Annotated in this window: 54 protein-coding genes and 1 tRNA gene (2 of these 55 only partly in view); 32 read left to right on the top strand and 23 right to left on the bottom strand. The window is 62.8% G+C overall.

Annotated features, from left to right (window positions below):
• A protein-coding gene (locus tag D1227_RS04265) for a hypothetical protein (RefSeq protein ID WP_119403898.1) crosses the window boundary here: on the top strand, positions 1 to 130 show its 3' portion. 623 nt of this gene lie to the left of the window's left edge; the window shows 130 of its 753 coding nt (coding positions 624-753); its start codon lies off the left edge, out of view; it ends in the stop codon at positions 128 to 130.
• A 2-nt stretch (positions 131 to 132) separates the two neighbouring features.
• Here D1227_RS04265 and D1227_RS04260 read toward each other — a convergent pair whose 3' ends face one another.
• Positions 133 to 3,672 (bottom strand): peptidoglycan-binding protein, encoded by a 3,540-nt coding sequence (locus D1227_RS04260; protein ID WP_119403897.1) that lies wholly within the window; start codon positions 3,670 to 3,672, stop codon positions 133 to 135.
• Positions 3,673 to 3,919: 247 nt separating this feature from the next.
• Here D1227_RS04260 and D1227_RS04255 point away from each other — a divergent pair, with 247 nt between their 5' ends.
• The 7 genes from D1227_RS04255 (at position 3,920) to D1227_RS04225 (ending at position 11,872) form a co-directional block, all read left to right on the top strand.
• The gene (locus D1227_RS04255; protein WP_119375983.1) at positions 3,920 to 4,396 is read left to right on the top strand and encodes a MerR family transcriptional regulator; all 477 of its coding nucleotides are present in this window, start codon (positions 3,920 to 3,922) and stop codon (positions 4,394 to 4,396) included.
• A gap of 93 nt (positions 4,397 to 4,489) precedes the next feature.
• Entirely contained in the window at positions 4,490 to 6,271 is a 1,782-nt protein-coding gene (locus D1227_RS04250) for an acyl-CoA dehydrogenase C-terminal domain-containing protein (protein WP_119403896.1), read from the top strand.
• 158 nt (positions 6,272 to 6,429) lie between these two features.
• Positions 6,430 to 7,593, top strand: a complete 1,164-nt coding sequence (locus D1227_RS04245; RefSeq protein WP_119403895.1) for an acyl-CoA dehydrogenase family protein — start codon at positions 6,430 to 6,432, stop codon at positions 7,591 to 7,593.
• A gap of 45 nt (positions 7,594 to 7,638) precedes the next feature.
• A complete protein-coding gene (locus tag D1227_RS04240) occupies positions 7,639 to 8,844 on the top strand; it encodes an acetyl-CoA C-acetyltransferase (RefSeq protein ID WP_119403894.1) in 1,206 nt (401 codons plus the stop codon).
• A complete protein-coding gene (locus D1227_RS04235; protein WP_119403893.1) occupies positions 8,844 to 9,053 on the top strand; it encodes a hypothetical protein in 210 nt (69 codons plus the stop codon). Before D1227_RS04240 ends, D1227_RS04235 begins: the two co-directional genes overlap by 1 nt.
• Positions 9,054 to 9,074: 21 nt before the next feature.
• Positions 9,075 to 11,306, top strand: coding sequence for a 3-hydroxyacyl-CoA dehydrogenase NAD-binding domain-containing protein (locus D1227_RS04230; RefSeq protein ID WP_119403892.1), 2,232 nt, complete (start codon positions 9,075 to 9,077; stop codon positions 11,304 to 11,306).
• Between the two features lie 197 nt (positions 11,307 to 11,503).
• Positions 11,504 to 11,872 carry a hypothetical protein gene (locus D1227_RS04225; RefSeq protein WP_119375977.1) on the top strand — a complete coding sequence of 123 codons (369 nt, stop codon included), beginning with the start codon at positions 11,504 to 11,506 and terminating at the stop codon, positions 11,870 to 11,872.
• 66 nt (positions 11,873 to 11,938) lie between these two features.
• On the opposite strand, the gene D1227_RS20320 is transcribed toward D1227_RS04225, so the two are convergent.
• Positions 11,939 to 12,586 carry an OmpA family protein gene (locus D1227_RS20320; protein ID WP_199288303.1) on the bottom strand — a complete coding sequence of 216 codons (648 nt, stop codon included), beginning with the start codon at positions 12,584 to 12,586 and terminating at the stop codon, positions 11,939 to 11,941.
• A gap of 117 nt (positions 12,587 to 12,703) precedes the next feature.
• On the opposite strand from D1227_RS20320, the gene D1227_RS04215 reads away from it, so the two are divergent.
• On the top strand, positions 12,704 to 13,375 hold the full coding sequence (locus D1227_RS04215; protein WP_119403891.1) for an SOS response-associated peptidase: 672 nt from the start codon (positions 12,704 to 12,706) through the stop codon (positions 13,373 to 13,375).
• Positions 13,376 to 13,477: 102 nt separating this feature from the next.
• Here the strand turns inward: D1227_RS04215 and D1227_RS04210 are convergent, their stop codons facing one another.
• The 5 genes from D1227_RS04210 to D1227_RS04190 are packed head-to-tail and all read right to left on the bottom strand — an operon-like array spanning position 13,478 to position 17,977.
• Positions 13,478 to 14,527 (bottom strand): alpha/beta hydrolase, encoded by a 1,050-nt coding sequence (locus tag D1227_RS04210; protein WP_119403890.1) that lies wholly within the window; start codon positions 14,525 to 14,527, stop codon positions 13,478 to 13,480.
• A 12-nt stretch (positions 14,528 to 14,539) separates the two neighbouring features.
• On the bottom strand, positions 14,540 to 15,172 hold the full coding sequence (locus D1227_RS04205; protein ID WP_119375973.1) for a TetR/AcrR family transcriptional regulator: 633 nt from the start codon (positions 15,170 to 15,172) through the stop codon (positions 14,540 to 14,542).
• A 31-nt stretch (positions 15,173 to 15,203) separates the two neighbouring features.
• Entirely contained in the window at positions 15,204 to 15,902 is a 699-nt protein-coding gene (locus D1227_RS04200) for a DUF6498-containing protein (protein ID WP_119403889.1), read from the bottom strand.
• A 31-nt stretch (positions 15,903 to 15,933) separates the two neighbouring features.
• Complete coding sequence (locus D1227_RS04195; protein ID WP_119403888.1) at positions 15,934 to 16,614, bottom strand: M23 family metallopeptidase; 681 nt, start codon at positions 16,612 to 16,614, stop codon at positions 15,934 to 15,936.
• Positions 16,615 to 16,645: 31 nt separating this feature from the next.
• Positions 16,646 to 17,977 (bottom strand): flavin-containing monooxygenase, encoded by a 1,332-nt coding sequence (locus tag D1227_RS04190; protein WP_119403887.1) that lies wholly within the window; start codon positions 17,975 to 17,977, stop codon positions 16,646 to 16,648.
• A 97-nt stretch (positions 17,978 to 18,074) separates the two neighbouring features.
• Between D1227_RS04190 and D1227_RS04185 the strand changes: the two genes are divergently transcribed.
• Both D1227_RS04185 and D1227_RS04180 read left to right on the top strand, forming a co-directional pair.
• On the top strand, positions 18,075 to 18,581 hold the full coding sequence (locus tag D1227_RS04185) for a PaaI family thioesterase (protein ID WP_233349599.1): 507 nt from the start codon (positions 18,075 to 18,077) through the stop codon (positions 18,579 to 18,581).
• Complete coding sequence (locus D1227_RS04180) at positions 18,578 to 18,997, top strand: PaaI family thioesterase (RefSeq protein ID WP_119403886.1); 420 nt, start codon at positions 18,578 to 18,580, stop codon at positions 18,995 to 18,997. The genes D1227_RS04185 and D1227_RS04180 overlap by 4 nt, the downstream gene beginning before the upstream one ends.
• Here the strand turns inward: D1227_RS04180 and D1227_RS04175 are convergent.
• The 4 genes from D1227_RS04175 to D1227_RS04160 form a co-directional block, all read right to left on the bottom strand.
• On the bottom strand, positions 18,962 to 20,266 hold the full coding sequence (locus D1227_RS04175) for an MFS transporter (RefSeq protein ID WP_119403885.1): 1,305 nt from the start codon (positions 20,264 to 20,266) through the stop codon (positions 18,962 to 18,964). The two genes, D1227_RS04180 and D1227_RS04175, sit on opposite strands and share 36 nt — an antisense overlap.
• Positions 20,263 to 21,816: a bifunctional GNAT family N-acetyltransferase/carbon-nitrogen hydrolase family protein gene (locus D1227_RS04170; protein ID WP_119403884.1), complete on the bottom strand. Its 1,554-nt coding sequence runs from the start codon at positions 21,814 to 21,816 to the stop codon at positions 20,263 to 20,265. Before D1227_RS04170 ends, D1227_RS04175 begins: the two co-directional genes overlap by 4 nt.
• Positions 21,817 to 21,886: 70 nt before the next feature.
• Positions 21,887 to 23,728 (bottom strand): DNA helicase RecQ, encoded by a 1,842-nt coding sequence (gene recQ / locus D1227_RS04165; RefSeq protein WP_119403883.1) that lies wholly within the window; start codon positions 23,726 to 23,728, stop codon positions 21,887 to 21,889.
• Positions 23,729 to 23,769: 41 nt separating this feature from the next.
• Positions 23,770 to 24,675, bottom strand: a complete 906-nt coding sequence (locus D1227_RS04160; protein ID WP_119403882.1) for a histone deacetylase family protein — start codon at positions 24,673 to 24,675, stop codon at positions 23,770 to 23,772.
• Between the two features lie 65 nt (positions 24,676 to 24,740).
• Here D1227_RS04160 and D1227_RS04155 point away from each other — a divergent pair, with 65 nt between their 5' ends.
• Positions 24,741 to 26,069 (top strand): MATE family efflux transporter, encoded by a 1,329-nt coding sequence (locus D1227_RS04155; protein WP_119403881.1) that lies wholly within the window; start codon positions 24,741 to 24,743, stop codon positions 26,067 to 26,069.
• On the opposite strand, the gene D1227_RS04150 is transcribed toward D1227_RS04155, so the two are convergent.
• Together D1227_RS04150 and D1227_RS04145 are read right to left on the bottom strand one after the other, a co-directional pair.
• On the bottom strand, positions 26,029 to 27,144 hold the full coding sequence (locus D1227_RS04150; RefSeq protein ID WP_119403880.1) for a quinone-dependent dihydroorotate dehydrogenase: 1,116 nt from the start codon (positions 27,142 to 27,144) through the stop codon (positions 26,029 to 26,031). The two genes, D1227_RS04155 and D1227_RS04150, sit on opposite strands and share 41 nt — an antisense overlap.
• Positions 27,144 to 27,494: a DUF952 domain-containing protein gene (locus tag D1227_RS04145; RefSeq protein WP_119403879.1), complete on the bottom strand. Its 351-nt coding sequence runs from the start codon at positions 27,492 to 27,494 to the stop codon at positions 27,144 to 27,146. Before D1227_RS04145 ends, D1227_RS04150 begins: the two co-directional genes overlap by 1 nt.
• A 99-nt stretch (positions 27,495 to 27,593) precedes the next feature.
• Between D1227_RS04145 and D1227_RS04140 the strand changes: the two genes are divergently transcribed.
• Together D1227_RS04140 and D1227_RS04135 are read left to right on the top strand one after the other, a co-directional pair.
• Positions 27,594 to 28,211, top strand: coding sequence for a S24 family peptidase (locus D1227_RS04140; protein WP_119375961.1), 618 nt, complete (start codon positions 27,594 to 27,596; stop codon positions 28,209 to 28,211).
• 65 nt (positions 28,212 to 28,276) lie between these two features.
• A complete protein-coding gene (locus D1227_RS04135; protein ID WP_233349603.1) occupies positions 28,277 to 29,200 on the top strand; it encodes a LysR family transcriptional regulator in 924 nt (307 codons plus the stop codon).
• Positions 29,201 to 29,412: 212 nt separating this feature from the next.
• On the opposite strand, the gene D1227_RS04130 is transcribed toward D1227_RS04135, so the two are convergent.
• Together D1227_RS04130 and D1227_RS04125 are read right to left on the bottom strand one after the other, a co-directional pair.
• On the bottom strand, positions 29,413 to 29,877 hold the full coding sequence (locus D1227_RS04130) for a Dps family protein (protein WP_119403878.1): 465 nt from the start codon (positions 29,875 to 29,877) through the stop codon (positions 29,413 to 29,415).
• Positions 29,878 to 30,007: 130 nt separating this feature from the next.
• Positions 30,008 to 31,219: a pyridoxal phosphate-dependent aminotransferase gene (locus tag D1227_RS04125; RefSeq protein WP_119404039.1), complete on the bottom strand. Its 1,212-nt coding sequence runs from the start codon at positions 31,217 to 31,219 to the stop codon at positions 30,008 to 30,010.
• A 189-nt stretch (positions 31,220 to 31,408) separates the two neighbouring features.
• Here D1227_RS04125 and D1227_RS04120 point away from each other — a divergent pair, with 189 nt between their 5' ends.
• The 4 genes from D1227_RS04120 (at position 31,409) to D1227_RS04105 (ending at position 35,059) form a co-directional block, all read left to right on the top strand.
• Complete coding sequence (locus D1227_RS04120; RefSeq protein ID WP_119375958.1) at positions 31,409 to 31,720, top strand: hypothetical protein; 312 nt, start codon at positions 31,409 to 31,411, stop codon at positions 31,718 to 31,720.
• 53 nt (positions 31,721 to 31,773) lie between these two features.
• A complete protein-coding gene (gene uvrC / locus D1227_RS04115) occupies positions 31,774 to 33,663 on the top strand; it encodes an excinuclease ABC subunit UvrC (protein WP_119403877.1) in 1,890 nt (629 codons plus the stop codon).
• A 6-nt stretch (positions 33,664 to 33,669) separates the two neighbouring features.
• A complete protein-coding gene (locus tag D1227_RS04110) occupies positions 33,670 to 34,278 on the top strand; it encodes a CDP-alcohol phosphatidyltransferase family protein (RefSeq protein ID WP_119403876.1) in 609 nt (202 codons plus the stop codon).
• 115 nt (positions 34,279 to 34,393) lie between these two features.
• Positions 34,394 to 35,059: a DsbA family protein gene (locus tag D1227_RS04105; protein WP_119403875.1), complete on the top strand. Its 666-nt coding sequence runs from the start codon at positions 34,394 to 34,396 to the stop codon at positions 35,057 to 35,059.
• Between the two features lie 2 nt (positions 35,060 to 35,061).
• On the opposite strand, the gene D1227_RS04100 is transcribed toward D1227_RS04105, so the two are convergent.
• On the bottom strand, positions 35,062 to 35,520 hold the full coding sequence (locus tag D1227_RS04100; RefSeq protein WP_119404038.1) for an NUDIX domain-containing protein: 459 nt from the start codon (positions 35,518 to 35,520) through the stop codon (positions 35,062 to 35,064).
• A 189-nt stretch (positions 35,521 to 35,709) separates the two neighbouring features.
• Here D1227_RS04100 and D1227_RS04095 point away from each other — a divergent pair, with 189 nt between their 5' ends.
• The 3 genes from D1227_RS04095 to D1227_RS04085 are packed head-to-tail and all read left to right on the top strand — an operon-like array spanning position 35,710 to position 38,478.
• Complete coding sequence (locus tag D1227_RS04095) at positions 35,710 to 36,699, top strand: calcium/sodium antiporter (protein ID WP_119403874.1); 990 nt, start codon at positions 35,710 to 35,712, stop codon at positions 36,697 to 36,699.
• On the top strand, positions 36,692 to 37,456 hold the full coding sequence (locus tag D1227_RS04090; protein WP_233349605.1) for an SDR family oxidoreductase: 765 nt from the start codon (positions 36,692 to 36,694) through the stop codon (positions 37,454 to 37,456). The genes D1227_RS04095 and D1227_RS04090 overlap by 8 nt, the downstream gene beginning before the upstream one ends.
• The gene (locus D1227_RS04085) at positions 37,456 to 38,478 is read left to right on the top strand and encodes a threonine aldolase family protein (protein WP_119403873.1); all 1,023 of its coding nucleotides are present in this window, start codon (positions 37,456 to 37,458) and stop codon (positions 38,476 to 38,478) included. Before D1227_RS04090 ends, D1227_RS04085 begins: the two co-directional genes overlap by 1 nt.
• Before the next feature lie 34 nt (positions 38,479 to 38,512).
• Here D1227_RS04085 and D1227_RS04080 read toward each other — a convergent pair whose 3' ends face one another.
• The 4 genes from D1227_RS04080 to cpdR all read right to left on the bottom strand — a co-directional run bounded on the left by D1227_RS04080 (position 38,513) and on the right by cpdR (position 41,138).
• Entirely contained in the window at positions 38,513 to 38,935 is a 423-nt protein-coding gene (locus D1227_RS04080) for a DCC1-like thiol-disulfide oxidoreductase family protein (RefSeq protein ID WP_119403872.1), read from the bottom strand.
• Positions 38,923 to 40,401: a hypothetical protein gene (locus tag D1227_RS04075; protein ID WP_147373255.1), complete on the bottom strand. Its 1,479-nt coding sequence runs from the start codon at positions 40,399 to 40,401 to the stop codon at positions 38,923 to 38,925. Before D1227_RS04075 ends, D1227_RS04080 begins: the two co-directional genes overlap by 13 nt.
• Before the next feature lie 235 nt (positions 40,402 to 40,636).
• A tRNA-Val gene (locus D1227_RS04070) sits at positions 40,637 to 40,711 on the bottom strand.
• Between the two features lie 67 nt (positions 40,712 to 40,778).
• Positions 40,779 to 41,138 (bottom strand): cell cycle two-component system response regulator CpdR, encoded by a 360-nt coding sequence (gene cpdR, locus D1227_RS04065; protein ID WP_119375949.1) that lies wholly within the window; start codon positions 41,136 to 41,138, stop codon positions 40,779 to 40,781.
• A gap of 121 nt (positions 41,139 to 41,259) precedes the next feature.
• Here cpdR and D1227_RS04060 point away from each other — a divergent pair, with 121 nt between their 5' ends.
• The 7 genes from D1227_RS04060 to D1227_RS04030 all read left to right on the top strand — a co-directional run bounded on the left by D1227_RS04060 (position 41,260) and on the right by D1227_RS04030 (position 49,715).
• Positions 41,260 to 42,147, top strand: a complete 888-nt coding sequence (locus tag D1227_RS04060; RefSeq protein ID WP_119403870.1) for an N-formylglutamate amidohydrolase — start codon at positions 41,260 to 41,262, stop codon at positions 42,145 to 42,147.
• A 265-nt stretch (positions 42,148 to 42,412) separates the two neighbouring features.
• On the top strand, positions 42,413 to 42,805 hold the full coding sequence (locus tag D1227_RS04055; RefSeq protein ID WP_119375947.1) for a helix-turn-helix domain-containing protein: 393 nt from the start codon (positions 42,413 to 42,415) through the stop codon (positions 42,803 to 42,805).
• Between the two features lie 44 nt (positions 42,806 to 42,849).
• Entirely contained in the window at positions 42,850 to 43,659 is an 810-nt protein-coding gene (locus D1227_RS04050; RefSeq protein WP_119403869.1) for an inositol monophosphatase family protein, read from the top strand.
• Between the two features lie 55 nt (positions 43,660 to 43,714).
• The gene (locus D1227_RS04045; protein WP_119403868.1) at positions 43,715 to 46,540 is read left to right on the top strand and encodes a [protein-PII] uridylyltransferase; all 2,826 of its coding nucleotides are present in this window, start codon (positions 43,715 to 43,717) and stop codon (positions 46,538 to 46,540) included.
• Between the two features lie 31 nt (positions 46,541 to 46,571).
• Positions 46,572 to 48,125 (top strand): murein biosynthesis integral membrane protein MurJ, encoded by a 1,554-nt coding sequence (murJ, locus tag D1227_RS04040; protein ID WP_119403867.1) that lies wholly within the window; start codon positions 46,572 to 46,574, stop codon positions 48,123 to 48,125.
• 50 nt (positions 48,126 to 48,175) lie between these two features.
• Positions 48,176 to 49,216 carry a tryptophan--tRNA ligase gene (trpS, locus tag D1227_RS04035; protein ID WP_119403866.1) on the top strand — a complete coding sequence of 347 codons (1,041 nt, stop codon included), beginning with the start codon at positions 48,176 to 48,178 and terminating at the stop codon, positions 49,214 to 49,216.
• Positions 49,217 to 49,256: 40 nt separating this feature from the next.
• Positions 49,257 to 49,715 (top strand): copper chaperone PCu(A)C, encoded by a 459-nt coding sequence (locus tag D1227_RS04030; protein WP_158586558.1) that lies wholly within the window; start codon positions 49,257 to 49,259, stop codon positions 49,713 to 49,715.
• 11 nt (positions 49,716 to 49,726) lie between these two features.
• Here D1227_RS04030 and D1227_RS04025 read toward each other — a convergent pair whose 3' ends face one another.
• On the bottom strand, positions 49,727 to 50,962 hold the full coding sequence (locus D1227_RS04025) for a polyhydroxyalkanoate depolymerase (protein WP_119403864.1): 1,236 nt from the start codon (positions 50,960 to 50,962) through the stop codon (positions 49,727 to 49,729).
• A 64-nt stretch (positions 50,963 to 51,026) separates the two neighbouring features.
• The gene (locus tag D1227_RS04020) at positions 51,027 to 51,680 is read right to left on the bottom strand and encodes an SCO family protein (RefSeq protein ID WP_233349607.1); all 654 of its coding nucleotides are present in this window, start codon (positions 51,678 to 51,680) and stop codon (positions 51,027 to 51,029) included.
• A 37-nt stretch (positions 51,681 to 51,717) separates the two neighbouring features.
• On the opposite strand from D1227_RS04020, the gene D1227_RS04015 reads away from it, so the two are divergent.
• Positions 51,718 to 53,130: an ActS/PrrB/RegB family redox-sensitive histidine kinase gene (locus tag D1227_RS04015; RefSeq protein ID WP_119403863.1), complete on the top strand. Its 1,413-nt coding sequence runs from the start codon at positions 51,718 to 51,720 to the stop codon at positions 53,128 to 53,130.
• Positions 53,120 to 53,692: an ActR/PrrA/RegA family redox response regulator transcription factor gene (locus D1227_RS04010; protein ID WP_119375939.1), complete on the top strand. Its 573-nt coding sequence runs from the start codon at positions 53,120 to 53,122 to the stop codon at positions 53,690 to 53,692. Before D1227_RS04015 ends, D1227_RS04010 begins: the two co-directional genes overlap by 11 nt.
• Here D1227_RS04010 and nth read toward each other — a convergent pair.
• On the bottom strand, positions 53,689 to 54,429 hold the full coding sequence (gene nth / locus D1227_RS04005) for an endonuclease III (protein ID WP_119403862.1): 741 nt from the start codon (positions 54,427 to 54,429) through the stop codon (positions 53,689 to 53,691). The genes D1227_RS04010 and nth overlap by 4 nt on opposite strands.
• 114 nt (positions 54,430 to 54,543) lie before the next feature.
• Here nth and D1227_RS04000 point away from each other — a divergent pair, with 114 nt between their 5' ends.
• Complete coding sequence (locus D1227_RS04000; protein WP_119403861.1) at positions 54,544 to 55,026, top strand: DUF2244 domain-containing protein; 483 nt, start codon at positions 54,544 to 54,546, stop codon at positions 55,024 to 55,026.
• 105 nt (positions 55,027 to 55,131) lie between these two features.
• Positions 55,132 to 55,880, top strand: the 5' portion of a protein-coding gene (locus D1227_RS03995) for a cytochrome P450 (protein ID WP_119403860.1). 586 nt of this gene lie beyond the right edge of the window; the window shows 749 of its 1,335 coding nt (coding positions 1-749); it begins with the start codon at positions 55,132 to 55,134; its stop codon lies beyond the right edge, outside the window.

Raw genomic sequence — 55,880 nt, 5'->3', positions numbered from 1 at the left:
CCTTGCCGGTATTGCGCTCAATAACTGGGAACGCACCGGCCTGCATGGGCTGGCAGTCATGACCACGCTGGTCGGACTGTATGTGATCTGGCGGCGGCTGGCCTATGGTGCCCGGACCGCCTTGCAGTAGGTCTAGCCGCCCTGGCTGGCGCCCTCGACCGTGTTGTTGAGGCTGCTCACCAGTTCCGGCGTGATCGAACCTGTGGCCGGCAGACCGGCATCGCGCTGATAGGCGGCAATTGCGCTGCTCGTGCCGGCACCCATGACACCATCGGCGGGCCCGGCCTCATAACCAAGGGCACCAAGCACCGTCTGGACCGAGCGGACCTGCTCGGCCGAACTGCCCTGCCAGGCCTGCAAGCCGAAACGGCCATTCGGACGGGCTGACGGCTCGGCGGGGCTCCAGCTCGCCGCACGGCGCTGGGCCTGCTGGGCGGCATCAAGCGAGAGCCCTGCGCGCAGCTCTTCCACTTTCTCGATGGCGCCGCTATCGCCCTGCGCGTTCGCGACTTCATACCAGTAAAGCGCTTCTGTCCGGCTGGGCGAAATGCCGAGCCCGGCTTCGTAAAGGACGGCGAGGTTGTACTGGCTGTCTGTCAGGCCGTAATCGGCAGCCTTGCGGAACCATTCAGCGGCGGCGGCATAGCTCTGCTGGCCGCCTTCGCCTTCGGCATAGTAGACGGCGAGGTCGTGCATCGCCTTGACGTTGCCGCCCTCGGCGGCGCGTTCGGTCCATTGGCGGGCGGCTTCGAGATCCTTCGGCACGCCAAGGCCGCGCTCATGCAGCTTGGCCAGGCGATACTGGGCGGCAGGCTCGCCGGCTTCGGCCGCCCGTCGCACCAGGCTCGGGCCACTCGTATAGTCACCGGCATCAAGGCGTTGTTCGCCAAGGATCAGCTGGGCGACCGGATCGCCTGTCGACGCCGCGGATTCGAGGGTTGGCGTCTGCGGAATCCTCGGCAGGGCCGCATAATCGACGACTGGCTGCAATGCTTGCGGCGCGGGGCTGTCCGCCGGCTCCTCAAACAGCTCGCTTTCGACCGCGGCCTCGTCTTCGGGTGACAGGGATGCCAGCTCGCTCGAATCGAGTGGTTCGATCACTGGCGCGGCTGCAGTCTCTTCGGGGGCGGACGTTTCTTCCGGGGCGGCATCCGCTGATGTCGGCTCGGCATGCACCGGCGTCGTGGACTGCACGACCGGACGGTCGGCGTCCTGCTGCAGGCCACGCAGCGTAACGAAAGTACCCGCTGCGGCGGTCGCCAGAGCGATTACGGAAACGGCCGCAACCAGAGGCACGCGGGACTTGCCACGCTTGCCTGTATTGACCTTGCCACGACGGGACTCGGCGGTGGCGGACATTGCAGCCTTGCGGGCGCGGGACAGATAGTCCATCGCCTCTGGATCTTCCTGGAGGGGTGCCTCTTCCTCAGCGTCGGCCAGGGTCTCTTCATCGGCCTCTAGGTCGGTCTCGGGCTCGCTGTCTTCGCCGGCCTCCAGCAGGTCGCCGGGATCATCCTCGCCAAATATGTCGCTGTCACGGGCCTCATCGGCCCCATCATCCCAGGACGAAAGCTCAGAGAGCGGGTCGGCGTCCGGATCGGCAATTTCGACAGGCTCATCACCGTCATCGATTTCCAGCGTCTCCAGCAAGTCGGATTCTGTCTCGACCGCGTCCGATGGCTCGTCGACTTCGGAGATATCGGGAATGCCGGCCTCGAAGGCGGCGTCCTCGTCGTCCTCGAGACCGGATTCGTCGATCTCGATTTCGAAGATGTCATCGCCAGCATCCGCTTCTGCCGCCGGCGCCTCATCCTCGATTTCAGCAACCAGCATTTCGAGGTCGCTGGGCTCGTGCCCCTTTTCATCGAAAGTCAGATCGTTTGACGTGTCTGGCTCATCGGCAAAGCCATCATAATCCGGCCCGGGAAAGTCCGGTTCAGAGTCAGCCCGGGCAGGTTGAGCATGCGGCGGGGCCGTGAAATCTTCCAGCGCCTCGAGGCGCGTCGCGAGGGATGCAATCGCCTTCTGCACGGGCGACATGGCCGACGCCTGCTGCTGCTGCATCTTCTCGATACGGTCAGACACGCCGGTCAGCGCGTCGGACAGGCGCATGCTTTGCTGCTTGCGCGCCTGTTCCATCGATTCCTGAAGCTGCGTGAACGCCCGTTCCTGGCGCGCCTGCAGACGCTGGGCGACATTGGCAACCTGTTCGCCAACCTGCTCGATCGCGTTGGCGCTGCGCTGTTCGCTTTCATCAACGCGCGACTCGAACTGGTCAGCAAGCGCCTGCATCTGTTCGGTAATCTTGTTGATCACTTCGTCATTCTGCGAGTCGAACTGCTCGAAGCGGTCGCTGACCTCCTGGGTCAGCTTTTCCATGTCCGCGCGCACGGTCTCGACAGCCTCACCCGGGTCGCGCGCTTCCACGTCGCGCAGGCGTCGGTCGAGGGAGGTCGAAATCCGGCTGACCTGGTTGGTCATGCCTTCAAGGGCGCGGCTGGAGCGTTCCTCGCTGGCGGCGACGCGCTTCTGAAGCCCGTCGACACTTTCTTCAAGCGCCCCCAGTTTTTCCGGATCGGCAGATGCAGCTGCTTCCTCGATCTCTCGGGCCAGCGACTCGCGGGCCGACTCGACCGACGAGCGCAGCTCGCTCGCAAGGCCTTCGAAGCGCGACTCAAACTGCGCCTTGAGCTCGGCGGCCGCTTCCGGTGAAGCATGCTCGGCAAGTTCGTTGATGCGCTGGTCCAGCCGGTTGAAGGTCTGCTCAAGCCCCTCGAGCGCGGTATTGGTTGCCGTTTCGGCGCGATGCAGGCGGTCCTGCATGCGGGTCATCACAGCCTCGATGGAGCTCAGCGCACCGGCAACGTCGCCTTCGACCGCGCCCATGCGCTCGTCGAACTGGTCCAGCCGCGACAGTTTCGACGCAACCGTGCTTTCGACCTCGGACACCCGCTCATTGAGTTTGCGTGAGGATTTCTCCGACCAGGCCTCGGCCTGCTCCAGGGCTTCCTCGATCCGCCGGGACGTGTCGGCCAGCGTGCTTTCGACGCGCTTCTCCATACCCGATACACGGTTCTTCACGTCTTCAAGGTCGGATTTGACCTGGCCGCGAATGTCCTGGTTTTCGTTCTTGCGGCGCTCGTTCTGCTCGTTGATATGGCTGGCCAGTTCGCCGAGCGCCTTTTCCAGCGATTTCAGCGATTCAAGATTGCGCGCGCCGGTATCGTCTTCCTCAAGCGCCTCGACCTTTTCCTGGAGCTGCTCATACGTCGTGCGCAGATCCTCGATGAAGGCATCGACATTCTCGGCGACCCGGTCGGACTTCGCATCCGTCTTGTTCAGGCGCGCGACCAGCCCAACGATGGACTGGTCAATGCCCGTCAGCGCGAGCGTGGACCGCGCTTCGACCGCTTCGAGGCGCGCAATCAGCTGGTCGAATGTTCCGCGGCCCTGTTGTGGGCGGCGTGGCTCTGGCGCCAGTTCCTCGACGGCGCGGGGATATCTCGGTTCGCGATAATCGCGCATGGACGGCGCGTCCTCGTCGGTTTCCTCAAGCAGCATGCGATTGATATATTCGCCAATGGTGAGGCCTTCCTCGCGGGCTGCTTCGCGCGCCGCTTCGCGGGCTCGCTGGTCGATTCCCTTGACGCTCCAGGGACCATAATTCGACATGCTAAGCGCTCCACTCCAAGACAGGCCGTGAGTGACCGGCAGGCAGCCCCTCGCCACCTTATCATTACGTGAATGGTAAGCTTCGTCTTAAAACCCCGTTAAAAAGGTAAACTGCGCTGCCGGAATTATTCACAGAGTTGCAAGGACCGCTTCATCCCGGGCGCGGAGTCCCCGGATTCCACATTACTTTTACGCAAAGGGAAAGATGACGTTGACGTTCGCGTAAAGGCGCGTATTATTCGCAATCATGCCAGATACAGCTTCCCTTTCCATCGCCGAGAGCCGCACCTACACGATCTCGGAACTCGCCCGCGAATTCGGCATCACGCCTCGCGCCCTCCGCTTCTATGAAGACAAGGACATGCTGCACCCCGCACGGGATGGCATGACCCGCGTCTACTCTCATCGCGATCGCGCCCGCGTCACGATCATCGTGAGAATGAAGCGTCTCGGCCTGCCACTTGCCGACATCCGCGAAATCCTCGACCTTTACGGCCTGGGCGACAATCAGCGCGCCCAGAAGCGCAAGACGCTCGAGAAATTCCGCAAGCAGGTCCAGGAGTTCGAGGACCAGCGCGAAGATATCGAGGTCGCCCTTGTAGAGCTTCGCAAGGGCATCGAATGGCTTGAGCAGGACCTGTCCAATGTCGGGCCAACTTCCGATGATGCCGAGAATGTCGCTGCCTATGATGCGGTCGCCCGCAAGCAGCTCGACGAAGCCTGAGCCCACTCAATTATTCATGCCCCGTCGGGGCTGACAGTGCGGCGTTTCACCTGTTAGTGAAGCGCCGCCAAATGCTATTTCAGGGGATATTCCATGCCGCGATATGATGCGCCTGTGCGCGATATGCAGTTCATCTTCCATGATGTGCTGTCGCTGCAAAACTACTCGAACCTCGAAGGCTTCTCCGAGGCGACGCCCGATATCATCGACCAGATCCTCGAAGAAGGCGGCAAGTTCGCCAAGGAAGTGCTTTTCCCGCTGAACAGCGTCGGCGACCAGCAGGGCTGCGTGCGCAATGACGACGCTTCGGTGAAAACGCCGGACGGCTTTCCGGACGCCTACAAGCAGTTCGTCGAGAATGGCTGGCCGCTGCTCTCGAAGTCGCTGGAGCATGGCGGGCAAGGCCTGCCGCGCCTCCTGGCAATCGCCCTCAGCGAAATGGTGTCGTCCGCAAACATGGCGTTCGGCATGTACCCGGGTCTGACATCGGGCGCCTATGAAGCCCTGATGGCCGGCGGGTCCGATGAGCAGAAAGCCAAGTACGGTCCGAAAATGGCCTCTGGCGAATGGGCCGGCACGATGAACCTGACCGAGCCCCAGTGCGGCACCGATCTTGGCCTCATCAAGACCAAGGCCGTTCCGCAATCCGACGGCTCCTACAAGATTACTGGCCAGAAGATCTGGATTTCCGGCGGCGAACAGGACCTGACCGACAATATCATTCACCTCGTCCTGGCCCGGATCGAGGGCGCGCCGGAAGGCATCAAGGGCATCTCGCTCTTCGTCGTGCCGAAATACATCGTCAATGACGACGGCTCACTGGGTGAGCGCAATGCCGTGTCCTGCGGCGGGCTTGAGGAAAAGATGGGCATTCACGGCAATGCCACCTGCGTCATGAACTATGACGAAGCGACTGGCTGGCTGGTCGGTGAAGAGCACAAGGGCATGCGCACCATGTTCATCATGATGAACGAGGCGCGCCTGGGCGTCGGCCTGCAGGGCCTGGCGCAGGCGGAAGTCGCCTACCAGAACGCGGTAGACTTCGCGAATGACCGCCTGCAGAGCCGCTCGCTGACCGGCCCGAAGGCACCCGACAAGCCTGCCGATCCGATCATCGTGCACCCGGACGTCCGCCGCATGCTGCTGGACTGCAAGGCCTTCATCGAAGGCGCCCGCCTGTTCACCTACTGGACGGCGCTGCATGGCGACCTGCTGCACCAGTCCCCGGACGAAAAAGTCCGCGAGAAGGCGGGCGACTACATGGCGCTGATGACGCCTGTGGTGAAAGCCTTCCTGACCGATCGCGGCCTGAAAGCCTGCAATGATGCCCTGCAGCTGCACGGCGGCTCTGGCTTCACGCGCGAATGGGGCATGGAGCAATTCGTCCGCGATGTGCGCATTACCCTCATCTATGAAGGCACGAACGGCATCCAGGCGCTCGACCTGGTCGGCCGCAAGCTGGCCGCCAATGGCGGGCGGGCCGTCTTCACCTTCTTCGCCGAGATTGACGATTTCATCGGCGCCAATGAAGACAATGAAGACCTCGCGCCGTTCATCGAGGGGCTGAAGGATGCGAAGGCCAAGCTGCAGGATGGCACGACCTGGCTGATGCAGAACGGCATGAGCAACTTCAACAATGCCGGCGCCGCTTCGACCGACTATCTCCACCTCTTCGGCCTGACGGCGCTCGCCTATATGTGGGCGAAGATGGCCAAGACGGCGGTGGAAAAGCGCGGCTCGGACCCGTATTATGACGACAAGCTGGTCACCGGGCGCTACTATATCAGCCGGATCCTGCCGGAAACGGCAGCCCATCTTGCCAAGCTCAAGACCGGCGCGGACCCGCTCATGGCGCTCGACGCCGAGCGGTTCTAACCGGAATGGTTGTTGGGCGGCGGGCCCGGCCTGCCGCCCATCTGACACACTGCAACATGACGTTGCGTGAGGACTCGCGCCACAGAAGCGTGGGCTTTATATGTTGACGTGAACGTAAACGACAACTTGTCGCCGATCGCGATCAGGGAGATGACCAGATGCAAAATGTGCTCGATGTACCACCAGCAAAATGGCGCCAGGACGAGGAAATCTCGATCTTTTCCGACGCTGTCGGTCAGTTTTTCGAGCGCGAATGCAAGCCGCATGTCGAGGACTGGCGCAAGCAGGGCTACGTCCCGCGCGAGATGTGGAAGAAGGCGGGTGAAGCCGGCCTCCTCTGCGCATCAGTGTCCGACGAGTATGGCGGCGCTGGCGGCGATTTCCGCCATGAGGCCGTCATCATCGAACAGCAGCAATGGCAGGGCATCGACGGCTTCGGCATCACGCTGCACAACGCCATCATCGCGCCTTACATCGAAACGTTCGGCTCTGAAGAGCAGAAGAAAAAGTGGCTGCCGAAGCTGGCCTCCGGTGAGCTGATCGCCGCGATCGCGATGACCGAGCCCGGCACCGGGTCCGACCTGCAGGCGGTCAAGACGACCGCGAAGAAGGATGGCAACCATTACGTCATCAACGGCCAGAAGACCTTCATTTCCAACGGCCAGACAGCAAACCTGATCGTCACCGTTGCCAAGACCGATCCGACCAAGGGCGCCAAGGGCATCTCGCTCATTGTGGTCGAGACCGACGAGGTCGAAGGCTTCGAACGCGGCCGCAATCTCGAAAAGATCGGCCAGAAGGCCGCCGACACGTCAGAGCTTTTCTTCAATGACGTTCGCGTGCCGACATCGAACCTTCTCGGCGTCGAGGAAGGCCAGGGCTTCGTTCAGCTGATGCAGAAACTGCCGCAGGAGCGCCACGTGATCGGCCTCCAGGGCGTCGGCATGATTGAGCGCGCCATCAAGGAAACGGTCGAATACGTCAAGCAGCGCAAGGCTTTTGGCGGCACGATCTGGGACTTCCAGAACACCCAGTTCAAGCTCGCCGAATGCAAGACCGAAGCAACCATCGCGAAGGTCTTCGCCGACCACTGCACAGAGCTGCTCATCCAGGGCAAGCTGGACGCAGCGACCGCGTCCATGTCGAAATACTGGATCAGCGACCTGCAGTGCAAGATCATCGACGAGTGCCTGCAGCTGCATGGCGGCTATGGCTATATGGACGAATACCCGATCGGCCAGATGTATGCCGACGCCCGCGTCCAGCGCATCTATGGCGGCGCGAATGAAGTCATGAAAATGCTGATCGCAAGGACGATGTAGCGTCACTCGCCAGACACGAAATTCCCCCCGAAAGGAGCCCCTGAAATGACTGAAGCCTATATTTACGACGCCGTGCGCACCCCGCGTGGCAAGGGCAAGAGCTCCGGCTCTCTGCACGAAATCACCTCGCTTTCGCTGGCGACCCAGGCGCTGCAAGCCATCCGCGACCGCAACGAACTCGACACCTCGAATGTCGACGATGTGGTCCTCGGCTGCGTGTCGCCGGTTGGCGAGCAGGGCGGCGATATCGCCCGGATCGCGGTGCTGAACGCCGAGTATGCCGAAACCACCGCGGGCGTGCAGATCGACCGCTTCTGTGCCTCAGGCCTTGAGGCCTGCAACATGGCGGCGGCCAAGGTCATGACTGGCGAGGCTGACATGGCGATTGGCGGCGGTGTCGAGAGCATGTCGCGCGTGCCGATGGGCGCAGCCGGCGGCGCCTGGTCCTCCGACCCGTCGATCGCGCTCAAATCCTATTTCGCCCCGCAAGGTGTTGGCGCGGACACGATCGCGACCAAGTGGGGTTTCTCGCGCGACGATGTCGACGGCTATGCAATCGAGAGCCAGAAGCGCGCCGCGAAAGCCTGGAAGGAAAACCGTTTCAGCAAATCCATCGTCCCGGTGAAGGACCAGATGGGCGCCGTCATCCTTGATCATGACGAGCATATGCGTCCGGATGCGGACATGCAGTCGCTGGCCGGCCTGAACCCGTCTTTCGCGGGCATGGGCGGCATGGGTTTCGATGAAGTCATCAAGCAGCGCTATCCTGAGCTGGAAAAGATCGACCACGTGCACCATGCCGGCAACTCGTCGGGTATCGTGGACGGCGCCTCGGCGGTTCTCTTCGGCTCGAAGGAAATGGGCGAGAAGCTCGGCCTCAAGCCGCGGGCGCGCATCAAGGCGATGGCCTCGATCGGCTCCGAGCCGGCCATCATGCTGACCGGCCCGACGGCTGTGTCCCTGAAAGCGCTGAAGAAGGCCGGCATGGATGTCGGCGATATCGACCTCTATGAGCTGAACGAGGCGTTCGCCTCCGTGCCGATGCTCATGATGCACCTGCTCGGCATTCCGCACGAGAAGATGAACGTCAATGGCGGCGCCATCGCCTTCGGTCACCCGCTGGGTGCGACCGGCGGCATGCTGCTCGGCACCATGGTCGACGAACTGGAGCGCGCCGACAAGGAAACCGCGCTCGTCACGCTGTGCGTCGGCGCTGGCATGGGCACCGCCACGATCATTGAGCGGGTCTGATGGCTGACGAGGCCTTCGAGAGGGGCCTGCCGATCGGCATCGCCGTCGGCATTGCTCTCGGCGCAGCGTTCGGCGCTGCGCTCGGGAACATGGCCTTTATCGGCCTCGGCCTCCCGATCGGCCTCGCGCTTTCGCCGGTCTTCGGCGAGGCGCGGATGAAGACTGAATCTGAAGACAAGACGGATGAGGGCGGCCCTGATGCGGGCTGACTTCCAACAGGACGAAAGACAATGAAACTCGAAACATTCAAATTCGACATTGATGGCGACGGCATCGCGCATGCCGTGTTCGATGTGCCAGGCCGCAGCATGAACACGCTGACCGGCCAGGCCGTCGCAGATATCATCGCGATCTCGAAAGAGGTCGCCAGCAATGACGCGATCAAGGGCCTTGTGATCTCTTCGGGCAAGCCGTCCGGCTTCTGCGCTGGCGCAGACCTTGGCGAGATGGGCAACCGGGCCGGCGCTTCCGATGGCGGCTCCATGTCCGAGGACGAGAAACTGAAAGCCCGCTTCGAGCAGGGCTTCTCCCTGAACAAGACGCTTCGCGAACTGGAGACCTGCGGCAAACCTGTCGCCTGCGCCCTGAATGGCCTCGCCCTCGGCGGCGGTCTCGAAGTCGCGCTTGCCTGCCACTACCGTGTGGCCGCGAACGACAATCCGAAACAACAATTCGGCCTGCCGGAAGCGAAGATCGGGCTCCTGCCAGGGGCTGGCGGCACGCAGCGCCTGCCGCGCCTTGTCGGCGTTCAGGCGGCCCTGCCCCTGATCCTTCAGGGCGAGAGCTTCGATGCCGAAAAGGGCAAGGCGATGGGAGTGATCAACGAACTCGCTCCCGGCGCCGACGTCGTCGAGCGCGCCAAGGCCTGGGTCAAGGCAAACCCGAACGCGAAGGCGCCATGGGATGAGAAGGGCTACAAGGTCCCGGGCGGCGTTCCGCACCGCTCTCCGGGTGCCGGCCAGGTCATGACCATGGCCAACGCCATGCTGCACGCCAAGACCTATGGCAACTTCCCGGCCCAGAAGAACATCCTCTCCTGTGTCTATGAAGGCATCCAGGTGCCGATCGATGCGGGCCTCAGGATCGAGACGCGCTACTTCATCAACACCCAGTCTCGCCCGGAAGCCAAGGCGATGATCCGCTCGCTCTTCCTGTCGACGCAGGCCCTGTCCAAGGGCGGCAATCGTCCTGACGGCTATCCGAAGACAGAGTTCAAGAAGATCGCGGTCATCGGTGCCGGCCTGATGGGCGCAGGCATCGCCTATGTCCAGGCCAAGGCCGGCATCCCGACCGTGCTTGTCGACGTCTCCAAGGAGAACGCCGAGAAGGGCAAGGATTACTCCCGCCGTCTCGTCGAGAAGGACATCTCGCGCGGCAAGTCGACCAAGGAAAAGGGTGACAAGCTGCTCGACCTGATCACGACGACGGATAATTACGACGATGTCAAAGGCGCCGACCTGGTCATCGAAGCCGTCTTCGAGAATGAAGAGCTGAAGGCCAAGATCACCAAGCAGGCCGAAGAGGTTCTGGGCGAGGATGCCGTCTTCGGCTCCAACACCTCGACCCTGCCGATCACCGGTCTCGCCAAGGCGTCGAAGCGCCCCGAGAACTTCATCGGCATCCACTTCTTCTCGCCGGTCGAGCGGATGGGCCTCGTCGAGATCATCTCTGGCGAAAAGACTTCTGAAGCGACCCTCGCCAAGGCGATCGACTATGTCCTCGCCATCCGCAAGACGCCGATCGCCGTGAATGACAGCCGCGGCTTCTACACCTCGCGCTGCTTCGGCACCTATACGCGCGAAGGCATGGAAATGCTGGCCGAAGGCATCAAGCCGGCCATCATCGAGAATGTCGGGCGCCAGTCCGGCATGCCGATGGGCCCGCTGGAAGTCTCTGACTCCGTCGGTCTCGACACCGCCCTGAAAGTGACACGCGCCACGGCCGAAGCCATGGGCGTGGACATCCAGAAGGATGATCGCACCCAATTCCTCGGCTGGCTGGTCGAGGACCAGGGCCGGGTTGGCCGCAAGGCGGGCAAGGGCTTCTACGACTATAACGAGAAGGGCAAGCCGGAGCGGCTCTGGCCCGATCTCAACTCCCGTCTCGAAGTGACGGTGGACGAATGCCCGCCGGAGCTGAAGCAGCACCTGAAGAACCGCTTCCTGATCCGTCAGGCGATCGAGGTGGCCCGCTGCTTCGAGGAAGGCGTCATCACCGATGCGCGCGATGCCGACATCGGCTCCATCCTCGCCTGGGGCTTTGCGCCCTATACGGGCGGCTGCTGCTCCTATGTCGACCTGATCTGGGGCATCAAGCCCTTCGTCGAGGAAGCGACCCGGATGGAAGAGAAGTATGGTGAGCGCTTCAAGGTGCCCCAGCTCCTGAAGGATATGGCGGCCAAGGGCGAAGGCTTCTATGACCGCTTCCCGCCGGGCGGCGTGAAGGCCAAGGTCGCCGCCTGATATCTGCAAAAATCTCATGGAAAGCCGGGGCTGTCGCCCCGGCTTTTTTGTTTGAGCGGCTTGTCTGAACGTCTGGCGCAGCGTCGGGACCGGCGCAGCGTCACAACGCCCCCTGTCCGCGCGAATACGTAATAGCCACAATTGGCACGAACCATTAGAGTGGGGACAGTCTCACCATCAGATGAGAGGTTCTCTTTATGGCATTCAAGAAGATCGTCCTGCGCCTGGCTCGCAATCCCGGGTTTCCCGATGGCGACGCCGAACGTGGTTATGTCCTCAACGCCCCGCTAAAAACCGACGGCACACTGGATCTCGAGGCCTGGAGACAGGATCGCGAGAAAGCCACGGTGGTCCGGTTTGACCCTGACCCGGATGAGCGCGCAGACGGTTGGCTGACCCATCGCGGCAGCCATTGGTTCTTCCACTATGATGAGGACCGCGAAGGCCCGGATGAGCCCACCTACCGGCTTGGTGATCACAAGTTCGCCGTCGGCGAATATCTCACGGTCACTGGCCATGAGGGCGACCCGCTGACCTATCAGGTCACGAGCGTCACCGAAGGCTGAGCCCAATGGAAAAGGCCGCGAAGCGCCATGCTCCGCGGCCTCTTTTCTGAGCAGTACCTGACGGCCCTAGCTCACCTGGTCCTGCGTGACCGGGTTGAGCAGGATTTCGACGCGGCGGTTGGCCGCGCGTCCGGCTTGCGTTTCATTGCTGGCGATCGGCTGGGTTTCGCCCATGCCATAGGCATTGATACGAACCGGCTGCACGCCTTGCGCCTGCAGGTAGTTGGCCACCGAATAGGCGCGGCGTTCCGACAGCTGCTGGTTGTAGTCATCCGGACCGTCAGCGGAGGCATGCCCCACAACGTCGATGGCGGTCGACGGATAGTTGACCAGCGTGCCTGCAACTTCGTTGAGCGGCTGGTAGAATTCCGGCTTCAGCTGCGCACTGTCGACCGAAAACGTGACGCTGGACGGCATGGTCAGGGCGATCTGGTCGCCGCGGCGTTCGACCTGGATGTCGGTATTCTGGGTCCGCTGGCGCAGCTCGCGCTCCTGCTTGTCCATATAGGTGCCGACAGCCGCGCCAGCGATGGCGCCAACGGCTGCACCGATAGCGGCATTGCGGCGGTCATCGCCGCCAGCCAGCGTGCCAAGACCCGCACCGGCGATAGCGCCGGCGCCTGCGCCAACAGCCTGGCGCTGGGAAATTCCGCCGGTTTCACAGGCCGTGAGCATCATGGCTGCGGCGACGGTACCAATCATAAATGTCTTCATCTCGGGATATCTCCTTTATCCTCACAGCATTCTGGAGAGGTTGCCCCTTTGAACGCTTGGGCGTTCTTACCGTTCCGCAACGTTTTCGTGAATGAACATCTCGTTTAAAAAGAATTCATGTGCGGGCGATTCTTCAGGCATGGCGTGACCTGGGCCGACTTCCAGGCCTGGCTGAATCTCATTCCGCCGGACGAAACCGACCCGCCCGAAGCCACCTATAATGCCGCGCCAGGCTCCTACCAGCCGATCATCCGGCTCACCCGTGAAGGCCCCGCCGAACTGGCCCCTGCCCTGTGGGGCCTGGTGCCCTCCTGGTGGAAGAAACCGCTGAAGGAGAAATCCTTCACCACCTTCAATGCGAAATGCGAGACGGTTGCGGAGAAACCGGTCTTCCGCGGCGCGTTCCGCCACCATCGCTGCCTCGTGCCGGCCAGCGGCTATTATGAGTGGACCGGACGGCCCGGCGCAAAGACACCGTTTGCCATCGGCTTGCGCAACCGGCGTCATTTCTGCTTCGCCGGGCTATATGACGTCGCGCATATCGACGGGTCTGAACTGCACAGCTTCACCATCCTGACGACTCAAGCCAACGACGCAACAGCCGGGATTCACAGCCGGATGCCGGTCATCCTGCACCCGTCGGACTTTGACCGCTGGCTCGACACCGACAGTCGCAAGGTGGAGGACCTTTTTGAGCCGTTCCCGTCTGAAGACATGCATGTCTGGCCAGTCGGGCCTGAGGTCGGCAATGTCCGGAACAATTATCCGGGCCTGATAGAGGAAACCTGATCGTCGCCCCGCGCGTTATGACTTCAGGAAATCCGGAAACCACCCCATGCGAACTTTATATATCTGTTTTGTCGCCCTGCTGGCCTTGGCCGCTTATGCGGCCTAGTCGTCCTTGAGGTCGAAACCGGCATAGGCCTCAGCCACCATGCCAGCGATCTCCTCACAAGCCTTGCGCGCTGCCTTCACGACGCCGGTAAAGGCGGTGAAGCCGTGCGCGAGGCTGTCATAGCATTTGAAGGTCACATCAACGCCTGACCGGCGCAGGAGCTCTGCATAGGCTGCGCCATCATCGACGAGCGGGTCGAAGCCGGCTGTCACCACGATCGCAGTCGGCAAGTCCTCCAGCCGCGTCTCCCGGGCAGGCGAAAGCCGGACATCGGCCCGGTTCTGGCCCTCTGGCAGGTACTGATCCATGAACCAGCGCATCGTGTCGGCAGACAGCGGATAAGCCTCCCCGAACGCCGTGTAGGATGGAAACTCGTTCTCGAGTTCGGTCGCCGGATAGATGAGCAGCTGAAGCAGCGGAAGCGGCTTGCGCTCACGCATCATTTCCTGCGCGACAATCGCCGTGAAATTGCCGCCCATACTGTCACCGCCAATCGTTGCGATGCCGGACGGCGCGCCCAGCTTCTCGCCATTGCGCAGCGCCCACTCATACGCGTCGATGGCATCGTTGAGACCGGCTGGAAACTTGTGCTCGGGCGCCAGCCGGTAATCGACCGACAGGATCGGGCAACGAACGCGCTTTGCGAGGATGGAGCAGAAGACGTGGCAGGTATCCAGATCACCGATCACCCCGCCGCCGAAATGGTAATACACCATGACCGGCGCGGCCGGGTCCTGATTGTCCGGCCGGTAGATACGGACAGGAATCTTGTGCCGGTTCCGGGACGGGATCTCGTCATCGTGGAAAGACACGCCCGGCTCGGGCGCTTCGGTGAACATGGCAAGGCCCGCCGCCGAGGCCGCGCGCGCATCCTGAGGCGACAGGGACGACATGGGCGGTTGGCTGGCAGCGCCATGTGCAATGAACTGGAATTGCGGATCAAGAACGCGTCCGTTGATCTCGACCGGCTTGCCCCCACTCAGCTTGACCAGCAGATTTCCAGGCAGCTTGAGCAGCAGTTTCGCAATGGTGACCTGAAGGCTCATCGCGCCATCTCCCTATCGTGTCGATTGTGTTGCCAATGCCTTCAGCCCGTCCAGCAAGAGCGTCGTCGCAAACTTGGCCGCGCCATCGACATCGACGGGCCTGCGCTGCAGCATATGGTCCCCGAGTTCACGCGCAATCCCTATCGCGGCGGCAGTGAGGAATTCGGAGTCCTCCAGTGAAATGTCGGCGTTGCGGGCAACCTCTTCGAGGTCCTGGCGGATTTCGTCGAAGATGGCGTGCATCTCGGGTGTGTCGACGCGCACGCCGATCAGCGCCATGTGCGGCTCGCCCCTGCGAAAGGCTTCTTCATTCTCAGACTTCAGGAAGCTGAAATACGCCTTGTAGGCCGCGCGGATATAGTCCTCAAAGGAGCGCGCTTCCTCACGTACCGTCTGCAGCATCGGCCGGAACCGCCGGGCGCTTTCGCCTGCGATCGCCTCGAAGACTTCCTCCTTGGACCGGAAGTAGTTGTAGAACGTGCCTGCGGCGAGATCGGTCTCGCGGATGATGTCGCGGACCGTGGTCGCGTCGAAGCCAATGCGGGCGAACACCTGGCGGGCCGCTGCCAGTATGGCCTGGCGGTTAGCCGCCTTGGTGAGGGCGCGTTTGCCCCCCGACCCGCTCGCCTTGGCTATCGTTGTCATGCCGTCTCCTTGCGCCTTGAATCACCAGCAATCAAATTGGTGACGGCTCGTCAACTTTTTCAACCGATTCGAGCTGCGGTTGAATATGCCGGCGATGCGCCTGATACATCCCCCACAGAGCCTTGAGCGCGATCAGGCCGAGCACGCCGAGCATCGGCTGGCCAAGCGCAATCATCACGCCGAAGCCCACAAATAGCGCGATATGCAACACCACGACGCGGCCGTAGGGTCTGGTCATTTCCACCATGACATCGCTCTCGCGCCACTCGCCCCGGGCAATGAAGTCGCGGAAGAACAGGAACAATTGAAGGGCGACAATAACGGCCGCAAAGAGGGCCATATGGGCACCGGTGCCGAGCGCGAACTGGATGAGGCTGACAGGATCCATGAAAGGAGCGTCATCTGAACCCTGGCTGATGGCGGAAAAGGCCGCGAGGAATATACCGTGCACGAAGCAGAACATGCCGTAGTGGACGGTGAAGAAGGGCCCGATGAACAGCATGCCGGCCACGCCGAACGGCCCGGCGCGGAGGCTTGTCGCCAACATGCGCAGCAGCGTTATGGCGCCGATGATCACATTCTCCAGCCAGTAGAGAAAAACCAGCGCCGTGGCGTCCCAGCCGAATTGCAGCACCGCGTAGACCGGAAAGAGATCAACCGCGAGGATCGCCCAGGACACGGGGTCGCGGTAGGTTTCAGCAAGCGCCTGAGGCCGCAGCCAGTTCAGCATCGTCCCACCCTCCGCCCGTCGGGCGCCAGTCTCAGTAGCCGGAAGCTTGCCCGGTATAGGCCGGAAAGGAAAGCGGGTTACGTGCGGTCAGGCCGAAGGATTTCTTCGGTGTATTGTAATTGCCCGTCAGCACTTCGAAGTGCAGGTGAATGCCCGTCGCATTGCCCGTTTGCCCCATGACGCCGAGCGGCTGGCCGAAACCGATACTGGCCCCTTCCCAGACGCCGGGCGCGAAACGGTCGAGGTGTCCGTAGCGGGTGAACACGCCCTGGCCGTGGTCAATGACGACATGATTGCCGAAACCGGTGGACGTCGTTGCCTCACGGATGATGCCGGGTGCAGCCGCATACACCATCTCCGGCGGACTGGCCTTCAGATCGAGGCCCTTGTGGGTGCGGCCGAACCGCCGCCCGAAACCCGAGGTCAGGCAGGCATTGTTGACCGGAACAGGCGTCATGACGACCTTGCCGTCGACAAGCACGACCGGATTGAAGTTCAGAACCCGGTTGCGGCCGTCAGACTCCAGCGCATTCGTGATCGTCGCGTTCGGACAGAGATAGAGGTTGGCATCGGGCTGGAACTGGCCGGCTGGCGCAGGAATGGCGGCGGTGGTGGAAATCGCCGGCGGCGGGCTGACCACCCGCCTTGGCTGGGACGCGCAACCTGTCATCCAGAGCAGGACAAGAATACAGACCATTGCTGCATGCTTCATGGCGGCGCCTTCCCATTGCCGGTTCCCGCGGTCAGGCTGGCATCTTCGCCCGCTTCTTCCCGCGCTCGATCTCTTTCATCAGATCTTTTACATAGGCGTTAAAATCGACCTGCATCGTATGCCGCGGTGCATCGTAGAAATGACCGAGGTGGAATTCCTCATCCTCCTTGATGATGCGTTCCATCTCCTCACGCGGCGGGAATTCATACTCGCCGGCAATCTTCGCGGCGCACAGCTTGGACTGCTGCTCGGCGAAATTGACCAGTGTCGGCAGCGGCTGGGCGAGCGCGAGGAAGAACAGGTTCTCGTAACCCGGCCGGACCATGCGCTTGAACAGCGGAAGCTTGTTGTTCTTCGGCAGGATTTCCGGGTCTTCCAGGAATGGAAAGCTGACATTGTAGCCGGTCGCCCAGACAATCGCGTCAACCTGCTCACGCGTGCCATCCTTGAAGACCACACCGTCGCCGTCGAGCCGTTCCATCGCGCCCTTGGGCGTGATGTCGCCGCAGCCGACGCGGGTGAGAAATTCGCCGGAGACCGATGGGTGCGCATCAAGCGGTTCGTGGTCGGGCTTGGGCAGGCCATAATCCTCCATGTTGCCGACACGCTTCTTGATGGAAGCCCGGGCAAGCTTGCGCCCGAGCTTGGCCGGCATCCAGCCCGGAAGGACGGCCTTGTCCGCCGGTTGGCCGTTCATGTATTTCGGCAGCACCCAGACCCCTCGCCGCATCGAGATGAAAAGCTTTTCGGCAATCGGGCGCTGGGAGAGCTCCGATGAGATGTCCATGGCCGAGTTCCCCGCGCCGACGATGAGAACGCGCTTGCCACGGAAATCATAGGGCTCGAAGGGGTCACGATAGTGGTGGGAGTGGACCTGGTAGCCATTGAATTCGCCGGGATACTCCGGCGTTCTCGCATCCCAGTGGTGGCCATTGGCGACAAAGAGCCACTGATAGGTGCGTGTTTCGCCGGTCGACAGGGTCACATCCCAGTCGCCATCCTCGCGGCGCACAGCCTTCTCGACCGCGGTGTTGAAGGTGATGGTCTCGCGCAGGCCGAAATGGTCGACATAGTCCTGGAAGTACTGGAAGAGCTGGGCATGATGCGGGAAATCCGGCCAGTCATCCGGCACCGGGTAATCCTCGAATGCGAGCCGCCACTTCGACGTGTCGATGTGCAGGCTCTGATAGCAGGACGAAAGCCCGTTCGGATTGCGGTAATACCAGTTACCGCCAATATCGTCCGACATCTCGAAGCAATCATACGGAATACCGTAATCCTTCAGCCGCTTGGCCATGGTAAAGCCCGAGCAGCCCGCTCCGATGATGCAGGCTTTCCCGTTCGATTGTCCGTCAAATGGCATTGTGACCTCCCGTGGCGCGATGGATTGCGCTCTTGGGAAAGGATGGTATCGACGCTTACGCGAACGTCAATTTCACGCAACGGAAGCAGGAGTCAGGATGTCAGACGACCAGGACATGATGCTCGAACTGATCAAGGAACACGCTTCGAAAGTCATGTCTGCCGTTCCGTGGGCACAGGCGCTGGGGCTGCAGCTGACGGGCATTGAAAAAGGCCGTGCCTTCGCGCGTGTTCCCTGGCGCGAAGATCTTGTTGGCAACCCCGAAACCGGCGTCATTCACGGCGGCGTTCTGACCGCCCTGCTCGATAATCTCTGCGGCGTATGTATCAACACGGTGCTGACGGAGCCGAAGTCGATGGCAACACTCGACCTTCGTATCGACTACATGCGCCCCGCGGAAAAGGGACGCGATATCCTCGCAGAGGCCGAGTGCTATCATGTCACCCGCAATGTCGCTTTCACCCATGCCTGGGCGTATCACGAGACACGCGAAGAGGTGATCGCCACTGCGGCCGGCACCTTTGCCCTCAACGACATCTCGCGCTGGGCAAGCGGGAACGAGGCGGTCGAGATGGTCTCCAAGATTCTGGGAAACAAGTCATGACCGCACGACTGAAGGAAGTTCAGGCCTTGCTGGAGCGCACACCCTTCGCGCGCTACCTCGGTATGCGCTGCGAGATGCAGGACGATGAGATGATTGCGATCCTGCCCTTCCAGGACAAGTTCATCGGCAACCGAGCCATAAACGCACTGCATGGCGGCTGTACCGGCGCCTTTCTTGAGCTGACAGCGATGGCCGGCGTGTTCCTGCAGTCGGACATGCCGCGCCCGCCGAAGCCGATCAACATCACCATAGATTATCTGCGCTCGGCCAAGGGGGGTGAAGACCTCTATGCAACGGCCATCGTGCACAAGCTTGGCCGGCGCATGGCGAGCGTCCGCGCCGAAGCCTGGCAGGGCGAACGCGAAAAGCCCGTGACGGCGCTACAGGCGCATTTCCTGGTCCCGCAGGACAGTTGACGGCGTCCGGCCGCCATCAAGGCGGACTGACAGCACATAGGCGCCGACAGCAAACAGGCTGAGCAGGGCACAGGCCCCGAAGGCCGCCTCATAGCCGCCAAGCCCGCGCGCCAGTTCGAGGCGCGACGCGCCAAAGCTCGTGCCGAGGTTCAGGAGCGCCATGAAGATCGAGAACTGCGTCGCCGCCACTGTTCCGCGCGATTGCCCCATGGCGATGGCATAGGTGCAGACCGACATCAGGACGAAGAGGATGCTGTAGGCGAGCAGGTAGGCGAAATAGAACCCTCCGCTTTGCCACATGAACACGGCAGCCCCGTTCAGGAACGCCATGCCGAGCAGCGCGCCGCCAAGGGCTTTCATCGGCCCGATCCGGTCAGCCAGCCAGCCCGAAACAAAGATACCGAACAGGCCGCCGACCAGGTCGGCCGTCGCATCGCGATTGGTGAACACGGACCGGTCCCATCCGATCTCCTGCACGGCCAGCGTCGGCGAAAAGGCCGTTTTCAGACCGTAGGCAGCGAAGGCAACCAGTATCCCTGCTCCAAGCGCGAGGCTGGCCGGTTTCGCCATGGCGCCCGCGACGTCGCGAAGAAGCGGCCACCAGCGCGTCAGCTGCCGCTCGCGGGTAATGGCCGCGGCCCGGCCCGGCGTCCAGGGCAGCAGCTTCTCGCCAGACCGCTCGCGCAGGAAAAGCGGCAGCAGCATCACAAGGCCCACAAAAGCCGCCGTCGCAATCGCTGCCAGCGCGTGACCTTCATCGCTGATCAGAACGCCGGTCAGGAAAGCGAAGCCAGCCGTGCCGAGCGTCTTGCCGCCCCACATCAGGCCGTTTGCGCTGGCGCGTTCTGTCTCGTCCAGCAAGTCGATCGCCATGCCGTCAATCGCGACATCCTGGAAGGCGCCGGCAAAATTCACCGCAAAGCCGATCGCCGCGAACCAGGTCAGCGCAGGCGTCGGTTCCGCCAGGCAGGCAAACCAGACCAGACTCCCGACAAGCATCAGCTGCGCCAGGATCAGCCAGGGCCGCTTGCGCCCCATGGGCAGCCAGGTGAACCGGTCCATGAGCACACCATTGAAAAGCTTGAAGCTCCAGGGCAGCAGGATGATCGCGATGTAACCGCCGATCGCCTCAGCGCTGATGCCCTGCGAGGCAAACCAGGCCGGAATGGCGATGTAGAGCAGCCCCTCCGGTGCGCCTTGCGCCGCATAGAGCAGCATCAGGCTTCCCAGCCGGAGCGGCCGGTTCTCGCTGAGCGCGGGGAGCTTCATCCACCGTCGCGCCAGGCGACGCGGTACATGTCGAACCGGCGGTCACGAAGATTGCGGACGGTGCCCTCGGCGCGGGCCCAGGACAGGTCGGTGAGATCGAGATCGGCCACCGCAACTGCCTCGACATTTTCGGCCACTTCAGCCGCAATCCCTTCGCGCGCAAAAGGATAGTCGCACGGCGTCATGATGGCCGACTGCGCGTAGTTGATGTCCATATTGGAGACATTCGGCAGGTTACCAGTGCAGCCGGACGTGACGACGTAGAGCTGGTTCTCGATGGCGCGGGCCTGGCAGCAATAGCGGACGCGCAGATAGCCCTGACGTGAGTCCGTGCAGAAGGGCGTGAACAGGATCCGCGCACCCTCATCGGTGAGGCGGCGGGCCAGTTCCGGGAACTCGGAATCGTAGCAGATCAGCACGCCAATCGGGCCGCAGTCTGTCGGGATGACATCGACCGAGTCGCCGCCCTTGATGTTCCACCAGTGACGTTCGTCCGGGGTCGGATGGATCTTCTCCTGGGCATGGACCGACCCATTGCGCAGGAAGACATAGGCGACGTTCTGGATGTCGCCATCATCAGTGCGCGTGGGGTGAGAGCCGCCGATGATGTTGATGTTGTAGGAGATGGCGAGTTCGCGCATTTCCTCGATGAAGCGCGGCGTGAACTGGGTCAGGGCCTCGATGGCTTCGGCTGGTGCCAGTTTGCGCTTCTCGAAAGCGAGCAGCTGCAAGGTGAACATCTCCGGAAAGACCACAAAGTCAGCGCGCCGGTCCGAGCAGACATCGACGAAATATTCGACGTTGCTCATGAATTCCTCAAAGCTCTTCACAGCCCGCATCAGGACCTGAACCGTCGCGACACGGACAGATTCCTTGTAGGAGTAAGAGGCTTTCTGGGTCTGGGATTCCTGCTGGGCGTAAGGGTTGTGCCAGACCATGTGCGTGGCATGCCCGCCGGAATCCTTGTCCTCGTCGAGATAGTTGCGGAGCACACCGATCGGTTCGAAGCCAGCGCGCATGTGGAAGCGGATGACCGGGTCGGTGATCTTCTGCTCACGGACGGCCGTCACATAGTCTTCCGGCTCTGGATAGGCTTTGCGGCGGCGGCGCCAGCCCGGCATCCTCCCGCCAAAGACGATCCCCTTCAGTTCCCAGTTCTCACAGAGTTGCTGGCGCGCATTGTAAAGGCGCTGCCCGATCCGTGTGCGGCGGATTTCCGGATCGACGCAGACTTCCATGCCGTACAGCCAGTCACCCTCCGGATCGTGGCGGGCGGCATAGCCATTGCCGGTAATCTCGATCCAGTTGTGCGGCGACATGGCAAGCTCTTCGCTGACCAGGAAGCTGGCGGCATAGCCGACGACTTCGCCATCATACTCGACCAGGAACTGGCCCTCCGGAAAGGCGGAAATCTGGCCGCGCAGCATGCCCGGCGTGTAGCCGTCAGCCGGGCGGCCATAGACCTTGAGCACCAGCGCTGCGATTCTTGGCACGTCATCCAGTGTCGCATTGCGGACAATGACGGATGCCTTCGTTCTCTGGCTGGGCATCAAGCCTCCTCTTGCTCGTTCGGACCCCTCTTAAGAAAGGGTAACGAGACCTGTTGGCAAGGGTTCCGCTTCACGCGGCCTCAGCGACAAGGCGCGCAATTTCAGCGGCGTAGCGCCCGGCTTTCTTCTCGCCGACCCCGGAAATCGCGCGCAGGCTGTCCTGGCTGGACGGGCGTTCCTGCGCAATTGCCGCCAGCGTCTTGTCATGGAAAATGACATAAGGCGGCACGCCCTTGGCCTTGGCCGTCTCGAGCCGCCAGGTGCGCAGCATGTCGAACAGCGACTGGTCGCGCTCGGACAGTTCGCCGGAATAGTCCGCGGCGGCCGAGCGCTGACGCGTACGCTTCTTGCGGACATTCGGATCGCTGCGCAGCCAGACTTCGCTCTCGCCCCGGAACAGCGCCTTGGCGGCGTCCGCATCGGGCACGATGATGACCGGGCGCATGGCATCGCCGCCCTCGGCCAGCAGCCCCGAGAAGAGCAGCTCGTCAAACACAGCATTCCAGCCCTGCTTCGATAGGTCTGTGCCGATGCCATAGGTCGACAGGGCCTGCATGTCCTCGTCAAAGCCATCCTTGGCCTGGCCGAGCAGGTGGATGATAAGCCGACCGCGCCCGATCCGCTGGCCGCAGCGGATGACGGCAGACACCGCCATCTGCGCGAACTTCGTGGCGTCATAGCCCTCGCCCGGTTCGCGCTGGCAATTGTCGCAGTCGCCGCAGGGCTCGACATCGGTCTCGCCGAAATATTTGCGGACCGCTGCCCGGCGGCACTCCGTTCCATTAAAGAATGCAAAAAGCTGGCGGGTCTTGTTGAGCTGGACGCGTTTGACCTCGTCGGCCGCGTCGCCCTCCATCGTCCAGCTGATCGAGCGGCGCATGTCGGCCGGGCCGAACAGGGCGTAGCCTTCAGCCGGTTTTCCGTCCCGGCCCGCGCGGCCGACTTCCTGCCAGTAGGCTTCCAGCGTCTTGGGCGGATCGGCATGGATCACGAAACGCACATCCGGCTTGTCCACGCCCATGCCGAAGGCGACGGTCGCGCACATGGTCAGCCCCTCTTCCAGCAGGAAGCGGCGCTGGCGCTCGGCCCGCACCTCAGGATCAAGCCCGGCATGATAGGCAAGCGCCGGGATGCCGGCCTTCTCCAGCGCTTCGGCGAGCTTCTCGGTGCCATCGCGCGTCGCCGCATAGACAATCCCGCTCTCGCCCTTGTGCGCCTTGACCAGCGCGATGACCCGATCAGACCTCCCGCCGCCCTTCGGCTCGGCGCCGAGCGCCAGGTTTGGACGGTCGAAACTTGCCACATGCGTGTGTGGTTCGCGCAGGTCGAGCTGGGCGAGAATATCGTCGCGGGTGCGCGAGTCGGCCGTTGCCGTCACCGCCATGCGCGGCACCCCCGGAAACATCTCCTTCAGCCGGCCAAGCGCGCGGTAATCAGGCCGGAAATCATGGCCCCACTGGCTGACACAGTGGGCTTCATCGATCGCGATCAGCGATACCGGTAGCTGCGACAGGCGCCCGGCAAGACCCGTCGCCAGCGCTTCCGGCGACAGATAGAGCAGGTCCATCTCGCCGCGCGCCGCCGCGTTCAGCGCCTCTGTCTTGTCCTCGAAGGCCATGGAGGAATCGAGCCGTTCGGCCCGTACGCCTAAAGCCTTCAGCGCATCGACCTGGTCGGCCATCAGCGCGATCAGCGGCGAGACGACAAGGCCGACCCCGTCACGAAGGATGGCCGGGATCTGGTAGCAAAGCGACTTGCCGCCACCGGTCGGCAGGACTGCCAGCACGTCCCGGCCCGCCATGGCATCGGCAATGACATCGGCTTGAAGGCCGCGGAAGGCCTCATAGCCATAAACACGCTTCAAGAGGTCGAGCGGCGTTTCCTGAGGTTCGGCGATAATGGCAGCGGGCATACCGTCTTTTGGCGGGAGTCGCGCCAGCGGCGCAAGCCGGTTCAGGCGGAAACCGCTGCGACCTTGTGGAGGGCGTCCACCATGAAAACATGGCGCTGTGCAACAGCCATTGCGTCGCTGGAATAACCGCCGCCCAACACCCCGACAATCGGCACCCCGCGGCGCGCGCAGGCCTCAGCCACAATCCGGTCGCGGGTCTTCAGCCCATCATCGCTGAGACAGAGCCGGCCGAGCCGGTCGTCGGCATGCGGGTCGACACCGGCATTGTAGAAGACGATATCGGGCGCAGTGCGTTCAAATACGGCACTGACAAAGCCCGTCAACGCTTCCAGATAGTCCTCGTCCTCGGTCTCCTTATCCAGCCCGACATCGAGATCGGATGGCGGCTTCTCCAGCGGCCAGTTGTCCTCGCAGTGGATCGACGCGGTGAACACGCGCCGGTCGCCCGCGAAGATGCGAGCGGTGCCGTCGCCATGATGGACGTCGCAGTCGATGACAGCGACCTGGCGCACATGACCCTCCTCCAGCATGACGCGCGCGGCGACCGCGACATCGTTGAAGACGCAGAAGCCCGCCCCGCCCTCATAGCTGGCATGATGGCTGCCGCCTGCGAGCGTGACAGCGGCCCCATGGTCGAGCGCGAGGCGGGCGGCGAGACAGGTCCCGCCGACCGAAGCACAGGTCCGCGCCGCGATGGCTGGCGTCATCTCGAAGCCGATGCGCCGCGCGGTCTTTGCATCGACCGAAGAGGTGAGCACCGCTGTGACATAGTCGGGGTCATGGGCAAGGTTGAGCCAGCGCTGCGGCGCGTGCTGCGGCACCGTCATCGCCTCGCCGCGGGCCCGCAGCAGCTCCGCCACAAGCGAGTATTTGCGCATCGGGAAACGGTGCCTGTCCGGCACGCTGTCGGCGTCATAGTCGGGATGATGAACGATCGGCAGGCGCATCCCTTTCGAAGTGCCCTCACCGCGCCGATTGTCAAGCGCCGCCCCGGCCCATATGCCAGCGCGTGATGATGTCCCAGCCGCTCTCCCGCTCAAAGGTCATGGCGCTCGCCGTCCCCGTGATGCTGTCGCAGGCGGCCATCGCCTCGACCGGCGTGGTGGACACCGCCGTCATGGGCCTGAATGGCGACAAGTTCGACCTTGGCGCGGTCGGCGTCGGCGCGGTGGTGATGAACTTCCTCTACTGGGCGTTCGGCTTCCTGCGCATGTCGACGACCGGGCTGACGGCTCAGGCGGCAGGCGCCGATGACCAGGTCGAATCCAACTCGGTCCTGCAGCGCGCCCTGCTTCTCGGCGGGGCACTCGGGCTGGCCATCCTGCTCCTCTCGCCGCTCCTGAAGATGGTTGTCTTTCAGCCCTTCTCGGCGGGCGAGCAGGTGAAGACCCTCGCAAAGGACTATTTCGATGCGCGCATCTGGGGCGCGCCTGCCATCCTGATGAGCTATGCCATCAATGGCTGGCTCCTCGGGACCGGACGGACGGGCCAACTGCTTGCCCTGCAGATCGTGATGAACGGCACCAATGCCGCGCTCGACATCTGGTTCGTGGCAGGGCTTGGCTGGGGGCCGGCCGGGATTGGCGCAGGCACCGCGATCGCCGAATGGGTCGCGCTCGGCTTCGGCCTTGTGCTGGTTCGCGGCGGCCTGCAGCGCTCACGCGACCTGTTCGACCGCGCCCGACTCGCAGAGCTGGTGAGCGCCAATCGCGACATCCTGATCCGCACGCTCGCCCTGCTCTTTTCCTTTGCCTGGTTCGTGAATGCCGGCGCGAGCCTTGGTGCAGCGACGCTCGCCGGCAACCAGGTCCTGCTGCAATTCATCAGCGTATCGGCCTTCATCCTCGACGGGTTCGCCTTTGTTGCCGAGAAAGAGATCGGCGAGGCCTATGGCGGCAGGAACCGGGCCCGGTTGCTTCGCGCGATGCGGGTCACGACCGAGCTTGCCCTCATATTCGGCGCTGCGATCTCGCTGGCCTATTATTTCGCGGGCGGCTGGCTCATCGAGCATTTCGTCGCTGACTTGGAGGCCCGCAGCGTGGCGCTGGCTTACCTGCCCTTCTGCGCGGCTGTTCCCTTCATCGGCATCGCCTGCTGGCAGCTCGACGGCTTCTTCCTCGGCGCAACGCAGGGCCGCGCGCTGCGCAATGCGGGCGTGGTGTCCTGCCTGCTCTATGTCGCCACGGACCTCGCCCTGCGGCCATGGCTTGGGAATACGGGTGTCTGGTCGGCCTTCCTGACCATGTATCTCTGGCGCGCCGGGGCACTGGCCTGGTACCTGCCCGGCCTGATCGCCCGCACTAGCGCAGATCCGCACCCACAGCCTGTTCGACAGACGTGAAGCCATCGGCGTGAAGCCGGGCGGCGAGGTCCTTGTTGATCTCCGCCACCAGGTCCGGCCCGTGATAAACCAGCGCCGAGTAGAGCTGGACGGCGTGCGCGCCGGCGCGGATTTTCGCATAGGCGTCTGCACCGCTGGATATGCCACCCGCGCCGATCAGGTCGAACTCACCGATGATTTCAGAGGCGAATTCCTGAAGGATGCGCGTTGACTTTACAAAGAGCGGCGCCCCGGAAAGACCGCCCGCTTCGCTCTTGTGCTCGCTTTTCAGCGTGTCCGGCCGCTCCAGCGTCGTATTCGAGACGATGAGGCCGGAGAGCCAGTGGCCTGGGCCGCGCAGCACCTCAATGATGTCGCCGATGGCCGTTGCATCGAGATCCGGCGCGACCTTCAGGAAGACAGGCTTCCAGTCTTCTTCTTCCTCGAAGCGGCCTTCATCCTTGAGCTCCTGGCCATAGTCGGCCTGCGCCTTGTCGCGGGCCGCACCGCAGCGCTCCAGCAGCTCTTGTAGCGCGCCCTTGTCCTGCAGGCCGCGAAGGCCGGGCGTGTTCGGCGAGGAGATGTTGATCGTGATGTAATGCGCGTACGGATAGACCGCCTCGATGCCGGCTTCGTAATCGGCGATACGGTCTTCACTGTCCTTGTTCGCGCCGACATTCGCACCAACAGGCGAGAGCCGCTTCTGTGCATGGCGGATACGGGCCGAGAAGGCGCGCAATCCCTCATTGTTGAAGCCCATGCGGTTGATGACAGCCGCATCCTCGGTCAGTCGGAACAGGCGCGGCTTCGGATTGCCGGGCTGTGGGCGCGGCGTGACGGTGCCGCACTCGACGAAACCGAAGCCGAAGCGCAGCATCTGCTCGAAGACTTCGGCATTCTTGTCGAACCCCGCCGCCAGCCCGACCGGGTTGAAGAGCTGCAGGCCGGCATGCGGCAGCTTGACGGGGGTATTCCATTGAAGCGGGCTGACCTTTGGCAGACCGATCCCCGCCTTCAGCGCCTTGATCGTTGCGGTGTGCGCCGCTTCAGGCGGCAGCGAGCGCGCCAGTATTGTCCCCAGCCCCGCAAGCGACATCAGCGCAGCGCCTCCGGCAGCACTGGATTGCCGTCTGGCCCTGTTTCGAGCGCCCAGTGGCGCCGGGTATCCGTCAGACGCAGCGTGCCATAGAGATGCGGGAAGAGCTGGCCGCCGCGCGATTCCTCCCACTTCACGTCACCGCCAAGATGCTCGGCGGCGAATTCGTAGAGATGGACACCCGACTGGCCGGCATAGTGCAGGGCCAGCGTTTCGCCGACCTGATCCTTCGATGACAGGTGAACATAGCCGTCACGGGCGTCGAGATCGGTATCGGTGTGACCGAGCCTTGCAGCGCGGGCCTGATCCTCAGCGCCAAGGATCTTGTAGACGAAAGTCTCAATCAGCATGGCAGCGCTTGAAACAGGCTTTTTGCGATCCTGCAAGATGACATGTTGCTAGGTATTTATTCCCATGATAGGAATGATCAACTGACCGGAGCAGCGATCATGCGGCACAATGAAGTCTGGCGTGGCATCGACCTGCTGGCCGAGCGCAATGGCCTCAGCGCATCGGGGCTTGCACGGCTGGCCGGACTGGACCCGACGAGCTTCAATCCGTCCAAACGCGCCAGCAAGGACGGACGCCCGCGCTGGCCATCAACCGAAAGCATTGCGCGCGCCCTGGATGCGGTCGGGGCGGGCATGGACGATTTCGCAGCGCTCATCGAAGGCCGGCGCGGCCCGACCGCCCCGCTGATCGGTTTCGCACAGGCCGGCGCCGACGGCTTCTTCGACGATGCGGGCTTTCCCGCCGGCGGCGGCTGGGACGAGGTCCGGTTTCCCGGCCTCGGGGATGAACCTGTCTATGCACTCGAGATTTCAGGCGACAGCATGGAGCCGGCCTACAGAGCCGGCGACCGCATCATTGTCGCCCCCGGCGCGCAGCTGCGGCGCGGCGACCGCGTCGTCGCCAAGACAGCCAGCGGCGAGGTCATGGCGAAGGTTCTTGGCCGGCAGACCGAGCGTCAGGTCGAACTGATTTCACTCAATCCCGATCACCCGGTACGGACCTTCAAACCTGACGAAATCCTTTGGCTGGCCCGCATTCTCTGGGTCAGCCAGTAAGCGGCGCACCTTCGCAGCCGCAGCACATTATCCGCTTGCCCTCGGGATAATCCGTATGCCAAGCCATGTTACAGATGGACTGGGACAAGTTGAAATCCTTTCACGCTGCGGCGGAAGCCGGAAGCCTGACTGCCGCCGGTGAGCGGCTGGGAATTTCCCAGTCGGCTGTCTCGCGGCAGATCTCCGCGCTTGAAGAGCAGCTGGGCGTGTCCCTCTTCCAACGCCATGCACGCGGACTGGTGCTTACCGACGCTGGCCACACGCTGCACCGCTCGACCATGGATATGGCCGCCGCCGCGCAATCGGCCAACGCCGCGCTTCGCGACCAGCAGGATGTGGCGCAGGGCGACCTTGTCGTGACCGCTCCGGTCGCCTTCGGCTCGACCTGGCTGGTGCCGCGTCTCGGCAATTTCATCAACGCCCATCCGGGCATGCGGATCGATCTTCGCCTCGATGACGGCGAATCCTACGACCTGCTGAAGCTGGAAGCCGAATGCGCCATTCGCCTGTGGGCGGCTGACAAGTCGGACCTGATCCAGCGCAAGCTCGGAACCGTGGCAACCAATCTCTATGCCTCGCCCGAATACCTGAAAGCCCACGGCACGCCGCGCACACCTCAGGACCTCGATAATCACCGGATCATCGGCTACGGCACGGAGAATACCCCGCTTGATGCGATGAGCTGGGCGCAGCGTGTCGGGCGGGACGATACCCTGCCGCGCAAGGCGACGCTGATGGTGCGAAATGTCCCGGCCATGCTGCGGGCCGTCGAAGCCGGGATCGGCATTGCCGACTTGCCGGACTATATGGCGAGCGCCGTGCCGCGCCTCGTCCGCGTCCTGCCCGATCATACGGGGCCGACTTTCGACCTGTTCTTTATCTACCCGAGCGACCTCAAGCGCTCGAAGCGGATTGCCACCTTCCGGGACTTCCTGACCGCAGAAGTTGACGCGATCCGAAGAGAAAATCTGCAACTTCGGGCAAGCTAGCCGACGCAGCCATGCACGAACGCATGGCTTGGCTACTGATTCGCATCTTCACATACGCAGATGACCGCCCTACCTCTCGGCTGAGCCTTGGTTCCGGCCTTAGCACATCGTCCTCCGATTGTGCGTTTCCTCCCTCCAAATAGGAACCGAACTGAACAAGCCCGGCGCGATTTATTCGCTGCCGGGCCTTTTTTTGTCATTTTTTCAGGACCTTAAAGGCTGGCGCGCAGCATCCAGGCCGTCTTCTCGGCGATGGCGGCCCGCTGGGTGAGCAGATCGGCCGTCACTGTGTCGTCACCGGCCTCCGCGACTTTGACGCCTTTCTTGGCAACTTGCGCCAGGGTTTCGTTCCCGCGCACGAGGTTATTTATCATGTCTTCTGCATCCGGGACGCCATTGTCCGGCTTGATCGAGGCATGGGACAGCACCTCTTCGCTGGACATTGGCGCAAAGGCGCCAAGGGCGCGAATACGCTCGGCCAGCTCGTCAAGCGCCTGCCAGAGCTCGGTATACTGCTCCATGAACAGCTCGTGCAGCGCCTTGAAGCGCGGCCCGGTCACATTCCAGTGGTAACCATGCGTCTTGAAATACAGCGCATAGGTGTCGCCGAGGACATTGCGCAGGGCTTCAATGGATGCACTGCGATCCTCTTGCTCAATTCCGATATCGACAGACATCGATCATCTCCTGACATTTGACTGTTTGATGTCAGATGAGATGGGGATGACCGGGCGCCTGCCCAAATCGATAACATGCCGTCGAGATATAAACTTTATCTATACCTAAACTTCGAACGATTGAACACCCTTATTTCAAACTTCCGCAGAACCGCTCGATCCGCTTCATCGCTTCCTGAAGCGCTTCGGTCGAGGTCGCATAGGAAATCCGGAAAGCCGGCGACAGGCCGAACGCTTCACCAAAGACGACGGCGACCTTCTCTTCCTCAAGCAGGGCGGAGGCGAAGTCCTTGTCCGAATTGATGACCGCGCCGCCCGGCGAGGTTTTCCCGATGACACCGGCGCAGCTCGGATAGACATAGAATGCCCCTTCCGGCGTCGCGCAGCTGAGGCCCTCGCAGGCATTGAGCGCCTTCACGACAAGGTCGCGCCGTGATTTGAAGACCTCATTGCGCTCGGCCAGGAAGCTGTGGTCCCCGTTCAGCGCCTCGACACTGGCCCACTGGCTGATCGAGCACGGGTTCGACGTCGATTGCGTCATGATCTTGCGCATCGTGTTGATCAGCTTCTCAGGCCCGGCCGCATAGCCGATCCGCCAGCCAGTCATCGCATAGGCTTTGGACACGCCATTCATGGTGAGCGTGCGGTCATAAAGGCCCGGCTCGACCTGCGCGATCGTCCAGTAGTCGAAATTGTCGTAGACGAGGTGCTCATACATGTCGTCTGTCAGGATCCAGACGTGGGGATGCTTCAGCAGCACATCGGCCAGCGCCCGCAGTTCGGCCTTGGTATAGGCCGCGCCGGTGGGGTTGGACGGCGAGTTGAGGACCAGCCACTTGGTCTTCGGCGTGATCGCCTGCTCGAGCGCGTCTGGCGAAAGCTTGTAGTTCGAGTTCGGACCACACTTCACGAAGACCGGGTCACCGCCGGCCAGGCGCGCCATGTCCGGATAACTCACCCAGTAGGGCGCCGGCACGATGACTTCATCGCCCGGATTCAGCGTCGCCATGAAGGCGTTGAAGATAACCGGCTTGCCGCCCGGCGAGACGTTGACCTGCGAGGGCTTGTAGTCGAGCCCGTTATCGCGCTTGAACTTCGCGCAGATCGCCTCTTTCAGCTCCGGGATGCCATCGGCGGGCGTATATTTCGTCTTGCCGTCATGGATGGCCTTGATGGCGGCTTCCTTGATGTGGTCCGGCGTATCGAAATCCGGTTCACCGGCGCCAAGGCCAATGACATCGATGCCTGCGCGCTTCATTTCGCCAGCCTTGGCCGTCACGGCGAGCGTGGCGGAAGGCTGGACGCGCTGAACGGCGTGGCTCAATTCGATGTCGGCTGCCATGGGGAACTCCTTGTTGTGCGGCGCCATGAATAGGTCCGCCATGCCCGGCACGCAAGGCGTCAATCCGTGCATTTTGATGCGTAATCAATCAAAATTGACGCACCGGTTTTACGGTTCGTTTGCGGGTGCGGGCGCATAAAGGCGCGCGGCTTGGGGGCTAGGAAGCATCGCAATCAGACTGCCAGAACCATGTCAGGCATCATCACTCATCTGTCAGCCTCTTCCTTTGAGACGATTGCGCGCCGCCTGGACGGCGAGATTCGCTATTGGTGGCAGGAAGCGGCGCTGTGGTTCAGCCGCAGAAGCGACGGCGAACAGCTCGTCATCGGATGCCTGCTGGTCCTGTTCCTCCTGATGCTGATCTTCCGCATGTCCATGCGAAGCGATGCCGGCGGCGGCAAGCATTTCGGCGGATCGCTGTTCACGGTCATGATCTTCGCCTTCGGCCTTGGCTGGATGCTGGACTCCGGCGCAGGCAGCCTGTCCTTCGTCTTCAACTAGGATCAGCAGACACGCGTCTGGTCGTCAGCGCCGACACCGCCTAAATTGACGCCATGCCGGACACTGCCTCCTCACAGCCTGCCCGACGGGGCGTTGATGTCATCAAGGACAATCTCAAGCGCCTGCCCGCAAAGCCGGGCGTCTACCGCATGTTCGGGGCCAAGGATGAGGTGCTGTATGTCGGCAAGGCGCGGAACCTGAAAGCCCGCGTCTCCAACTATGCGCGCCTTGGCGGCCATACCCAGCGCATTGCCGCGATGATCGCACTGACAGCCCGCATGGAATTCGTCGTCACGGAGACCGAAACCGAAGCGCTGCTGCTGGAAGCAAGCCTGATCAAATCACTCAAACCCCGCTTCAACATCCTGCTGCGGGACGACAAGTCCTTTCCCTATATCCTGATCCGGCGCGACCACGACTATCCGCAGATCCTGAAGTATCGCGGGTCCAAGCAGGATCGCGGCGACTATTTCGGGCCCTTTGCCAGCGCGGGCGCCGTCACACGGACGCTCGATACGCTGCAGAAAGCGTTCCTTTTAAGAACCTGCGAGGACAGCGTCTTCTCCGTCCGCTCCCGGCCGTGCATGCTGCACCAGATCAAGCGCTGCTCGGCCCCTTGTGTCGGGAAAGTCAGCGAGGCGGAATACACCCAGCTCGCCAACCAGGCGACCGACTTCCTCAAAGGCAAGAGCGGCGACCTGCAGGCCGAACTCGCCAGGGACATGGAAGCTGCAGCCGAGGCGATGGACTTCGAACGCGCCGCCAGCCTGCGCGACCGCATCCGCGCGCTGGCCCATGTGCGCGCTCAGCAGGACGTGAATCCGGACGGAATCGAAGAGGCAGACATCTTCGCCATCGCCATGGAGGGCGGCCAGTCGGCCGTGCAGGTCTTCTTCATCCGCGCCGGCCAGAACTGGGGCGCGACAATTCACTTTCCCCGCCATGAAAAGGAAGAGACAGCCGGGGAGATCCTCTCTGCCTTCCTGGTGCAATTCTACGACAAGCGCCCGCCGCCCCGGCTGATCCTCACCAATGAGGTGCCCGACCAGGATACGCTGATCGCAGAAGCGCTGGAGCTGAAGGCCGGCCGCAAGATCGAGATTCGCACGCCGCAGCGCGGCGACAAGCGCGAACTGGTCGCCCAGGCAAGCCGCAATGCCAGCGAGGCCCTGTCACGAAAACTCTCCGAAACCGCCAGCCAGCAAAGACTGTTGAAGGACCTCGCCAAGGCCTTCGACCTCAAGGACATGCCGAAACGCATCGAGGTCTACGACAACAGCCACATCCAGGGCTCAAACGCCGTCGGCGGCATGGTGGTCGCCGGCCCGGAGGGCTTCATCAAGGGCCAGTACCGGAAGTTCAACATCAAGGACACAGCCCTCGAGCCGGGCGATGATTACGGGATGATGCGGGAAGTCATGCGCCGCCGCTTCAAGCGCCTCCTGAAGGAGGCCGATGAGGCCGGCCTGCCCATGCAGGAACTGGAAACCTATCCCGACCTTGTCCTGATCGATGGCGGCCTCGGCCAGCTCAGCGCGACCCTGGAAACGCTGGACGAGCTGGGCCTTGGGCCGGACGACATCACGCTGGTCTCTATCGCCAAAGGCCCGGACCGCAATGCCGGGCGCGAGAAATTCTTCCGGCCAGGCAAGGCGCCCTTCACGCTGCCTCCGGACACGCCCGTCCTCTACTATCTTCAGCGCCTGCGCGACGAAGCCCACCGCTGGGCCATCGGCACCCACCGCTCAAAGCGGTCCGCCGATATCCGCACTTCGCCGCTGGATGAGATCGAAGGGATTGGCCCGACGCGCAAGAAAGCCTTGCTGCACCACTTCGGGTCTGCGAAGGGCGTATCGCGGGCAAAGCTTGTCGATCTGGAAGCCGTGGAGGGCATCAATCGCGCGCTCGCCGAAAAGATCTACGGGCACTTCAATGGGGGCTAGCCGCCGATGTCTCTGAAATGGTTGCCGAACGCCGTAACGGTACTGAGATGCGTTCTGGCGATCATTGTCGGCTATGCGATCCTCGATACGCACAAGGACGCGCTGGCCGGGCGGGAGTATGGCGTCTGGCTGTTCCTGCCCTTCGCCCTGTTCGTGATCACCGCGGCGACGGACTGGCTCGATGGCGTTCTGGCCCGCCGTCTGGATGCAGAGTCCAGCTTCGGGGCCCGTCTCGACCCGATTGCCGACAAGCTGCTCGCCGCGTCCTCCCTGCTGGCGCTGTCCCACCTGGAGCACTGGGCCTGGTATCTCATGTTGCCGACCGTCGCGATTGTCGGGCGTGATTTCATGATGACGGCCATGCGCGAGGCGCTAGGCAACCCGCCCGGCCTGAACGTCTCGAAAGCGGCGAAGTGGAAAACGGCCATCGTGTTGACGGCCATCGGCCTCGTCCTGTTCAGCATGGCGGCGAGCTATTTTGCCTATGACGCCGACCCCTATTCCATTGCCTGGCTCGCTTCGCGCGGGCCGCTGCTACTGGGACTGCTCGGCATCTGGGTGGCCGCCATCCTGTCGGTGATCACCGCCATCGACTACGTCCAGGCCAGCAGCTGATGCGGGCTGGCCGCTGCGTTTGCCGCAGCCTTGGGCGCTGTTGCTCCGTTGCCGGACCATGTATTTCTTCCTACCCAAAGGGATATCCTGATTTCGTGGTTGTGGAGCACGCCCCGTGAAACCGAAGCATTTCCTCTTCATCCTGATGGCCGCCATGCTGGGCGCCGCTGCCCCGGCACACGCTGAGCGGGAAAGCTCAGATACCGCCGCTCCGGAATCACCCATGAGCGACGAAGACCGCCTGATGGACGCGTTCCAGAACGACGTGCTCGCGCCGACGATTGCGCCCGATGGCTACGACGTGACCATCGTGATGTTTACCGACTATCAGTGCGGTTACTGCAAGAAGATGTACCTTACTCTCCAGACCATGCTGGCCGAGGATCAGAAGGTCCGCCTTGTCTATCGCGACTGGCCGATTTTTGGCGGCGGCTCCGAACAGGCGGCCCGCGCGGCCATCGCCTCGCAGTTCCAGGGCAAGTACGAAGCCTTCAATGACGCGCTGATGAAGACGTCAGGCAAGATCGGCAAGGCGCAGATAAGGAAAGCCGCCGAGAAAGCCGGCGTCGACTGGGAGCAGCTGCAGACGGATCTCGTCGAGAATTCGAGCGAGATCAGCGCGCTTCTGAAGCGCAACGAAATGCAGGCGACCCTGCTTGGCTTCACCGGGACGCCCGGCCTGCTGGTTGGCTCCTATCCAATTGGCGGGGCCATGGACATGGAAAATCTGGAAAAGGTTGTCCGGGAAGCACGCCGGCTTAACAAGCGCGGCAACAACTGACCTCACCAGTGGCCGTCATTCGGCCCGCCCGCGAACACTTCTGCCAGCCGGCGCTTCGTACCCGGCGTCGCGTCGCCGGGCGGCGACAGCGGATCGATCCAGAGCGCCTCGGAAATCTCGCCTGCACAGTCGGTCTCGCATGCGCGCCAGCCGCCGGCCGGGATGCGGAACAGGACGACATGGTCGTTCCGGAACACCCTGTGATTGGAATAAATGCCGACCATCTCCGGGTCGCTGTCAGGCTGCACACCCGCCTCCTCGGCCAGTTCGCGAAGGAGGGCCTGCATCACCGTTTCGCCGCGCTCGACGCCGCCGCCGGGCAGATACAGGCCCCGCGTATAGGTATGGCGAACCAGCAGGACCTCACCCGATTCATTCTCCACGATGCCGCGCGCGCCCAGCGTCATCGGGCGTGAAAACCTGAACCAGGCCTGGAAAATACGGGTTCGAATCCTGGGCACGCGAAGCAACTCCGGTGAAATCGGCTCTCGCCAAAGGCTGAAACACAGTCTATCAAGCGCCGCAATGATTTGAATTCTGGGGAGCCGGGAATGTTTGCAGTGATCGCAATCGGCGTGACTGTCGCCATATTTGGTCTGCTTAACCTGATCGACTATCGCCGTCTGGACTAGGATGAACTTAGGTGCCATTTGCCTGAAGCTGGACTTCTAGCTGCACTCATTGGCGGCCTTGTCATTCTCGCCCTGGCCGGTGACTTCCTTGTCAACGGCGCAGTATCCCTTGCCCGTCGCATCGGCATTTCGCCGCTTGTTGCCGGCATACTGATTGTCGGCTTCGGCACGTCTGCGCCGGAAATGGTCGTCTCACTGGATGCGTCCCTGCAGGGCAATCCATCGCTGGCGCTCGGCAATATCGTCGGCTCGAACATTGCGAATGTCTGGCTGGTCCTTGCCGCCCCGGCGCTGATCATGCCGATCGCGGTGCGCCAGTTCGGCCTGCGCCGCTCCTACTGGATCATGCTGGGCGCGACCGCGGCCTGGATCGCCTGGACGGCCTTCTATCCGCTGACACCCCTTTTCGGCATCGGCCTTCTGGCCGGCCTCGCCCTCTATTCGGTGCTGATGCTGTGGTGGACATCCGACGCCCTCAGAAAGGGCATCGATGTCGGCCTGGAGGAGGATGACGATCCGCAGGGCACCTTCGCCATGATCGTCAGCCTTGTCGTCGGCATTGTTGGCCTGCCGCTCGGCGCACACCTGATGGTGGAAGGCGGCGTCGGGATTGCCCGTCAGTATGAGGTGCCGGAAGAGATAATCGGCCTGACGCTGCTCGCCATCGGGACATCCCTGCCGGAACTCGGCGCCGGACTTGCCGCCGTCCTGCGCCGGCGCGGCGACGTGATCATCGGCAATGTCATCGGCTCCAACATCTTCAACCTTCTGGGCGCCGGGGCCATCATCTCCTTTTTCGGCCCGATCGATCTGGCGCCGACCTTCATCCAGTTCGATCACTGGGCCATGGCAGCCGCCGCGATCACGCTTGGCCTCTTCGTGCTGCCGCGCGGCAGGATTACCCGCCTGGCCGCCCTTGCCATCGCGCTCGTCTATTGCATCTACCTGTATGGACTGGTGAATGGCTGGAACATGACCGGCGAAGTGGAACGTCTGATCGGTGGCTAGGGAACTGTCAGCAAGGCGCGCCCTGATTACGGGTGCAGGCAAGCGCATCGGCCGCGCACTGGCCGAGGCGCTGGGCGAGGATGGCTGGTCTGTCGCCGTGCACTACCGCTCATCGGCCAAGGGCGCCACAGACACCGCTGCCGCGATCGAAGCGGCTGGCGGGACAGCCGCCATCGTCCAGGGCGACCTGAGCGACGAGAGGGACCTGCGCGCCATCGTCCCGGCTGCCGCTGAAGTGCTTGGCGGGCCGCTGACGCTCCTCGTCAATTCCGCTTCGACCTTCGAGGCCGATACTGCCCGCGACCATGACCGCCAGACCTGGGACCTGCATTTCGACGCAAACCTGCGCGCGCCCATCGCGCTGACGCAGGCTTTCGCCAATGCCCTGCCAAAGGACCAGAACGGGTTGGTCATCAACCTGATCGACCAGCGCGTCTGGAAGCTGAACCCGCAATTCTTCACCTACACGCTATCAAAGGCGGCGCTCTACACGGCGACGAAGACGCTCGCGCAGGCGCTTGCCCCCAATATCCGGGTGAATGGCATCGGCCCTGGCCCGACGCTCAAGAGCGTGCACCAGAGCGAAGACGAGTTCGAGGCCGAGCGCCGGGCAACGCTGACCGAAGATGGCTCGCGCCCTGAAGAGATCGTCCGCGCCATGCGCTACCTGATCGCGGCCGACAGCGTTACCGGCCAGATGATCGCCCCCGATGGCGGCCAGCACCTCTTATGGCAGACCCCGGACACCCAGTTCTGATGGATTTCTCGTCTGACACAGCCGCCCCGGCCCATCCGGCGGTGCTTGACGCTTTGGCAAAAGCCAATGAAGGGCCCGCTGCGAGCTATGGCAATGACGCGGTCACCACAGAGCTTCGCGGCGTGCTGGCGGAGGTGCTGGAGACCGAGGATTTCGATTTCTGGCTTTGCGCATCGGGGACCGCATCGAACGCGCTCGCCCTGTCCTGTTTCTGCCCGCCAACCGGGGCGGTGCTCTGTCATGCCGGGGCGCATATCGCCGTCGATGAACGCGGCGCACCGGAGTTCTTCTCAGGCGGCGGCAAGCTGCAGCTGCTCGGCGGTCCGCAGGGCCAGATCGGCGAAGGCGCGCTTCGCAGTGCCCTCGCCCGGATCAATCATGACTTCGTGCATGAAACGCCGGCGCATGTCCTGTCGCTGACCAATCTCACCGAAAACGGCACCGCCTACCCGGCCGAAACGGTTCGCCACTACGCCGCGCTCGCCCATGAGACCGGGATGGACGTGCACCTCGACGGCGCCCGGCTCGCCAATGCGCTGGTTCATACCGGGGCAACGCCGGCCCAGATGAGCTGGAAGGCGGGCGTGGACGTGCTCTGCCTTGGCCTGACCAAGACCGGCGCCATTGGCTGCGAGATCATTGTTCTGTTCGGTGGCGCCCGAAAGAAATTCGCCGAGTTGAAGGCCCGCGCGAAGCGATCAGGCCATATGCCGCCAAAAATGCGCTTCCTCGCCGCACAGGCGCTCGCCATGTTCGAGGATGGCCTTTGGCTGGACCTTGCCGCGACCGCCAATCAGCGCGCCCGGCAGGTCGCTGACGTGCTGTGCCGCAAGCCATCGACCGAACTGACCCAGCCGGTTCACGGCAATGAAGTCTTCGCCCGGCTGGACGATGACCTTGTCCGGCGCATGCGCGATGCGGGCGCCACCTTCTATCCCTGGCCGGATGGCAGCTATCGCCTCGTCACCAGCTGGAACACGCCGCAGGACACCATCGACGCCCTGTCTGGTCTTTTCGATTAGGGCGCGCGGCACCTTCGATCTGGGTAAAACCGGGCTACTCAGCCTCGATCTTGCGGCGTCCGAGCAGGCGTAGCGACGCGTTGCGGCCCGCGCGCAGGACAGGATAGATCAGCGCGGCGCGCTTCGGTGAGCGGAAGACCCAGCCATTGAAGCGGCTGAACACGCCCTTCGGCGCGCTGAGGAGCGACAGCGCATGCACGCAATCATGGCCGTGATACATCTTGCCCGACAGCTTCAGCACCATGCCCTCATTGAGGTCGAGGCCTTCGCGCTCGACTTCGTCAACCTCGGCCCCGCCATCGCGCGCATTCACGAGGCGCAGCGGGCCGACAGCTTCCCGGATGCGCAGGAGCTGGACATAGCGGCTGCAGAAGGGGCAGTCGCCATCATAAACCAGCCAGTTTCCGGCGGCGGCAGGCGCCGCTTCCGTTTCCGCTTCTGTCGCTAGTGCAGACAATAGGATAGCTCCCCTTTGAAGACCGGCCGCAGATGGACCAGCTTGGCCTCGAGCAGCGGCAGCGGCTTGTCGAGGTCCGTATCGGCATTGTCGCTCGCCCCGCTGCGGAAGGTGCGCTCCTCACCATTACGGATATAGGTGATCTCCAGATCATCGGCCTTGAGATTGCTGACCGTACGGCGGAACTCGAAGTACGGAATGTAGACATCGAACTCCTGACCGACAAAGCCATAGCGGGCCGGATGGGTCTTGAGCTTCTGGATATCCGGGTGGTTCGCATCCACGATCTCCACCAGATCGTCCTGGAAGCTGAATATTGGCACGACCGGCATGAAGAGATGGTTGTTCACCCCGCCCTCGGTCCGCATGTTGCTGTACATCGCCACGTTCGACTCCGTCTTCAGACCAATATAGGGCGAGGCGGAGTTCATGACGACCAGGACCAGCGCCACCCAGAGCAGGCCGGGTTTCGGCGTCCAGAACGGCGTGGCGCCGGTGCCTTTGAAAAGACCATGCCGCAGATGCTCCGAGAAGACGGCCAGCATCAGCAGTGTGCACATTACCGCCGTCCACATCAGCCAGATCCAGCTCGGCTTCAGCACGACGATGCTGGCGAGCAGGAGCGCCGCCGCAGCCGAGAAGACCAGCGAACCCGGCGCCCAGGGCAGGATCTTCGCGCGGACATCATCCAGCCGGTCGAACAGGGCCTGCAGGAAGTCCTTGAAGGTCGGCATCGCGACCAGGACGTAGAGCGACAGCATGAAGGACGAGAACGGCCAGTGCCCCATCAGGCCCAGCAGGACGTGGAAAGGCACGCCGAAATAGAAGGCGGCCAGCCGCGTGCGCCGGAAAGCGAGCATGATGGGCAGGGCCGTCTCGGCAATGATGAAGAACCAGAAGAAGAACTCCACGCTGAACATGGACAGCGGCCCGGAAATGAGCGCGCGGTTCGACTGGGCCTCCTCGATCATGCCCGAGAGGCAGCTGATATCGAGGTCGAAAAAGCCTTCATTCAGCTTCGAGATGATGATCGAGAGGTACATGAAGGCGAAGATTGCCCCGCAGACCGGTGCAAACTTCACGAACCAGGCCTCTGCCGTCTGCCGGCTGAATTGCGCTCGCGAATTCATGTAGCGGAAAGCGATCATCGCGAAGGCCGCGAGCATGGTCAGCGACATGAAAGTGTCGATGAAGACGTGGTTCACCACGAATGGCCATTGCGACACGAAGTAGGTGACGCTGGCGATGACCATCGGCACGAACAGGAAGAGCCGGCCCGGAAAGACGAAGACGGCAATGGCCAGGGCCGCGAAGATGTAGCCGAGCACAAGGCCTTCGCTGGCCCAGTGATTGAAGAAGACCAGCTGGACGAGGCTCTGCGCCGCCCAGACATGCGAAAAGATCGTAAGCGAGTCCGGCCTGGCGGCAGAATGGCCAGCCCCAGGCGCATTGATAGCGTCAGTCACAGTTAGGTCCCCACCCATCTGCTATGTTGTCCCTCGATGGAACGGGCTTTTCCGCACGTCTCACCGTCTTACAGTTTATTAATTTTCGCGGTTGCCGTCAACGAATCTTTCCGCGGCGTTCGCTTGCATCCTGTAGCGCGAATCGCGCTTTTGAATGCGCCTCACGCGTGTGCGGAACCCGTCTGAAAGCGGCTTTTCCGCGACGTTGCCTCAAGTGTCGGCCAAGGGGAGAAAATGGTGGGCGGTACTGGGATCGAACCAGTGACCCCTACGATGTCAACGTAGTGCTCTACCGCTGAGCTAACCGCCCATCCGTTCGGAAGCGGCCCTAATCGGGCAGAGACGGACTGAAGTCAAGTGTGCAAGCGCTGTGAATGTCAGGCCGCGATGACGCGGTCCACTTCTTCCACGAGTTCGCGCAGGTGGAAGGGCTTGGACAGGATCTTCGCGCCGGCCGGTGTCGGCGTTCCAGACGCGAGGGCGACGGCCGCGAATCCCGTAATGAAGACGATCTTCATGGCCGGATCGAGCTCGGCGCCGCGACGGGCCAGTTCGATCCCGTCAATGCCTGGCATCACGATGTCGGTCAGCAGGAGATCGAACACTTCGCGCTCGAGCGCGGCCAGCGCCGTCTCGCCATCCTCGAAGTCCTGGACATCGTGCCCGGCCCGCTTGAGAGACGCAGCCAGGAAGGTGCGCATCATTTCATCGTCTTCAGCCAGCAGTATCTTGCTCATAATCCCCGGTCCCCGGATATCGCGACGTCTCATGATTCCACAGAGCACGCTTCGGGTAAATTACGCGTGAACATCACTGCCGAGCTTGACCTTTATCCGAAATAATCAACCATCAGCGCCGATGAGCATTGTCGAACGCGAAACCGGAGCCGGCCAGGAAACGGCCGGAACTGTCCCGCCTTTCCGGCTGGAGCGGCCCGAGCGTATCGACGCGCCGCTGCTGATCGCTTCGCCGCACAGCGGCCATCACTATCCCGAAAGCCTGCTGAAGAACCTTCGCGTTCCGCTGCTCGACCTGCGCCGGACAGAAGATGCATTTGTCGACCAGCTGGCCGCCCGTGCGCCGGCCCTCGGAGCAACCCTGCTGACCGCAAACTATTCGCGCGCCTATCTCGACCTCAACCGCGATCCGCGTGAACTGGACCCGGAAATGTTCGACGGCGAGCCGCCCGGTCCGGTGGCGCCGGCGACCGCAAGGGTTCAGGCCGGGCTCGGCTGCATGCCCAAAATCGGGGCAGCAGGTGACAGTATTTATGCAAAAAAGCTTAGCACCGATGATGGACGCACACGTCTGGAGGGTATTCACGCGCCTTATCACCAGACGTTGAAGCAGGAAATTGCTGCGCTGCATCAGCAATTTGGTAGCGCTATCCTGCTGGACCTCCACTCCATGCCCTCGCGTCAACCAGGGCGTCGCTCCCTGCCCGACATCGTTCTCGGAGACCGGTTCGGATCGAGTTGCGCAAGCCAGCTGACCAGCCTTGTCGAGCGCACTTGCCGCAAGCTCGGCATGAGCGTCACCCGCAACGCACCCTATGCCGGCGGCTATACTACAAGGCTCTATGGCAGACCCAAGAGACACGTGCACGCATTACAGATCGAGGTGAATCGCAGCCTGTATATGGATGAGGCATCGGTCGAGCTTTTGCCCGCTGCTGAGGGGCTGAAAGAGAAGCTTGAAACCCTGATCGAAGAGGTCTGCGCGCTGGCCATCCGGCTGCGGCCTTGAGCGATATTCCCTGACCAGATAAAAAAAGGGCCGTGCCAAAGCGGCACGGCCAATAAGGTAAAGGGAGGAAACGCCAGAAGGCGTTAGCACCGCAGTGCTGATACCTACAATATTGTGCGGCGCACAAAATGCAAGTGCGAAATGTGCAATCCCTGCAAAAATGCATGCGACAAGCTGGCACAACCCATCCGGCACGGAGCTTGCTCACCCCGTTCCCCAGACTGTTCAAACCGGGACTCGGGTCCGGAAGCTAGGGGAGCCGCACATGACGGACACGACGGATCTGCACGTAGGCAAGAGATTGCGCCGGCGTCGCAGATTGCTGGGACTAACGCAGCAGGAACTCGCAAGCCAGGTTGGCGTGCGTTTTCAACAAATCCAGAAATATGAGTGCGGCGCCAACCGCATGACCTCTTCCAGGCTGTATGACCTGGCGAAGGCCCTGAACGTCGCTGTTCAGTATTTCTTCGACGGCATGGAGGGCGACGACCTGCTCGCGGCCAATGATGCCGAACGGCTCGACGGGGACATTCTGAGCCAGAAGGAAACGCTGGAACTGGTTCGCGCCTATTACCGGCTCGGTGAGCGTCCGCGCCGCCGCCTGCTGGACCTCGCCAAGGCGCTGGAAAGCGACCAGAACGACTCCGGCGCTGCCTGATGCTGTCTTGACGCTGACGGGCGGCTGGCCCAAAGCCGCTCTTCATGCAGACAGGTTTCGACGAAACAGCCTCACTTGATCTGGCCAGGCGGCTCGCACGAGCGGCTTGGTCTGCGATTCAGCCCCACTTCCGCGCGGGTGTTGCAACCGAGAACAAGGGCGGCCGGGGCGCGTCCTACGATCCGGTCACGCTTGCCGACAAGGCCGCCGAACAGGCCATCCGCGACATTCTTGCCGCCGAGCGTCCCGATGATGGCATCGATGGCGAGGAATTCGGCCGTCATGAAGGCCCGTCCGGCTGGACATGGCTGATCGACCCGATCGACGGCACCCGTGCCTTCATTGCCGGACTGCCCGTCTGGACCACCCTCATCGCGCTGGTCGACCCGGAGGGCGATCCCGTCCTTGGCATGATCGACCAGCCCTTTTTGGGGGAACGCTATGTCGGCTCGCCCGCGGGCACATTCCTGGAAACGGCCACCGCGCGCACCCAGCTTCGCGTCTCTCAATGCAACGACCTTCGCGACGCCATCATCGCGACCACCGACCCCTTCATCATGACCCCGGCCGAACAGGGCGCCTGGACCCATTTGCGCCACACCGCCCGCGTCTCGCGCTATGGCCTCGACGCCTATGCCTATGCGCGCCTTGCCAGCGGCTCGGTCGACCTTGTCTGCGAGACCGGGTTGCAGGCCCATGACGTGGCCGCGCTGATCCCGGTTGTGCGGGGCGCAGGCGGGATTGCCCGTGACTGGCGCGGAAACGAGGCGAAGCTCGGCTCGCAGATTGCCTGCGCCGCCAGCGAGCCGCTCTTCGAGCAGGCCCTGATCTCCCTGCGCCGGTCGGCCCTCTGATCGCGGCTGAATGCTCGCTGGTCACAGCGGTGAGATTCGCGCTACATAGGGCGATATGACCGAGACCAGCAATTCCCTCGTCCACCGCAAGCTGCCGAGCAAGGCCTGGCCGAACAAGTGGAAGATTTCCAATATCATCGACGGCCGCGCCCTGCGGGTGAAGCTGACGACGACCTTCCTCGACAATCTCGGCGACGAGCAGGCCGCCCGCAAGGAAGTGCTGAACCACCTGCACGGCGCCCTCTTCCGTGGGCGGATGATTGCGCAGGAACGCCTGCAGCAGGGGGCTGACGGTCTCGATACGGCGCGGCTGCTGGCAGCCGTGCAGGATGAAGTCCTGCATGCGCTGTACGATTATGTGACGGTTCACGTCCACCGGGCCCGCAATCCCACTGAAGGCGAACGGCTCGCCGTCTTTGCCACGGGCGGTTATGGACGCGGCGTGCTGGCGCCATCGAGCGATATCGACCTGCTCTTCATCCGGCCCTACAAGGCCTCCGCCCATGCCGAGAGCGTGATCGAATACATGCTCTACGCCATCTGGGACATGGGGCTGAAGGTCGGTCATGCCTTCCGCACGCCGGAAGAATGCATCCGCCTGTCGAAGCAGGATGTGACGATCAAGACCTCGCTGCTCGATTCACGCTTCCTGTTCGGCGACGAGGACCTCGCCCGCGAAACCGAAGAGAAATTCCGCGAGCAGGCGATCGAAGGCCACCAGGCCGAATTCATCGCCGACAAGCTGGCCGAACGCGATGCGCGCCATGCCAAGCAGGGCAATAGCCGTTATGTCGTTGAGCCGAATGTGAAGGAAGGCAAGGGCGGGCTGCGCGACCTGCAGACGCTGTTCTGGATCACCAAGCACCTCTATGGCGGCGAGTCGCTGGAAGAGGTGATGGAAAATGGTCCGTTCACCTCGCACGAGGAGACGGTGTTCAACCGCGCCGCCCGCTTCCTCTGGACGGTGCGCTGCCACCTCCACTACCTGACGGGCCGCGCCGAGGAGCGCCTCAGCTTCGACATGCAGCCGGAAATCGCCTCCCGCATGGGCTATCGCGACCGGTCCGGCCAGCTCGGCGTCGAGCGCTTCATGAAGCACTATTTCCTCGTCGCCAAGGATGTTGGCAACCTGACACGCATCCTCGCCGCCAAGCTGGAGGCCGAACAGATCAAGAAGCCCGAGGGCTGGCGCCGCTTCATTCCCGCCGGAGCGCCAAAGCCGCTCGCCCAGGAGGGGTTCGTCATCGATGGCGGGCGCATCAATGTCACGGGGGTGCAGGTCTTCGACAAGCATCCGGAAAACCTGATCCGCCTGTTCGCGATTGCGGACGAGACCGCCTACGACATCCATCCCGACGCGATGACGATGGCGGCGCGCAAATCGAAGCTGATCAATCCGAAGACACGCCTCAATCCGGCGATGCGCGACGCCTTCCTCAACCTGCTGGTCGACGGCACGGATCCCGGCCTTGCCCTGCGGCGGATGAACGATGCCGACGTGCTCGGCCGGTTCCTGCCGGAGTTCGGCGGCATTGTCGCGCAGACCCAGTTCAACATGTACCACCACTTCACGGTGGACGAGCACACGATCCGCGCGGTCGAGTACATTGCCGAGATGGACCGCAAGGGCGGCGAAGGGTTCGAACTGGCCCACCGCCTGTTCCAGAAAATCGACAACAAGCTTGTGCTCTACCTCGCCATGCTGCTGCACGATACCGGCAAGGGCCATGGCGACCAGCAGGTCGAGGGCATGAAGACCTCGACGCAGGCCGGCAAGCGCCTCGGTCTGCCGGATGCGGAGGTGGACCTGATCGCCTGGCTGGTCGGCCACCACCTCGAAATGAGCGAGACTGCCCAGAAGCGCGACATTGCCGATCCGAGCACGATTGTGCGCTTCGCCGCCCTGGTCGGATCGGTCGAGCGCCTGCGCCTGCTCTACATCCTGACGATTGCGGACATTCGCGCGGTCGGCCCCGGCATCTGGAATGCCTGGAAGGGTCAGCTGCTGGAAGATCTCTACCATAATACCGAAGCGGCCCTGCGCGGCGGACGCACGGACGAGCGCAGCGTGGCCCGCGAACTGGCCGGACGCGCCACGGTCAATCGCGAAGCCCTGATGAACCGCGTCGGCCAGATCCCTGAAGTGATGCAGGAGATGGACCCGTCCTACTGGACAGGCTTCGACGTCGATGTGCTGGAGGACCATGCCCGCAAGCTGGCAGAGGGCGAAACGCCCGTCATCTCGGCCAAGGTGCGCGAGGATGGCGGCGGGGTGTCACTGCTGGTCGCCGGCCATGACCGGCTCGGCCTGTTCGCCAAGCTGGCCGGGACCATCGCCGCACAAGGCGCAAACGTCGTCTCCGCGCAGGTCTATACCGGCCCATCCGGCTTCATCGTCGACGTCTTCATCCTGCAGGACGGCAAGGGCGGGGTCTTCGCGGCCGGCGATCCGGGCCGTCTGGCGCGGCTGGAAGAAGAAGTGCGCCGCGTCTTCACGAGTGACGCACCGATCAAGGCGATCCCGAACAGCTCGTCACGGCGCGAAGCGGCTTTCCTCGTCATTCCGCAGGTCAAGATCGACGACTCGGTCTCCTCCGACTACACCGTCATCGACATTGCCGGGCGCGACCGTCCCGGCCTGTTGCATGATGTGGCGGGCGTCCTGGCTGAAGAGAACATCTCCATCCATTCGGCGCATGTCGGCAGCTATGGCGAGCGCGTCTTCGATGCGTTCTATGTCCAGCTGCCCGAAAATTATGACGATGCCCGCAAGGAATCACTTCAGGAGCAACTTCTCGCCGTACTCAAGCGCGATGAACCGGATGCGCCGCGCACACCTGCGCGCAGCCTGAAACAGGCCAACGCCGCCGACAGTTTCTGATCGGCCTCGGAACAGGGAACGCCGCCAGTCCATGAGTGTCCTGCGCAACACGCTGACCCAGTCGACATGGACGCTTGGCAGCCGGCTTCTCGGATTCCTGCGCGATGTGGTGATCCTTGCCAAGCTTGGCGCCGGGCCCGTTGCCGACGCTTTCTTCACGGCGCTGATGTTCCCGAACCTGTTCCGGCGCGTCTTCGCGGAGGGCGCCTTCGCACAGGCATTCGTACCGGCCTATTCGCGCACGCTTGAGGCCGAGGGGCCGGAAGCGGCCAAGAGACTGGCCGAGGAGACGCTGCGCGGCCTGTTTGCCGTGACGGCTTTTCTTGTCGTCATTGCGCAGGTGGCCATGCCCTGGATCATGATCCTGCTGCATGGCGGCTATCGCAATGACCCGGTGCATTTCCCGCTGGCGATCCTGCTGACCCAGATCACCATGCCGTACCTGTCCTTCATGGCGCTTGCGGCGCTCTTGTCGGGTGTCCTGAATTCGGGCGGCCGGTTCGCCATGTCGGCGGCTGCGCCGACCCTGCTGAATTTTTCCCTTCTCATTGGCGCCTTTATCGGCGGCAATAACTACGAAGTGGCACGCTCGCTGGCGGTCGCTGTTTCGGTGGCCGGCCTCCTGCAGGTCGCCCTGCTCTGGTATGGCGTCTCGCGCCAGAAGATCCGGCTGCGGCTTGGCTTTCCGAAGCTGACCCCCGGCGTGAAACGGGTCGCTGCGCTGGCGGTGCCCGGCACGATCGCGGCCTCCGGCATGCAGATCAACATTCTCGTCAGCCAGGCGCTCGCCAGTTTCGAGACCGGGGCGAAGACATGGCTCTATTCCGCCGACCGGCTGTATCAGCTCCCGCTTGGACTGGTCGGCGTCGCGGTCGGGCTTGCCATCCTGCCGCGCCTGTCGCGCGCGGCGCGCTCGGACGACCAGGTCCAGAGCCAGTCGGTGATGGACAATGGCGTCGGCCTCGCCATGGCGCTGACCGTGCCGGCGGCTGCCGCGCTGATGGCCGCCCCCTTCCTCTTCGTCGACAGCTTCTTCACGCGTGGGGATTTCACCTCCGCCGACGCGCACCAGACCGCCCGCGCGCTTTTCCACTTTGGTTGGGGCGTGCCGGCCTTTGTCCTGATCAAGGTGCTCGCACCCGGCTTTTTCGCCCGCGAGGACACGAAGACGCCCATGGCCTATTCGCTTGTCTCGGTGGGCGTGAACACCGTGCTCGGGGCGAGCCTTTTCTTCTTCCTCAAGTCCCAGGGCATGGATGGCTTTCCGGGCCTTGCCATCGCGACCAGCACGGCGGCCTGGGTAAATGCCGGCTTGCTCTTCCTCGGCCTCGGGCGGCGCAGCTGGTATGCGCCGGGGGCGCAGCTCATCCGCCGGCTGGCATCGGTACTGGCGGCATCGGCCGCGCTCGCTGCCCTGCTCTGGTATCTCGCGGCCCGGACCGACCTCATTGCGAGCTATACGCTGGACTCGAAATTCCTCGCCGCCGTCGTGATCGGCTTTGCCGGCCTGTTCGCCTATGGCGTCTTCGCGCTCGTCTTCGGCGCCATCCGGCCAAGCGAGCTGAAACCCGCCCGAAAGGGCTGAGCGCAATCGGGGGCTAGGCGTATCGGAGCGCTTGCGCTATTGGCCCGCGCATGACTGACGAACAGACCTCGACCTATGCCGGGCCCCAGCGGGTCTTTTCCGGCATCCAGCCCACCGGGAACCTCCATCTGGGGAATTATCTCGGTGCCCTGAAGAAATTCGCCAGGCTTCAGGATGCTGGCTGGGAGTGTGTTTACTGCGTCGTCGACCTGCACGCCATCACCATGCCGTACGACACAAAGGCGCTTGCAAACCAGACGCGCCAGATCGCGGCCGCCATGATGGCCAGCGGCGTCGATCCGGAAAAATCAGTACTTTTCGTACAGTCATCCGTGCGCGCGCATACCGAACTGACCTGGGTCTTCGACAGCGTCGCGCGCATGGGCTGGCTCGAAAAAATGATCCAGTTCAAAGAGAAGTCGGGCAAGGATGCCGAGCGCGCATCCGTCGGCCTGTTCAACTATCCTGTCCTGCAGGCGGCCGATATCCTTGCCTACAAGGCGACCCATGTGCCTGTCGGCGAGGACCAGAAGCAGCACCTCGAGCTGTCGCGCAACATTGCCGACCGTTTTAACCGGGACTTTGACGCCCCCGATTTCTTCCCGCTGCCTGAAGCCCTGATCGAAGGTCCCGGCGCGCGGATCATGAGCCTCAAGGACGGCACCAAGAAGATGTCGAAATCCGATCCGGCGGAGAATTCGCGGATCAACCTGATTGACGATGCCGACACGATCGCGCGCAAGATAAAGAAGTCCAAGACCGATACGCTGGGCGACATGCCGAGCGATGTCGAAGGTCTCGAGGGCCGCCCGGAAGTCGCCAACCTCGTCGGCATCTACGGCGCGCTGGCCAATATGAGTGACGAGCAGGTGCTGGCCGAATATGGTGGCAAGGGTTTTGGCACGTTCAAGCCGGCGCTGGCGGAGCTTGCGGTCGATCACCTGTCGCCGATCACGGCCCGCATGCGCGAGCTCATGGACAATCCCGGCGAGATCGATGCGGCCCTGCGCAAGGGTGCGGAGAAGGCCAATGCGATTGCCGAGCCGATCATGGATGAGGTGCGGCAGATCGTCGGCTTCTGGCGGCCATAAGCTCGTGAGATGCATGGGGCTTCCAAAAAGGATGTCCCCCATGCGCCTCGCCGCCCTATTTCTCGCCCCCGCCCTGCTCGCGGCCTGTCAGCCTGCCTCGACCGCGTCTGATGGCGAGCCTGTCCTGTCCTACACGGATGCTTTCATCATGGCCCCGATTGCCGGGCGCGACATCACGATGGGCGGGATCGAGATAACGGTCGAGGGCGGCGATGTAAGGCTGACAGGGGTCAGCAGCGACGTAGCCACGACCGTCGAAACCCACTCCATGGCGATGGTGGACGACCGGATGCAGATGCGCCCCGTTGATGGCTGGGACCTGAAGGCTGGCGACACGCTGAAACTCGACCGCGGCGGCGACCACCTGATGTTCTTCGGCGTCGATGAGGCGCTGGCAGCGGGCGACACGGCCAACATCACCTTCTATTTCGATGTTGCAGGCCGCGAGGAACCGCTGACGCTGGAAGCCGAAGCCGAGGTGCGCGCGCAGGGGGAGTGAGGTTCAGGCCCTTACTTCTTCGATCCGGTCACGTGTTCCTGGAACTTGATGACGCGTGGGACGATTTCCTTGCGGAAGCGTGAGCCGTTGAAGACGCCGTAATGGCCAACGCCCGGCTGGATGTAGTCTTCCTTCATCTTGTCCGGGATGCGCGTGCAGAGATCATGCGCAGCCTGCGTCTGGCCAATACCGGAAATGTCGTCCAGCTCACCCTCGACCGTCATCAGGCCGACCGTCTCGATGGCGCCCGGCTTGACCAGCCGCTCATCGCGATAGCGGTACTCGCCGCGCGCCAGCAGCGCCTTCTGGAAGACGCGCTCGATGGTCTGGATGTAGAACTCCTCGGTCAGGTCGAGCACGGACAGGTATTCGTCATAGAAAGTCTTGTGCTTTTCGGCGCTGTCCTCGTCGCCCTCGACAAGGTGCTCGAAGAAGCGGTGCTGGGCATCGACATGGCGATCCCAGTTCATGTGCATGAAGGAGGTGAGCTGGACAAAGCCCGGATAGACCCGGCGGAACGCACCCGGCCACGGCGCGGGCACGGTGTGGATCATCTTGGAGCGGAACCAGTCGAGGCTGCGCTCTTCCGACAGCTTGTTCGGCACGGTCGGCGAGCGGCGCGCATCGATGGGCGAGCCCATGAAGGTCATCGTCGCCGGCAGGTCCGGCGAGCCGTCCTCGGCCATCATCGCGATCGCGGCAAGGACCGGCGGGCCGGGCTGGCAGACCGCCAGCACGTGAACACCAGCATCGAGGAAGTCCAGCATGTCGCGGATGTGGTCGATATAATCATCGAGATCGAAGCGGCCGAACCAGATCGGCGCCATGCGCGCATCCGTCCAGTCCGTAATGTAGACGTCGTGTGTCGGCAGGAAGGCCTCGACCGTACCGCGCAGAAGCGTCGCATAGTGGCCTGAAAGCGGCGCGACGATCAGCAGTTCCGGCCGGTTCTTCGGGGCGTCTTCAGTGTCGAAATGGACAAGCTGGCACCAGGGCGATGCCCAGACGGTGCGCGGGGTCACTTCAAGCGTACGGCCATTGATCTCGGTCGTCGGGATCTGCCACTCGGGCTTTCCATAAAACCGGGTGGCGCGCTCGAACACGCTCGTCGCGGCCGAAATGGACCGTCCAAACTGCGATTCACGGAAGGGGTTTGTCGGCGAGGTCCAGATTGAATGCGCCGCCTTGGCATGCAGCCGTAACGGCGCCATGGCCGCCTTGTTCATTTCCACCAGCGTGTAAAGCACTCGACCAACCTCTCATGTTGCACTGCAACATATGCGCACAATTCTCCGGAATTGCAATGCGCAGCTACTGCCGCAACAGTTGTGCCAGACAGGTGGCCATGTCCTCGGGGTTGGAATCGCCCTCGGCGAAGAAGGTCTTCAGCTTCCAGTCCTCGTCCATCAGGTAGAGAAGCGAAGTGTGGTCCATCGTATATTCACCGGCACTTTCCGGCGTCTCGATCCGGTCATAGCCGACGAAGAATTCGTCCGCGACAGCCGCGATCTGCTCCGGCGTGCCCGTCAGGCCGACAAGGTTTTCGGGAAATGCATTGCTGGCGACATAGGTCTTCAGCGCTTCGGGCGTGTCGCGCTCCGGGTCGACGCTGATCAGCAGGGTCTGCGGCGGCTCGATATCCTCCGGCAGGGACCGGTAGGCATTGGCAATGCCAACCAGCGTACCCGGACAGACATCCGGGCAGTAGGTAAAGCCGAAATAGATCAGGGTCGGCCGGCCCTTGAAGTCTTCCTCGGTGACCTCGACGCCATCCTGGTTTGTCAGGGTGAACGGCCCGCCTATTTCCTCATAGGACCGCGTGGTGCAGCTTGCCAGGGAACCGCCGGCCGTTGTCTTCACCGGCTGTTCACCGCTACAGGCGACGAGAAGGGCGGCCAGCGCCACAGAGATTGTGTGAAACGGTTTCATGGCCGAATGTATGTCGCGCGAGCGGGGCTGCTTCAAGCGGGCGCCTCACGCGAAACAGTGTCGCAGGAGTTCAATGGACGACGTCACAGTCAATCGGGAAGGGTTCGAGCAGGCGCTCTACAGTCTGCTGCCGACCGGGCTTGCCGGCGTCGATGCTGCGCGCGGACGGGCCCGGCTGCGAACCCTCGTCACGCTGCGCTGGCTCGCCGTCGCGGGGCAGACGGCGGCCGTCGTCGTGGTTCAGTTCATTCTCGGCTTCGACATGCCGCTCGGCCTTTGCCTGACAGTCATTGCCGCCTCGGCCTGGCTGAATGTCTTCCTGTCCTTTGCGATGCGCGAGCAGGTGCTCCTCAAGGGCTGGGAAGCCACGCTGCAGCTGGCCTTCGACACCGTGCAGCTGGCCATGCTCATCACGCTGACAGGCGGGCTGTCCAACCCCTTCCTGCTTTTCCTCCTGGCGCCCGTGACGGTCGCAGCCACCAGCCTCAGGCCGCGTTTCTCGGTCATCATATCGCTGCTGGCGATCAGCTGCGCAGCCCTGATGCCGCTTTTTTCCTTCGGCCTGCCCTGGCGTACCGACCAGGTCTTCACCCTGCCGCCGCTTTTCGAATGGGGTCATTTCGCAGCGCTTGGCATCGGGGTGCTCTTTTTCGTGGTTTCGTCGGCCCGCCTCAATGAGGATGAAGCCCGGCTGGTACGCGCGCTCGATGCCGCCTCCGTGGTGATGGCGCGCGAGCAGCGCCTGTCAGCCCTTGGCGCCATGGCCGCCATGACGGCCCATGAACTCGGCACGCCGCTCGCCACCATCCACCTTGTCGCGCGGGAGCTGTCAGACGATCTCGAGGATGAAGACCCACACCGCGAGGACGTCCAGCTGATCGCCGAACAGGCCGAACGCTGCCGGGAGATCCTCGGCCAGCTGAGCCGGGCCCGCGAGGCCGAGGACATCGTCCACGCCAATATGCCGCTCAGCGCGCTGGTCGAGGAGGCCGCCGCGCCCTTCAAGGGGCTGGGCGTCGAGTTGCGGGTGACCTATGCGCCCGGCGATGGCGGCGAGGCGCGCGTCCCGATGATCCGGCGCAGCCCGGAAATCCTGCACGCGCTTGGCGCCTTCATCGAGAACGCCGTCAGCTTTGCCGACAGCCAGGTCCGCGCCGTCGCGAGCTGGACCGGCCACCAGTTCATGGTGACGATCACCGATGACGGGCCGGGCTTTGCCGCAGAGGTCATGCCGAAGCTGGGCGAGCCCTATGTTTCCCAGCGCAGCGAGGCGCATCTGGGCGGCGGCGACATGGGCCTTGGCTTCTTCATCGCGAAGACGCTGATCGAGCGCACAGGCGGGCGGATCGCGACGCGAAACAGGATTCCGCCAAGACATGGCGCAATCGTTCAGGCCGTGTGGCCACGAAAAGCACTCGAATCCTTGGAATCTGACCGTATGCAGATAAATAGTCCGCAAGTGGAGAGCAAATCTGATGGACTATAACGTCACCGTAAAACTTCATGAGGCCTTGAAGGACGTCGAAGACAGGACGTGCCTCGTCCTCGATGATGATGGCCCCTTCCTGCAGCGCCTCGGCCGGGCCCTCACCCAGCGTGGCTTTCTGGTCTCGGCTGTGTCTTCGGCCGCCGAAGCCAAGGATATCTGCCGCATGAACCCGCCGGCTTTCGCCGTGCTGGACCTGCGCCTTGAAGACGGATCAGGCCTCGACGTCGTTGAAACGCTTCACCGCTATCGTCCCGAAGCCCGCGCCGTCATCCTGACCGGTTACGGCGCCATCGCCACCGCCGTCGCTGCCGTGAAGGCCGGCGCCGCCGACTATCTCGCCAAGCCGGCAGAGGTCGAGGACATCATCCGCGCGCTGGTGAACACAGGCGAAGGCATGCCCGAGCCGCCGGAAAACCCGATGTCGGCTGACCGCGTGCGCTGGGAACACATCCAGCGCGTCTACGAGCTGTGCAATCACAATGTCTCGGAAACCGCGCGCCGCCTCAACATGCACCGCCGCACCCTGCAGCGCATCCTGGCCAAGCGCGCGCCGCGTTAAGGCCCCTTCGGCCCAAGGTCTGACGTCTTCCCTTTCCTTGCCGGGTCGGGTGTCTTGTCCTTGAACTTGCAGATATCGGCGATGACGCAGTCCCAGCATTTCGGCTTTCGCGCGGTGCAGACATAGCGCCCGTGCAGGATCAGCCAGTGATGGGCGCCCTTCCTGAACTCGTCCGGTGTGACCCGCTCGAGCTGCGCCTCGACCTCGTCCGGCGTCTTGCCTGGCGCGAGGCCGGTGCGGTTGGAGACGCGGAAGATGTGCGTATCCACGGCGATCGTCTCATGCCCGAACGCTTCGTTCAGAACGACATTCGCCGTCTTGCGCCCGACGCCGGGTAGTTTCGTCAGCGCCTCGCGGGTCTCGGGCACCTTGCCGTCATACTCGTCGACAAGCAGCTGGCTGAGCGCGATGACATTCTTCGCCTTGTTGCGCCACAGGCCGATCGTCTTGATGTGATCGGCGACACCGTCCTCGCCGAGGGCCAGCATCTTCTCCGGCGTGTCCGCGACCTTGAAGAGTTTCTTCGTCGCCTTGTTGACCCCGACATCGGTCGCCTGCGCCGACAGCGCGACGGCGACCACCAGCGTATAGGGATTGTGATACTCAAGCTCGGTCTTCGGCGCCGGGCGATCCTCGGCGAGCGCAGCATAGAGCCGGGCCGTCTTCTCCGGTCCGAGCGTCGGGGCAGCGCGCTTCTTGCGCTTTTTCGGGGCGGGTTTCGCAGGTGTCTTTGTCATCCGCGTGCCTCCACGACAAAGTTCTCAGGTCCTGACCCCAGCGGTGTAAATGCCGCACCAGCCTTATCAAGCCTTCACTTGCCGCCTGCCCGCCCGGGCATAAAATAAGAGCCGATGAGCGAGACACCCTCCACCGTCTATTTCGACGCGACACTGACCCCGAATGTCGCGCTCAGCCCGCGTGCCTTTCTCGTCATCATGAGCCTTGTTGGCGGCATGAGCTTTCTTGGTGGGATCATGTTCCTGTCCATGGGCGCCTTCCCCGTCCTTGGCTGGTTCGGCCTCGACGCCCTCGCCATCTGGTTCGCCTTTCGCAAGAATTTCCAGAACCTCAAGGAAGAGACGACAGTGCGCGTAACGGCCGAGACCATCCGGCTGACCCATGCCCGGCCGGGCCAGGATCGAAAGGAAGTCCACCTGCCGACCGCGTTCACCCGGCTGTCGCTGGCCTATCCCGAACGCAAGCCGAGCGAGCTGCGCCTTGCCCATGGCCAGACGGCCTATGTCATTGGCCGTTTCCTCAGCCCGCGCGAGCGAAAATCCCTGCACGCGGCCATCGAATCCGCCATCGCAAAAGCCCGCGCCGAACGGTACTAACGAAAAAATGACGCAGGCGTCATGGTTTTCTTAAATTCTCTGTGGTAAAGTCCCTTCAAACGAGAAAACCAGCCGGCATGGACCGGTCCATCAGGAGGCACCTACATGGCAGACACAGCAACCACGGTTCGTCATAATCTCGAGCGTCCGAAGTCGACCATTCGCGAAAAGCTGATGGAGTTCCACCTCGACCGGGACGCCCCCATTCCGTCCCCGGAAGATGTCGACATGTCGACCTTCGACATTCTCGACCCGGAACTCTGGCGCCGCGATGCGCACTGGGAATTCTTCAAGTGGCTGCGCGACAATGATCCGGTTCACTACACGCCGGACAGCTTCTCGGGCCCATACTGGTCGGTGACGCGCTATGAGGATGTCCAGGCGGTCGATATCGACCACAAGCGCTTCTCCTCATCCTGGGAATATGGCGGCATCACGCTCGGCGAAGGCTTTGAGGATTTCGAGCTGCCCATGTTCATCGCCATGGACGAGCCGCGCCACTCCGAGCAACGCAAGACGGTTCAGCCAGCCGTTGCGCCGAACATGCTCAAGGAATTCGAGCCGCTGATCCGCTCGCGCACGCAGGGCCTGCTGGATTCGCTGCCCGTGAATGAGCCGTTCGACTGGGTCGATAATGTCTCCATCGAGCTGACGACGATGATGCTCGCCACCCTGTTCGACTTCCCGTTCGAGGAGCGCCGCAAGCTGACGCGCTGGTCGGATGTCGCGGTCAATCCGCACAATCCGGACATCTGCCCGGGCGGCCTCGACCAGTGGAAGCAGGAACTCATGGAATGCCTGACCACCTTCATGGGCATTTTCCAGGAACGCGGTGCCAAGCCGCAGAAGAACGA

The sequence above is a fragment of the Henriciella mobilis genome (genome assembly GCF_003576315.1).
Classification (GTDB): domain Bacteria; phylum Pseudomonadota; class Alphaproteobacteria; order Caulobacterales; family Hyphomonadaceae; genus Henriciella; species Henriciella mobilis.
This window is presented reverse-complemented; position numbering and strand designations above follow the sequence as displayed.

What these genes read in the sequence shown, in the direction of transcription:
- D1227_RS04120 (WP_119375958.1), top strand. Translation starts at nt 31,409, where the DNA reads ATGTCAGGCATCATCACTCATCTGTCAGCCTCTTCCTTTGAGACGATT.
- D1227_RS04235 (WP_119403893.1), top strand. Translation starts at nt 8,844, where the DNA reads ATGGCTGACGAGGCCTTCGAGAGGGGCCTGCCGATCGGCATCGCCGTC.
- D1227_RS04145 (WP_119403879.1), bottom strand. Translation starts at nt 27,494, where the DNA reads ATGCTGATTGAGACTTTCGTCTACAAGATCCTTGGCGCTGAGGATCAG.
- D1227_RS04190 (WP_119403887.1), bottom strand. Translation starts at nt 17,977, where the DNA reads ATGCCATTTGACGGACAATCGAACGGGAAAGCCTGCATCATCGGAGCG.
- D1227_RS04185 (WP_233349599.1), top strand. Translation starts at nt 18,075, where the DNA reads ATGTCAGACGACCAGGACATGATGCTCGAACTGATCAAGGAACACGCT.
- D1227_RS04085 (WP_119403873.1), top strand. Translation starts at nt 37,456, where the DNA reads ATGGATTTCTCGTCTGACACAGCCGCCCCGGCCCATCCGGCGGTGCTT.
- D1227_RS04255 (WP_119375983.1), top strand. Translation starts at nt 3,920, where the DNA reads ATGCCAGATACAGCTTCCCTTTCCATCGCCGAGAGCCGCACCTACACG.
- D1227_RS04125 (WP_119404039.1), bottom strand. Translation starts at nt 31,219, where the DNA reads ATGGCAGCCGACATCGAATTGAGCCACGCCGTTCAGCGCGTCCAGCCT.
- D1227_RS04050 (WP_119403869.1), top strand. Translation starts at nt 42,850, where the DNA reads ATGCAGACAGGTTTCGACGAAACAGCCTCACTTGATCTGGCCAGGCGG.
- D1227_RS04045 (WP_119403868.1), top strand. Translation starts at nt 43,715, where the DNA reads ATGACCGAGACCAGCAATTCCCTCGTCCACCGCAAGCTGCCGAGCAAG.
- nth (WP_119403862.1), bottom strand. Translation starts at nt 54,429, where the DNA reads ATGACAAAGACACCTGCGAAACCCGCCCCGAAAAAGCGCAAGAAGCGC.
- D1227_RS04055 (WP_119375947.1), top strand. Translation starts at nt 42,413, where the DNA reads ATGACGGACACGACGGATCTGCACGTAGGCAAGAGATTGCGCCGGCGT.
- D1227_RS04250 (WP_119403896.1), top strand. Translation starts at nt 4,490, where the DNA reads ATGCCGCGATATGATGCGCCTGTGCGCGATATGCAGTTCATCTTCCAT.
- D1227_RS04180 (WP_119403886.1), top strand. Translation starts at nt 18,578, where the DNA reads ATGACCGCACGACTGAAGGAAGTTCAGGCCTTGCTGGAGCGCACACCC.
- trpS (WP_119403866.1), top strand. Translation starts at nt 48,176, where the DNA reads ATGACTGACGAACAGACCTCGACCTATGCCGGGCCCCAGCGGGTCTTT.
- D1227_RS04140 (WP_119375961.1), top strand. Translation starts at nt 27,594, where the DNA reads ATGCGGCACAATGAAGTCTGGCGTGGCATCGACCTGCTGGCCGAGCGC.
- uvrC (WP_119403877.1), top strand. Translation starts at nt 31,774, where the DNA reads ATGCCGGACACTGCCTCCTCACAGCCTGCCCGACGGGGCGTTGATGTC.
- D1227_RS04245 (WP_119403895.1), top strand. Translation starts at nt 6,430, where the DNA reads ATGCAAAATGTGCTCGATGTACCACCAGCAAAATGGCGCCAGGACGAG.
- D1227_RS04160 (WP_119403882.1), bottom strand. Translation starts at nt 24,675, where the DNA reads ATGCGCCTGCCGATCGTTCATCATCCCGACTATGACGCCGACAGCGTG.
- D1227_RS04230 (WP_119403892.1), top strand. Translation starts at nt 9,075, where the DNA reads ATGAAACTCGAAACATTCAAATTCGACATTGATGGCGACGGCATCGCG.
- D1227_RS04060 (WP_119403870.1), top strand. Translation starts at nt 41,260, where the DNA reads ATGAGCATTGTCGAACGCGAAACCGGAGCCGGCCAGGAAACGGCCGGA.
- D1227_RS04210 (WP_119403890.1), bottom strand. Translation starts at nt 14,527, where the DNA reads ATGAGCCTTCAGGTCACCATTGCGAAACTGCTGCTCAAGCTGCCTGGA.
- D1227_RS04155 (WP_119403881.1), top strand. Translation starts at nt 24,741, where the DNA reads ATGATGTCCCAGCCGCTCTCCCGCTCAAAGGTCATGGCGCTCGCCGTC.
- D1227_RS04225 (WP_119375977.1), top strand. Translation starts at nt 11,504, where the DNA reads ATGGCATTCAAGAAGATCGTCCTGCGCCTGGCTCGCAATCCCGGGTTT.
- D1227_RS04215 (WP_119403891.1), top strand. Translation starts at nt 12,704, where the DNA reads ATGTGCGGGCGATTCTTCAGGCATGGCGTGACCTGGGCCGACTTCCAG.
- D1227_RS04130 (WP_119403878.1), bottom strand. Translation starts at nt 29,877, where the DNA reads ATGTCTGTCGATATCGGAATTGAGCAAGAGGATCGCAGTGCATCCATT.
- D1227_RS04135 (WP_233349603.1), top strand. Translation starts at nt 28,277, where the DNA reads ATGTTACAGATGGACTGGGACAAGTTGAAATCCTTTCACGCTGCGGCG.
- murJ (WP_119403867.1), top strand. Translation starts at nt 46,572, where the DNA reads ATGAGTGTCCTGCGCAACACGCTGACCCAGTCGACATGGACGCTTGGC.
- D1227_RS04010 (WP_119375939.1), top strand. Translation starts at nt 53,120, where the DNA reads ATGGACTATAACGTCACCGTAAAACTTCATGAGGCCTTGAAGGACGTC.
- D1227_RS04195 (WP_119403888.1), bottom strand. Translation starts at nt 16,614, where the DNA reads ATGAAGCATGCAGCAATGGTCTGTATTCTTGTCCTGCTCTGGATGACA.
- D1227_RS04015 (WP_119403863.1), top strand. Translation starts at nt 51,718, where the DNA reads ATGGACGACGTCACAGTCAATCGGGAAGGGTTCGAGCAGGCGCTCTAC.
- D1227_RS04170 (WP_119403884.1), bottom strand. Translation starts at nt 21,816, where the DNA reads ATGCCCAGCCAGAGAACGAAGGCATCCGTCATTGTCCGCAATGCGACA.
- D1227_RS04205 (WP_119375973.1), bottom strand. Translation starts at nt 15,172, where the DNA reads ATGACAACGATAGCCAAGGCGAGCGGGTCGGGGGGCAAACGCGCCCTC.
- D1227_RS20320 (WP_199288303.1), bottom strand. Translation starts at nt 12,586, where the DNA reads ATGAAGACATTTATGATTGGTACCGTCGCCGCAGCCATGATGCTCACG.
- D1227_RS04200 (WP_119403889.1), bottom strand. Translation starts at nt 15,902, where the DNA reads ATGCTGAACTGGCTGCGGCCTCAGGCGCTTGCTGAAACCTACCGCGAC.
- D1227_RS04000 (WP_119403861.1), top strand. Translation starts at nt 54,544, where the DNA reads ATGAGCGAGACACCCTCCACCGTCTATTTCGACGCGACACTGACCCCG.
- D1227_RS04175 (WP_119403885.1), bottom strand. Translation starts at nt 20,266, where the DNA reads ATGAAGCTCCCCGCGCTCAGCGAGAACCGGCCGCTCCGGCTGGGAAGC.
- D1227_RS04260 (WP_119403897.1), bottom strand. Translation starts at nt 3,672, where the DNA reads ATGTCGAATTATGGTCCCTGGAGCGTCAAGGGAATCGACCAGCGAGCC.
- recQ (WP_119403883.1), bottom strand. Translation starts at nt 23,728, where the DNA reads ATGCCCGCTGCCATTATCGCCGAACCTCAGGAAACGCCGCTCGACCTC.
- D1227_RS04150 (WP_119403880.1), bottom strand. Translation starts at nt 27,144, where the DNA reads ATGTCGCTTGCGGGGCTGGGGACAATACTGGCGCGCTCGCTGCCGCCT.
- D1227_RS04240 (WP_119403894.1), top strand. Translation starts at nt 7,639, where the DNA reads ATGACTGAAGCCTATATTTACGACGCCGTGCGCACCCCGCGTGGCAAG.
- D1227_RS04030 (WP_158586558.1), top strand. Translation starts at nt 49,257, where the DNA reads ATGCGCCTCGCCGCCCTATTTCTCGCCCCCGCCCTGCTCGCGGCCTGT.
- cpdR (WP_119375949.1), bottom strand. Translation starts at nt 41,138, where the DNA reads ATGAGCAAGATACTGCTGGCTGAAGACGATGAAATGATGCGCACCTTC.
- D1227_RS04110 (WP_119403876.1), top strand. Translation starts at nt 33,670, where the DNA reads ATGTCTCTGAAATGGTTGCCGAACGCCGTAACGGTACTGAGATGCGTT.